General features: G+C 60.9%; 35 protein-coding genes and 2 tRNA genes. 16 read left to right on the top strand and 21 right to left on the bottom strand.

What is annotated here, in order from left to right; genetic code table 11:
* Window positions 1–295 precede the first annotated feature (295 nt).
* Window positions 296–3,769 (bottom strand): hybrid sensor histidine kinase/response regulator, encoded by a 3,474-nt coding sequence (locus ACQKEN_RS04320; protein ID WP_427683936.1) that lies wholly within the window; start codon window positions 3,767–3,769, stop codon window positions 296–298.
* A gap of 245 nt (window positions 3,770–4,014) precedes the next feature.
* Between ACQKEN_RS04320 and ACQKEN_RS04315 the strand changes: the two genes are divergently transcribed.
* Both ACQKEN_RS04315 and ACQKEN_RS04310 read left to right on the top strand, forming a co-directional pair.
* Complete coding sequence (locus tag ACQKEN_RS04315) at window positions 4,015–5,157, top strand: TDT family transporter (protein WP_427683934.1); 1,143 nt, start codon at window positions 4,015–4,017, stop codon at window positions 5,155–5,157.
* A gap of 142 nt (window positions 5,158–5,299) precedes the next feature.
* Complete coding sequence (locus ACQKEN_RS04310; RefSeq protein ID WP_427683932.1) at window positions 5,300–7,171, top strand: MFS transporter; 1,872 nt, start codon at window positions 5,300–5,302, stop codon at window positions 7,169–7,171.
* Window positions 7,172–7,422: 251 nt separating this feature from the next.
* On the opposite strand, the gene ACQKEN_RS04305 is transcribed toward ACQKEN_RS04310, so the two are convergent.
* Both ACQKEN_RS04305 and rdgC read right to left on the bottom strand, forming a co-directional pair.
* Window positions 7,423–8,385 carry a bile acid:sodium symporter family protein gene (locus ACQKEN_RS04305; protein ID WP_427683930.1) on the bottom strand — a complete coding sequence of 321 codons (963 nt, stop codon included), beginning with the start codon at window positions 8,383–8,385 and terminating at the stop codon, window positions 7,423–7,425.
* Between the two features lie 143 nt (window positions 8,386–8,528).
* The gene (gene rdgC, locus ACQKEN_RS04300) at window positions 8,529–9,449 is read right to left on the bottom strand and encodes a recombination-associated protein RdgC (RefSeq protein ID WP_108122056.1); all 921 of its coding nucleotides are present in this window, start codon (window positions 9,447–9,449) and stop codon (window positions 8,529–8,531) included.
* A 159-nt stretch (window positions 9,450–9,608) separates the two neighbouring features.
* Here rdgC and ACQKEN_RS04295 point away from each other — a divergent pair.
* Together ACQKEN_RS04295 and ACQKEN_RS04290 are read left to right on the top strand one after the other, a co-directional pair.
* A tRNA-Val gene (locus ACQKEN_RS04295) sits at window positions 9,609–9,684 on the top strand.
* Window positions 9,685–9,703: 19 nt separating this feature from the next.
* Window positions 9,704–9,780, top strand: a tRNA-Asp gene (locus tag ACQKEN_RS04290).
* A gap of 890 nt (window positions 9,781–10,670) precedes the next feature.
* Here the strand turns inward: ACQKEN_RS04290 and nirD are convergent.
* The gene (gene nirD, locus ACQKEN_RS04285; RefSeq protein WP_427683928.1) at window positions 10,671–11,048 is read right to left on the bottom strand and encodes a nitrite reductase small subunit NirD; all 378 of its coding nucleotides are present in this window, start codon (window positions 11,046–11,048) and stop codon (window positions 10,671–10,673) included.
* A complete protein-coding gene (nirB, locus tag ACQKEN_RS04280; protein ID WP_427683926.1) occupies window positions 11,045–13,606 on the bottom strand; it encodes a nitrite reductase large subunit NirB in 2,562 nt (853 codons plus the stop codon). Before nirB ends, nirD begins: the two co-directional genes overlap by 4 nt.
* Before the next feature lie 718 nt (window positions 13,607–14,324).
* On the opposite strand from nirB, the gene ACQKEN_RS04275 reads away from it, so the two are divergent.
* The 5 genes from ACQKEN_RS04275 (at window position 14,325) to ACQKEN_RS04255 (ending at window position 20,869) form a co-directional block, all read left to right on the top strand.
* Window positions 14,325–18,131, top strand: coding sequence for a molybdopterin-dependent oxidoreductase (locus tag ACQKEN_RS04275; protein WP_427683924.1), 3,807 nt, complete (start codon window positions 14,325–14,327; stop codon window positions 18,129–18,131).
* A 191-nt stretch (window positions 18,132–18,322) separates the two neighbouring features.
* Complete coding sequence (locus tag ACQKEN_RS04270) at window positions 18,323–19,111, top strand: FKBP-type peptidyl-prolyl cis-trans isomerase (protein ID WP_065986831.1); 789 nt, start codon at window positions 18,323–18,325, stop codon at window positions 19,109–19,111.
* 429 nt (window positions 19,112–19,540) lie between these two features.
* Entirely contained in the window at window positions 19,541–19,990 is a 450-nt protein-coding gene (locus ACQKEN_RS04265) for a YkvA family protein (protein ID WP_427683922.1), read from the top strand.
* A gap of 145 nt (window positions 19,991–20,135) precedes the next feature.
* The gene (locus ACQKEN_RS04260; protein WP_427683920.1) at window positions 20,136–20,498 is read left to right on the top strand and encodes a helix-turn-helix domain-containing protein; all 363 of its coding nucleotides are present in this window, start codon (window positions 20,136–20,138) and stop codon (window positions 20,496–20,498) included.
* Complete coding sequence (locus ACQKEN_RS04255; RefSeq protein WP_065986840.1) at window positions 20,495–20,869, top strand: hypothetical protein; 375 nt, start codon at window positions 20,495–20,497, stop codon at window positions 20,867–20,869. Before ACQKEN_RS04260 ends, ACQKEN_RS04255 begins: the two co-directional genes overlap by 4 nt.
* Before the next feature lie 672 nt (window positions 20,870–21,541).
* On the opposite strand, the gene ACQKEN_RS04250 is transcribed toward ACQKEN_RS04255, so the two are convergent.
* Both ACQKEN_RS04250 and ACQKEN_RS04245 read right to left on the bottom strand, forming a co-directional pair.
* A complete protein-coding gene (locus tag ACQKEN_RS04250) occupies window positions 21,542–23,332 on the bottom strand; it encodes a bifunctional diguanylate cyclase/phosphodiesterase (protein ID WP_427683918.1) in 1,791 nt (596 codons plus the stop codon).
* A 120-nt stretch (window positions 23,333–23,452) separates the two neighbouring features.
* Window positions 23,453–25,534, bottom strand: a complete 2,082-nt coding sequence (locus ACQKEN_RS04245) for a carboxy terminal-processing peptidase (protein WP_427683916.1) — start codon at window positions 25,532–25,534, stop codon at window positions 23,453–23,455.
* 145 nt (window positions 25,535–25,679) lie between these two features.
* On the opposite strand from ACQKEN_RS04245, the gene ACQKEN_RS04240 reads away from it, so the two are divergent.
* From ACQKEN_RS04240 to ACQKEN_RS04225, 4 genes are all read left to right on the top strand, one after another.
* A complete protein-coding gene (locus ACQKEN_RS04240) occupies window positions 25,680–26,642 on the top strand; it encodes an NAD(P)H-quinone oxidoreductase (RefSeq protein ID WP_427683914.1) in 963 nt (320 codons plus the stop codon).
* A gap of 250 nt (window positions 26,643–26,892) precedes the next feature.
* Window positions 26,893–28,164: a hypothetical protein gene (locus tag ACQKEN_RS04235; RefSeq protein WP_427683912.1), complete on the top strand. Its 1,272-nt coding sequence runs from the start codon at window positions 26,893–26,895 to the stop codon at window positions 28,162–28,164.
* A gap of 60 nt (window positions 28,165–28,224) precedes the next feature.
* The gene (locus ACQKEN_RS04230; protein ID WP_427683911.1) at window positions 28,225–30,243 is read left to right on the top strand and encodes a hypothetical protein; all 2,019 of its coding nucleotides are present in this window, start codon (window positions 28,225–28,227) and stop codon (window positions 30,241–30,243) included.
* Window positions 30,244–30,508: 265 nt separating this feature from the next.
* Window positions 30,509–33,733 carry an autotransporter outer membrane beta-barrel domain-containing protein gene (locus tag ACQKEN_RS04225; protein WP_427683909.1) on the top strand — a complete coding sequence of 1,075 codons (3,225 nt, stop codon included), beginning with the start codon at window positions 30,509–30,511 and terminating at the stop codon, window positions 33,731–33,733.
* Window positions 33,734–33,776: 43 nt separating this feature from the next.
* Here the strand turns inward: ACQKEN_RS04225 and ACQKEN_RS04220 are convergent, their stop codons facing one another.
* The 8 genes from ACQKEN_RS04220 to ACQKEN_RS04185 form a co-directional block, all read right to left on the bottom strand.
* The gene (locus ACQKEN_RS04220; RefSeq protein WP_427683907.1) at window positions 33,777–38,267 is read right to left on the bottom strand and encodes a hypothetical protein; all 4,491 of its coding nucleotides are present in this window, start codon (window positions 38,265–38,267) and stop codon (window positions 33,777–33,779) included.
* 264 nt (window positions 38,268–38,531) lie between these two features.
* Window positions 38,532–40,955, bottom strand: a complete 2,424-nt coding sequence (locus tag ACQKEN_RS04215) for a hypothetical protein (RefSeq protein ID WP_427683905.1) — start codon at window positions 40,953–40,955, stop codon at window positions 38,532–38,534.
* Window positions 40,956–41,115: 160 nt separating this feature from the next.
* Window positions 41,116–41,769: an HAD family hydrolase gene (locus tag ACQKEN_RS04210; RefSeq protein WP_427683903.1), complete on the bottom strand. Its 654-nt coding sequence runs from the start codon at window positions 41,767–41,769 to the stop codon at window positions 41,116–41,118.
* Between the two features lie 188 nt (window positions 41,770–41,957).
* Entirely contained in the window at window positions 41,958–42,947 is a 990-nt protein-coding gene (locus ACQKEN_RS04205) for an ABC transporter ATP-binding protein (RefSeq protein WP_427683901.1), read from the bottom strand.
* A gap of 1 nt (window position 42,948) precedes the next feature.
* Window positions 42,949–43,746 carry an ABC transporter permease gene (locus ACQKEN_RS04200; protein ID WP_065986852.1) on the bottom strand — a complete coding sequence of 266 codons (798 nt, stop codon included), beginning with the start codon at window positions 43,744–43,746 and terminating at the stop codon, window positions 42,949–42,951.
* Window positions 43,733–44,593, bottom strand: coding sequence for an ABC transporter permease (locus ACQKEN_RS04195; protein ID WP_427683899.1), 861 nt, complete (start codon window positions 44,591–44,593; stop codon window positions 43,733–43,735). Before ACQKEN_RS04195 ends, ACQKEN_RS04200 begins: the two co-directional genes overlap by 14 nt.
* Window positions 44,572–45,378, bottom strand: coding sequence for an alkaline phosphatase family protein (locus tag ACQKEN_RS04190; protein ID WP_427683897.1), 807 nt, complete (start codon window positions 45,376–45,378; stop codon window positions 44,572–44,574). Before ACQKEN_RS04190 ends, ACQKEN_RS04195 begins: the two co-directional genes overlap by 22 nt.
* 176 nt (window positions 45,379–45,554) lie before the next feature.
* Window positions 45,555–46,622 carry an ABC transporter substrate-binding protein gene (locus ACQKEN_RS04185; protein ID WP_427683895.1) on the bottom strand — a complete coding sequence of 356 codons (1,068 nt, stop codon included), beginning with the start codon at window positions 46,620–46,622 and terminating at the stop codon, window positions 45,555–45,557.
* Window positions 46,623–46,982: 360 nt separating this feature from the next.
* Here ACQKEN_RS04185 and ACQKEN_RS04180 point away from each other — a divergent pair, with 360 nt between their 5' ends.
* Window positions 46,983–47,702, top strand: coding sequence for a UTRA domain-containing protein (locus tag ACQKEN_RS04180; protein ID WP_427683893.1), 720 nt, complete (start codon window positions 46,983–46,985; stop codon window positions 47,700–47,702).
* Window positions 47,703–47,708: 6 nt separating this feature from the next.
* Here ACQKEN_RS04180 and ACQKEN_RS04175 read toward each other — a convergent pair whose 3' ends face one another.
* From ACQKEN_RS04175 to minC, 6 genes are all read right to left on the bottom strand, one after another.
* Entirely contained in the window at window positions 47,709–49,898 is a 2,190-nt protein-coding gene (locus ACQKEN_RS04175; RefSeq protein ID WP_427683892.1) for a mechanosensitive ion channel domain-containing protein, read from the bottom strand.
* Window positions 49,899–50,099: 201 nt separating this feature from the next.
* Complete coding sequence (locus tag ACQKEN_RS04170) at window positions 50,100–51,389, bottom strand: M18 family aminopeptidase (RefSeq protein WP_074890571.1); 1,290 nt, start codon at window positions 51,387–51,389, stop codon at window positions 50,100–50,102.
* Between the two features lie 852 nt (window positions 51,390–52,241).
* A complete protein-coding gene (locus ACQKEN_RS04165; RefSeq protein ID WP_133773139.1) occupies window positions 52,242–52,877 on the bottom strand; it encodes an RluA family pseudouridine synthase in 636 nt (211 codons plus the stop codon).
* A gap of 151 nt (window positions 52,878–53,028) precedes the next feature.
* Window positions 53,029–53,283, bottom strand: a complete 255-nt coding sequence (gene minE, locus ACQKEN_RS04160; protein WP_037013831.1) for a cell division topological specificity factor MinE — start codon at window positions 53,281–53,283, stop codon at window positions 53,029–53,031.
* Window positions 53,283–54,095 (bottom strand): septum site-determining protein MinD, encoded by an 813-nt coding sequence (gene minD / locus ACQKEN_RS04155; protein ID WP_037013830.1) that lies wholly within the window; start codon window positions 54,093–54,095, stop codon window positions 53,283–53,285. Before minD ends, minE begins: the two co-directional genes overlap by 1 nt.
* A 201-nt stretch (window positions 54,096–54,296) precedes the next feature.
* Window positions 54,297–55,043 carry a septum site-determining protein MinC gene (gene minC / locus ACQKEN_RS04150; RefSeq protein ID WP_074890214.1) on the bottom strand — a complete coding sequence of 249 codons (747 nt, stop codon included), beginning with the start codon at window positions 55,041–55,043 and terminating at the stop codon, window positions 54,297–54,299.
* Between the two features lie 142 nt (window positions 55,044–55,185).
* Between minC and ACQKEN_RS04145 the strand changes: the two genes are divergently transcribed.
* Window positions 55,186–56,118, top strand: coding sequence for a lipid A biosynthesis lauroyl acyltransferase (locus tag ACQKEN_RS04145; protein ID WP_427683888.1), 933 nt, complete (start codon window positions 55,186–55,188; stop codon window positions 56,116–56,118).
* An 18-nt stretch (window positions 56,119–56,136) separates the two neighbouring features.
* Window positions 56,137–57,369 (top strand): patatin-like phospholipase family protein, encoded by a 1,233-nt coding sequence (locus ACQKEN_RS04140; protein ID WP_427683886.1) that lies wholly within the window; start codon window positions 56,137–56,139, stop codon window positions 57,367–57,369.
* Window positions 57,370–57,671 lie beyond the last annotated feature (302 nt).

Genomic DNA, 57,671 nt, shown 5'->3' with positions numbered 1-57,671 from the left:
CCTACACCGTTCTTGGCCAGGCTCGGAATCTGCGCACGGTTATGCACGGTTCGTGGTCTACGGCGTATTCTCCGGACACTGCGGACACTGCGGACACTGCGGACACTGCGGACACTGCGGACCCTGCGGACCCTGTAGGAGTGAGCTTGCTCGCGATCTGGCGCGAAGCGGCAGCAAACCGCTGCATGCGGTGTGTCAGGCATTGCCGGGTGCGTCGGGTTTACGACTGCTGCGCAGCCGATCGCGGGACAAGCCACGCTCCTACACGGTTCCGCGCATCACTGTGGACTCAGCCTCAACCCAATCGCACATGCCGACTCAACAACGCCCGCAGCGCTGCGGGCTTCACCGGTTTGGCCAAGTATTCGAGGCCGGCGGCATGCACTTGGGCGATCAGTTCCGGGCGGCCGTCGGCGCTGATGACCACACCGGGCACCGGCTCACCCAGTTGCGTGCGCAGCCAGGCCATCAGTTCGGTGCCGATTTCACCGTGGTCCAGGTGGTAATCCACCAACGCCAGGTGCGGGCGAATGCCATCGTTGAGCAGGGCCTGGCATTCCTCCCGATTGCGCGCCGTCCAGACCTGACACCCCCAGCGGCTCAGCAGGCTGTCCATCCCCATCAGAATGCTGTCTTCGTTATCGACGCACAGAATCTGCGTGCCGTTCAGCGCGGCGCGCACAGGTTCGGTCGGCGCAGCGGCCGGCGTCGGCAACGCAGGCGCCAGCGGCACTGTGACGCTGAACACGCTGCCCTGGCCCGGCCATGACCGCACTTCCAGTGAATGACCGAGTACGCGGCACAAGCCGTCGGCGATCGCCAGCCCCAGCCCCAGGCCTTTCTCGGCGCGGGTCTGATGGCTGTCCAGCCGCTTGAACTCCTCGAAAATCACTTGGCGCTTGTCTTCGGGGATGCCCGGCCCCCGGTCCCAGACCTCCAGGCTCAACTGCCCGTTACGGCGCCGTACCCCCAGCAGAATCGGCCCCTTGGCGTAACGAAACGCATTGGTCAGGAAATTCTGCAGCACCCGCCGCAGCAGCTTGGCATCGCTGGCCACGCGCAACGTGCTGCCGCGCACGCGGAAGTCCAGACCCTGCTCCTGAGCGAGGGCCTTGAATTCGGCGCCGAGGGTTTCGAACAGATTGTTCAGGGGGAGCGGCGTGATGGTCGGCGTGAACTTGCCGTTCTCCAGACGCGAAATATCCAGCAGGTCGCTGATCAGGTCTTCGGCCGAACGCAGCGAGCTGTCCAGATGATGGATCAGCTGTTTCGCTTCCGCCGGCACATTGTCGTCGTTGTGCAGCAGGGCCGCGGAGAACAAACGCGCGGCGTTCATGGGTTGCATCAGGTCATGGCTGACGGCGGCGAGAAACCGCGTTTTCGATTGATTGGCGGCTTCCGCATGGGCCTTGGCTTCGCTCAGCGCCGTGTTCAACTGCGACAGCTCCCGCGTCCTTTCAGCCACGCGCTGTTCGAGGCTTTCGTTGGCGCCCTTGAGCGCATGCTCCGCCTCGCGAAACGCCGTGATGTCGGTGAAACTCATGACGAAGCCGCCACCGGGCATCGGGTTGCCGATCAGTTCGATCACCTGGCCATTGGGAAACAATCGCTCGGACGTATGCGCGCGGCCCTGACGCATCCAGTGCAGCCGCCGGGCGACGTGTACTTCCGCTTCGCCCGGCCCGAGCAAACCGCGCTCGGCGTTGTAGCGGATGATGTCGGCGATGGGCCGGCCCACGCTGATCAGGCCTTCGGGGTAATTGAACAGCTCCAGATAGCGCGCGTTCCAGGCCACCAGCCGCAGGGATTGATCCACCACGCTGATGCCCTGGGTGATGTTTTCGATGGCGCCCTGCAGCAAGGCGCGGTTGAACTGCAGCACTTCGGAGGCTTCGTCGGCGATGCGCACCACATCTTCGAGCTGCATGTCGCGGCCTTCGATCGCCGCCTTGACCACCGCCCGCGTCGACGACGTGCCCAGCACCCCCGCCAGCAAGCGTTCGGTGTGGGCGATCCATTCGCCGTTGGCGTTCTGGTTGGGGTTGAAGCCTTTGCCCTGGCGGTAAGCGAAACGGATGAAGCTCTGTTGCGCCCGCTCTTCGCCCACGAAACGCGCCGAAAGCTTGAGCAAGTCCTCGATCTGCACCGCCAGGAGCGAGCGGTTGTTGGGCCGCGCCTGCAACTCTTGACCGATGAAACGACCCGCCTGCCAGTGTTCGGACACGCGCGTTCGCGACAGCAGCGAGACCCACACAAACAACGCCAGGTTGCCCAGCATCGACAGGACCACGCCCTGGGTCAGCGGGCTGATCGGCAGATTGAAGGGGTTGCTGTGCAGCCACGCCAGCAGGGGGAAACTGCTCAGCGACCAGCCCATGCTGTGGGCAATGATCGGCAGCACCAGGGTGTAAAACCAGATGAACACCCCGGCAGCGAGCCCGGCAAATACACCGCGTCGATTGGCCGGCTTCCAGTACAGCGCGCCGATCATCGCCGGCATTAACTGAGTGATGGCGGCGAAGGCGATCTGGCCGATGGTCGCCAGGCTGGCGGTCGACCCCAGCAGCCGATAGCTGACGTAGGCGAGCAACAGGATGACCACGATGCTGACCCGGCGCACCGAGAGCATCCAGTGGCGAAAGACTTCAAACGGGCGCTCGGCGGTTTTGCGCCGCAGCAGCCACGGCAGCAGCATGTCGTTGGAGACCATGGTCGACAGCGCGACGCTGGCAACGATCACCATGCCGGTGGCGGCCGACGCGCCGCCGATGAATGCAAGCATCGCCAGCGCCGGGTGGGCGTGGGCCAACGGCACGCTGATCACGAACGAGTCCGGCAGCACCGAGGCGGGCAACAGCATCTGTCCGGCCAGCGCAATCGGCACCACGAATACGGCTGCCAGCAGCAGGTACGCCGGGAACACCCACTTGGCCAGGCGCAAATCCTCGGGCTCGATGTTCTCCACCACGGTGACGTGAAACTGCCGGGGCAGGCAGATGATCGCCATCATGGCGACGCCGGTCTGCACCACCATCGATGGCCAGTTGACCGTTTCTTTCCAGTACTCCTCCAGGCGCGGCGCGAGCATGGCCTGGTTGAACAGGTCATCCACGCCGTCGTACAGCCCGAAGGTCACGAACGCGCCGACGGCCATGAAAGCGAACAGCTTGACCAGCGACTCGAAGGCAATCGCCAGGACCATGCCGCGGTGGTGTTCGGTGGCGTCAAGGTTGCGTGTGCCGAAGACGATGGTGAACAGCGCCAGCACCAGCGAAACGATCAGCGCGGTGTCCTGGGCGCGCGTCCCGGTGGCGTCGGCGCCGGCACCGATCAGAATGTTCACGCCCAGCACAATGCCTTTGAGTTGCAGCGCGATGTAGGGCAGCACGCCGATCAGGCAGATCAGCGCAACGACGACGGCGAGGGTTTGCGACTTGCCGTAGCGGGCGGCAATGAAGTCGGCAATGGAGGTGATGTTTTCCTGCTTGCTGATCAGCACCATTTTCTGCAGCACCCAGGGCGACAGCAGCATCAGCAATATGGGCCCGAGGTAGATCGGCAGGAACGACCACAGCTGTTCGGCGGCCTGGCCGACCGAGCCGAAAAACGTCCAGCTGGTGCAATAGACCGCCAGCGACAGGCTGTACACCCAGGCGCGCAGGCGCGGCGGCAGCGGGGTGCTGCGGCGGTCACCGTAGAAGGCGATGGCAAACATGATGGCCATATAGGCCAGGGCGACGGCAGCGATCAGCCCGCTGGACAGCGACATGGGAACTCCAGAGACAAACGGCTAGCGGTTTCGGTGGCGATCCCTCGCCGGCCGGACAGTCTCGCACGCCGCGTGGGGTTCGTCTGTTACGACCAAGGTCTGAGCGGCGCGGTGTCGCAGGAGCGCAGATCGGATGTGTCCTCCATATCGGGAAAATCTATGACCCATAGCTAAATTACCCGCTTAGTCGATATCAGCTGCCGCCCTACTATGGGGACCACCTCACACGAGGACAGGAGCTCGCCATGACCCACGCCATCTTCATCCCGCAAAGACCCTTCAGCCAACTGAGCCATCCCCGGGAAGTCATCCGCCAATTCACCCCCAACTGGTTCGCCGCGACCATGGGCACCGGCATTCTTTCGGCTGTGCTGGTGCAGCTTCCGGTGACCATCCCCGGTGTGTTCCAACTGGCCGAAGCCTTGTGGATGCTGAACATCGTGCTGTTCCTGACCTTTAGCGCCCTCTACATCGCCCGCTGGGTGATGTTTTTCGACGAAGCGCGGCGGGTGTTCGGGCATTCCACGGTGTCGATGTTTTTCGGCACGATTCCCATGGGCCTGGCGACACTGATTAACGGACTGCTGACTTTCGGCCTGCCACGCTGGGGCGATGCCGTGCTGCCGGTTGCCGAACTGTTGTGGTGGCTGGACGTAGCGATGTCCCTGGCCTGCGGCGTGGTCATCCCGTTTTTGATGTTCACCCGCCAGGAACACCGTATCGACCAGATGACCGCCGTCTGGCTTCTGCCCCTTGTGGCCTGTGAAGTGGCGGCAGTCAGCGGCGGGCTGCTGGCGCCGCATCTGGCTGACAGTCACAGCCAGTTCAGCGTGCTCATCACCAGTTATGTGCTGTGGGCGATGTCGGTGCCGGTGGCGTTCAGCATCCTGACCATCCTGTTGCTGCGCATGGCCCTGCACAAATTGCCCCATGAAAGCATGGCCGCGTCGAGCTGGCTGGCCCTCGGGCCGATCAGCACCGGTGCATTCGGTTTGATCGTGCTGGGCGCCGATTCGCCGCTGATCTTCAACGCCAACGGCTTGCCCGGCGTCGGCGAAATCGCGTCGGGCCTTGGCCTGATCGGCGGCGTGATCTTGTGGGGTGTCGGCGTGTGGTGGTGCCTGATGGCGCTGCTGATCACCGCGCGTTACCTGCGCAACGGCATCCCGTTCAACCTGGGCTGGTGGGGTTTTACCTTTCCGCTGGGCGTGTTCGCGCTGACCACCTTGAAGCTGGGTGCGGTGCTTTATCTCGGGTTCTTCGCGGCCCTGGGCAGCGTGCTGGTCGCTGCGCTGACAGCGCTGTGGCTCGTGATCATGAAGCGCACCGTGAGCGGGGCCTATAAAGGCGAGCTGTTCGTTTCGCCGTGCATCGCTGGCTTACGCTAGATACCGCTCCCACGCTCTAACGGACTATCCGATGGAGCGCATGCTCGACTTTGCCGCCGGTGTCGTCTTCAATGTGGCCCGGAACCGCCGTTCGGCGTTCCCATAAGAAAGCCGACACCGGCGCCACTCAGGACCAGGGAAGATGAGTCAGTCGCAGTTCAGTTTGTTGGGTAAGCGGCGCTTTCTGCCGTTTTTCGTGACCCAGTCCCTCGGGGCATTCAACGACAATATCTTCAAGCAGTCGCTGATCCTCGCCATTCTCTACAAGCTGAGCATCGACGGCGACCGGTCCATCTACGTCAATCTCTGCGCCTTGCTGTTCATCCTGCCGTTCTTTCTGTTCTCGGCGCTGGCCGGGCAGTTCGGCGAGAAATACCCCAAGGACAAGCTGATCCGCATGATCAAGGTCCTGGAGATCGTGATCATGGTCGTGGGGGCGACGGGCTTTCTGTTCAATCACCTGTCGCTGATGCTGGCCGCACTGTTCGCGATGGGTACCCACTCGGCGCTGTTCGGGCCGGTGAAGTACTCGATTTTGCCGCAGCACCTTCATGAGAACGAATTGGTGGGCGGCAACGGCCTGGTGGAAATGGGCACGTTTCTGGCGATCCTCGCCGGCACCATCGGCGCGGGGGTGATGATGTCGGCGACCCATTACGCCCCCATCGTGGCGGCAGCGATGGTCTCGGTGGCCTGTCTGGGGTATCTCGCCAGCCGAGGCATTCCGCCAGCAGCCGCCGCTTCGCCGGACATGCGCCTGAACTGGAACATCTTCAGCGAATCCTGGGCCACCCTGAAACTCGGCCTGGGGCAGACCAAGGCGGTGTCCCGCTCCATCGTCGGCAATTCGTGGTTCTGGTTCGTCGGGGCGATTTATCTGACGCAGATCCCGGCCTACGCCAAGGAATTTCTGTACGGCGATGAAACCGTCGTCACGCTGATTCTGACCGTATTCTCCATCGGCATCGCCGCCGGTTCCATGCTCTGTGAACGACTGTCGGGGCGCAAAGTGGAGATCGGCCTGGTGCCGTTCGGCTCCATGGGCCTGACCGTGTTCGGCTTGCTGCTGTGGTGGCATTCCGGCGATTTTCCGCAGAACGTGCAGGCCAACAACTGGCTGGCGATTCTGGGGTACGGGCAGGCGTGGTGGGTGTTGCTGGACATCCTCGGCATCGGTGTCTTCGGCGGGTTTTACATCGTGCCCCTGTACGCGCTGATCCAGTCGCGAACGCCGGAGAAAGAGCGCTCGCGGGTGATTGCGTCCAACAACATCCTCAACGCGCTGTTCATGGTGGTCTCGGCGATCGTTTCGATCATCCTGCTAAGCGTGGCGAAACTGTCGATTCCGCAGCTGTTCCTCGTCGTCTCGCTGATGAACATCGCGGTCAACGCGTACATCTTCAAAATCGTGCCCGAGTTCACCATGCGTTTCATGATCTGGCTGCTCAGCCATTCCATGTACCGCGTGCAGCATCGCGACCTCGACCTGATCCCTGATGAGGGCGCGGCGTTGCTGGTCTGCAACCATGTCTCGTTCGTCGATGCGCTGTTGATTGCCGGTTCCGTGCGCCGGCCGATCCGCTTCGTCATGTACTACAAGATCTTCAACATGCCAGTGCTGAATTTTGTGTTCCGCACCGCGGGCGCGATCCCGATTGCCGGCATCAAGGAGGACAAGGCGGTGTTCGACAAAGCGTTCGAACGCATCGCCCATTACCTCAAGGAAGGTGAGCTGGTGTGCATCTTTCCGGAAGGCAAGCTGACCACCGACGGCGAGATCGACACCTTTAAAAGCGGCATGACCCGGATCTTGCAGGAGACTGATGTGCCGGTGATTCCGCTGGCGCTGCAGGGGTTGTGGGGCAGCTTCTTCAGCCGCGACCCGAACAAGGGTGTGTTCCGCAGGCTGTGGTCGCGAGTGACGTTGGTGGCCGGGCCAGCGTTGACGGGAGAGGAATCGCAACCGGCGCTGGTGCGTGAGCGGGTGGCGGAGTTGCGGGGGGCGGTGCGTTAGCAGGCGCACCAACCTTGGCGGGATGCGCTGGCTGACGCTTTAATTTGCTCACAAATCGCTGGCTGGCCTTGAACGGTAGGAGCCGGCTTGCTGGCGAAAGCGGTGTGTCAGACAGCGTTAATGTCTTTGACAGATCAGGTTCGCCAGCAAGGTGGAGCGCCACCCCGGCGGCTCCTACGGGTCCTGTGTTTGCCATCGGACCGGTGTACAACCGGCACCGGTGTTCGACGCAGAACCGGGAACGGGTCTGGTCACCCTACAATCGGCTTCTCTTCCTCCACCACCACATCCGGCGTCATTTTGCGGAAGTACGTCGAAAGCAACGCCCCCGAAATGTTGTGCCAGACGCTGAACAGTGCGCTTGGCACCGCCGCCAGAGGCGAGAAGTGCGCGGCAGCCAGTGCGGCGCCGAGGCCTGAGTTCTGCATGCCGACTTCCAGGGACAGCGATTTGCGCTGAGCCAGCGGCAGCTTGAACAGCTTGCCGGTGAAGTAACCGAGCAGAAAGCCAAAGCTGTTGTGCAGGATCACCACGGCCATGATCAGCAGCCCCGACTCGGCAATCTTCGCCTGACTCGCTGCCACCACCGCACAGACGATCATCACGATGCTCACCACCGACACCAGCGGCAGCACGTCGACGGCGAAACTCACCTTGGCGCCCAGCAGGCGTTGAGCGATGACGCCGAGCACGATCGGCAGCATCACCAGTTGCAGGATCGACCAGAACATTTCCATGAAGGACACCGGCAGCCACGCCGAGGCCAGCAGCCAGATCAGCGCCGGGGTCAGCAGCGGGGCGAGGAGGGTGGTAACGGCGGCGATGGCCACCGACAGCGCCAGGTCACCTTTCGCCAGCCAGGTCATGACGTTGGACGATGTGCCGCTCGGGCAGCAGCCGACCAGAATCACGCCGACGGCGATTTCCGGCGGCAGGTGGAACAGCTGGCAAAGCAGCCACGCCATGCCGGGCATGATCACGAAATGCGCGACCACACCCAGAGCCACGCGCCACGGATGGCGCACGACTTCAGAAAAATCATCGAGCTTGAGGGTCAGTCCCATGCCGAACATCACCAGCCCCAGCAACGGCACGATGAAAGGCTTGAGCCCAATGAACCAGGACGGGAACAGGAACGCCAGCACGGCGAACAGCAGCACCCAGTACGCGAAGGTATTACCGACAAAACGACTCAACGCAGCCAGGGCACGCATGGCCTGCTCCTTTCTTATAGGTATGAAGTGGACGCGGAAACTGTAGGAGCCGGCTTGCTGGCGAGCGCGGTGTATCAGCAACATTTAAGTGATCTGACGTGATGCGTTCGCCAGCAAGGCGGCTCCTACAGAGATAGGTGAAATCAGATCCCCTGAGGAATCTCTTCGCCGCCCAGCGCTTCCATCAATTGCGGCAGGAACTCGCCGAACGTCAGCATCATCAGGGTGAAGCTGGCGTCCTGCTGACCCAGCGCATCGTCGCCGCCGTTCTGTTCGGCTTCATCCTGCAGCAGGTCTTCGAACTTCAGGCGTTTGATGCCGAGCTTGTCGTCCAGCACGAACGACAGCTTGTCCTGCCACGCCAGTGACAGCTGAGTGACGACTTTGCCGGTGCTCAGGTGCAGCTGGATTTCGTCGCTGGTCAGGTCCTGACGTTTGCATTTCACAATGCCACCGTCTTCGTGGGTGTCGCGCAGTTCGCACTCGTCCAGCACGAAGAAGTGCTCGGCGGTCTGGCTGGTCTTGACCCATTCGGTCATGACGGCGGTTGGCGCGGTCTTGACGGTGACCGGACGCACCGGCAACGAGCCGACCACTTCACGCAGGGTCGACAGCAGGTCTTCGGCGCGCTTCGGGCTGGAAGCGTTGACCAGAATCACGCCTTGCTTGGGGGCGATGGCGGCGAAGGTGGCCGAGCGGCGGATAAACGCACGGGGCAGGAAGGCCTGGATGATTTCATCCTTGAGCTGATCGCGTTCCTTCTTGTAGACCTTGCGCATTTGCTCGGTCTCGATCTCTTCGACTTTCTCTTTCAATGCATCGTTGACCACGCTGCCGGGCAGGATGCGTTCTTCCTTGCGCGCCGAAATCAGCATGAAGTCACCGCTGACGTGCACCAGTGGCGCGTCTTCGCCCTTGCCGAAGGGGGCGATGAAACCGTAAGTGGTCAACTCCTGGCTGGCACAGGCACGTGCAGGCTTGGTCGCCAATGCGGTTTCCAGCGCCTCGGCGTCAAATGGCAGGTCCTGGGTCAGGCGATACACAAGCAGGTTTTTGAACCACATGGGGTACATCTCTCCTTTATACAAAGGGGGGCATTATTCGCTGCTGCGACCCTGCGGCCAACCCTGATGTAAGCCTTTGGAAGGATTATAAAATTTATTTCAAAAAGTGCTTGCCAGCTTTTTGATCGCTCCGTAGAATGCGCGCCACACCGAAGCGAAGGGTGATTAGCTCAGCTGGGAGAGCGTCTGCCTTACAAGCAGAATGTCGGCGGTTCGATCCCGTCATCACCCACCATTCGTTTCAAGTGTTACGCGCAGCGGTAGTTCAGTCGGTTAGAATACCGGCCTGTCACGCCGGGGGTCGCGGGTTCGAGTCCCGTCCGCTGCGCCATATTGAGTTACGAGGCCCTTGAACTCCTCGTAACGACAAAGAGAGCGACCTTAGGGTCGCTTTTTTTGTGCCTGGGATTTGGGAATGGGCAGCGCAATCTGCTGTTGATCCTGGCCATAGGCCGTAGGAGCGTGGCTTGTCCCGCGATCGGCTGCGCAGCAGCCGTGGAATCTGACGGCTGTGTTTCACTTGGCACACCGCGTTTACCCGTCTTGCTGCCGCTTCGCGCCAGATCGCGGGACAAGCCACGCTCCTACTGTTCTCCACCCTGTAGTGGGCAGATGCTGGGTGCTCATGATTGTTCCACGCTCTGCGTGGTAACACCGTCCACGATGCTCCGCGTCCCATCGCCCAGACATGAGTCCGCGTCGCCTGCAGGACGCAGAGCGTCCGGGGCTGCGTTACCACGCGGAGCGTGGGAACGATCAGGTTCACCCCGAGGATTTGGCATCGCTCACACCGACCTCTTCCCGGCTGAAGCCGGTCCCACAGAAAGCACCGCGTGCCGTCAGTAGGACCGGCGGCGCCCCGTAGGACCGGCTTTAGCCGGGAAGCCTTTGATCTGCTTTGGCTCTGTCTTTGATCTTCATACGCAAAAAGCTCAGTTACCGCCAATCGCGACTTGGGTGCAGGCTGAACGCAGGTCTCGCGGAGTGGGCCGAGCGGCATGGATGCCGCGAGAGCGCCGTTGCGGACATGGATGTCCGTTCGGCGCGGGCCCACGGAGCGGGACCGGAGTGAAGGAACCCCGAGGCACGAGGGGCCAAACCAGGAGCAAGCACCCTTGGTTACTTGGGGATGGTGCGACTTTCGACTTTTCCAAGTAACTCGCCGAAGGCGAAACCCGAGGCCGTTAGGCCGACGCTCTTGATTCTGAACGCCTGAACGCCTCACCCCACATCAATCTCCACCACATCCCCCACCAACCGAACCGGCCAAGTCCGCAGCCGCAGCGCCGCGTCCTCAAGACAGGCGCCATCCACCAGCCGGTAATGCTGCTTATACAAAGGCGACGCGATCACAAGATCCCCGCCCAAACTGCCAACCAACCCCCGCCCAATCACGTTGACTCCCGTGACCGGATCGCGATTGTCCACGGCGAACAACTGCGGCGCGCCGCCAATGGACGCCACATAAAACAGCGCCACCTGCGCATTGCCCACCAGCGCCACCACGCCGGAATTCAGCACCAGATCCTCACTGGCACAGACCGCGCGCCACACCCGAGTCTTCGGCATTTCCATCACCACCGCATTGGCCTGGCTCATCGTGCAACCTCCACAGCAGCAATCAGATTCAACTCTTCCGCGCGAGCCGGACGACGCTGGCTGCGTTCCTTGACGAAATGAATGTCCGGGTCGGCGCCCTTGTCGTTGACGAACGTGCGAAAGCGCTTGAGCTTCTCCGGGCTCTTCAACGCGTTCGCCCACTCGCATTCGTAACGGTCGACCACCAACTGCATCTGCGCCTCTAGTTCGGCAGCGAGCCCCAGGCTGTCATCGATCACCACGGCTTTCAGAAAATCCAGCCCGCCCTCAAGGGACTCGCGCCAGACCGACGTTCGCTGCAACTTGTCAGCGGTGCGGATGTAAAACATCAGCACGCGGTCGATGTAACGAATCAGCGTCTCGTCGTCCAGATCGGTGGCGAACAGCTCGGCGTGGCGCGGGCGCATCCCGCCGTTGCCGCACACATACAGATTCCAGCCGTTCTCCGTGGCGATCACGCCGATGTCCTTGCTCTGGGCTTCAGCGCATTCACGGGTGCAACCGGACACCGCGAACTTCAGCTTGTGCGGCGAGCGCAGGCCTTTGTAGCGATCCTCGATGTTCAGCGCCATTTGCACGCTGTCCTGAACGCCGTAACGGCACCAGGTGCTGCCGACGCAGGACTTCACCGTCCGCGTCGATTTACCGTAGGCATGACCGGTCTCGAAACCGGCGGCAATCAGCTCGGCCCAGATGTCCGGCAGCTCATGCAACTGCGCGCCAAACAGGTCAATGCGCTGGCCGCCGGTGATCTTGGTGTACAGGTCGTATTTCTTCGCGACCGCGCCAATGGCGATCAAACCGTCCGCAGTGATTTCCCCCGCAGGAATGCGCGGTACAACGGAATACGTGCCGTTCTTCTGCATGTTGGCCATGAAGGTGTCGTTGGTGTCCTGCAACGGCACCAGCGAGGGGTCCATGATCGGCCGGTTCCAGCACGAGGCGAGGATCGAGCCGACAGTGGGCTTGCAGATGTCGCAACCCAGATGGCCTTTGCCGTGGCGGGCCAGCATCTCGTCGAAGCTTTCGATGTTTTCAACGCGGGCGAAGGCGTATAGCTCCTGACGCGTGAACGCGAAGTGCTCGCACAGGCTTTTATCGACGGTGACGCCGCGGGCGATCAGCTCGTGCTCGAACACGCTTTTCAGCAGCGCCGCACAACCGCCGCACCCGGTGGCGGCCTTGGTGCAGGTCTTGAGCCCGGCGAGGTCCGTGCAACCGCCGTCGATGGCCGAGCAGATCGAGGCCTTGCTGACGTTGTGGCACGAGCAAATGGTTGCCGTGGCGGGCAGGGCATCAGCGCCAAGCGTTGGCGCGCCGTCGCTGTGGGGCAGGATCAGGCTCGACGGATCGGCAGGCAGCTTGATGCCGTTCTGTGCGTATTGCAGCAAGGTGTCGTAATAACTGTTGTCGCCCACCAGCACGGCACCGAGTACCTTTTTGCCGTCGGCGGACACCACCAAACGGCGATAACTGCCGCTGGCCTCATCGATGAACCGGTAGCTGCGCGAACCTGTCAGCGCACCATGGGCATCGCCGATGGAGCCGACGTCGACGCCGAGCAGTTTCAGTTTGGTCGACATATCCGCGCCGAAGAACGGCTCAGCGGCAAGTTCGCACAACTGCGCCGCGACATTGCGCGCCATTTGATAACCCGGCGCGACGAGGCCGAAGACGCTGCCGTTCCAGGCGGCGCACTCGCCAATGGCAAAAATGTCAGCGTCGCTGGTGCGGCAGTGTTCGTCGATGGCGATGCCGCCGCGCGGACCCAACGCCAGTTCGCACTGACGGGCGAGGGCGTCCTGGGGGCGAATGCCGGCGGAGAAAACGATCAGGTCGGTTTCGAGAAACTCGTCGCCGGCGAAATTCATCCGGTAGCGGTATTCCTCACCCGCGCTGATGGATTGCGTCGCGCGAGACAGGTGCACGCCCACGCCCAGCGCTTCGATGCGCGCCTTCAGGGCGGCGCCGCCGTGGTCATCCAGCTGTACCGGCATCAGGCGGGGCGCGAACTCGACCACGTGGGCTTCCAGGCCCAGGGACTTCAGCGCGTTGGCCGCTTCCAGCCCCAACAGTCCGCCGCCAACCACCACGCCGCGTTTCGCCTGGCTCGCGGCGGCGCGGATGGTGTCAAGGTCGTCCAAGGTGCGGTAGACCAGTCGCGAGTGGCCTTCAGCGCCTTCGATGGGCGGCACGAAAGGGTACGAACCGGTCGCCAGCACCAGCTTGTCGTAACCAAAGCTGCCCTTGGCGGTGATCACTTCGCGCCGCGCCCGGTCGATTTCCAGCACCGGCACGCCCAGGTGCAGTGCGAGCCCGGTCTGCTCATATAAAGAAGCAGCGCTCATCGCCAGTGACTCGGCATCGCGGCCGCCAAAGTATTCGGACAGATGCACGCGGTCGTAGGCGCGCTGGCCTTCCTCGCCGAACACATGAATGCGATAGCGCTCAAGGGCGCCGGCGGCGATCAGTTGCTCGACGCAGTGGTGACCCACCATGCCGTTGCCGATCACGATCAGGGTTTGGACGTCGTTGAGTGGGGCGACTGTGGTGGTCATAGCGAGTCCTGGCCAAGGCCAATCAGGTTTTTTGAAAGCAAAAAAAAGGCGCCCGGAACCTCTCGGTTCCAGGCGCCTTTGCCTGTTCTTTATGGGTTGCCGCGCGACCACAGTGTCGACGCCAACCTGGTGAGCCCGACGCCGTGAACGGCTGGCGGTCTGCGTTGACCGGCCAGGGCTGCCAACCGCGTATTCAGGCTGGACTTGATAAGGGACGTAGCAATGGCTGTGCCAGGCGGTAATGGGTGAGTCAGCCATGCCCGCGTACGGCGCGTTCTGCTCTTGATTCTGCCCGCAGGGCGTAGGAGCGCGCTTGCCCGCGATCTGCCGGGAACCGGCAGCCAAACCGGACACCCTGGTTGTGTCAGACAGACCGCCTTCGACGTGTTTGCTGCCGCTGCGCGCCAGATCGCGGGCAAGCGCGCTCCTACGCCCTGTCGGGCAGAAGCGTGATTTGAGTCAGCCTGAACCGGCACACAAACAGTGCGATTTTGCTCATACCGCCCCATCGTGAAGCCAACGCTGCGTGCGTGAATTCATCGTGTATCGCGTCAGATGCGGTCTGCACGTCACCCCGCGCGCGCTGGCCTGCCGTTTGCAACATCGTGCCCACAGGCAATCAACGCCGATTGCCATATTCACGACAAAGGCGCCGTGTGCTCTCCGTTTTTCAACGGATGAGAACAGGGCGTCTTTTTTTGCTTTCAGGAAACGGAATATGGCGAGCAGCAGCGTAAAGAGCGTGTGTCCTTATTGCGGTGTCGGTTGCGGCATCGTCATGCAGGTCGAGGACAACCGAGTCATCAAGGTCGTCGGCGACAAGACGCACCCGAGCAATTTCGGTCGCCTGTGCACCAAAGGCACCACCTGCGGTCAGGCGATTGCCGAGTCGGGGCGGATGGAGTCCGCGTACATCCGCCATCAGCGCAGCCACGAGCCGGTGCGCGCGGAAATGGACGCCGCGATCAGCGAAACCGCCCGGCGCTTGCGCGGGATTCTGGATCGCGACGGCCCCGGCGCGCTGGCGTTTTACGTCTCCGGGCAGATGTCCCTGGAGGCGCAATACCTGGCCAACAAACTCGCCAAGGGCTTCGTGGGCACGGCCAATATCGAGTCCAACTCGCGGCTGTGCATGGCCAGCGCGGGCAGCGGCTACAAGCTCTCGCTAGGCGCCGACGGCCCGCCCGGGTCCTACGATGACTTCGACAAGGCCGATCTGTTTTTCGTGATTGGCGCCAATATGGCCGACTGTCACCCCATCCTGTTCCTGCGCATGATGGACCGGGTCAAGGCCGGGGCGAAGCTGATCGTCGTCGATCCTCGGCGCAGCGCCACCGCCGACAAGGCCGGGCTGTTCCTGCACATCAAACCGGGCACCGACCTCGCGCTGCTCAATGGCCTGCTGCATCTGCTGGTGGAGAACGGCAACACCGATGCCGACTTCATCGCCTCGTTCACCCAGGGCTGGGACGTCATGCCCGACTTCCTCGCCGAGTACACGCCCGCTTACGTCGCGCAGATCACCGGTCTGGCCGAAGCCGACATCCGTCAGGCCGCGCGGATGATCGGCGCGGCGCAGGAGTGGATGAGTTGCTGGACCATGGGCCTGAACCAGAGCACCCACGGCACCTGGAACACCAATGCGTTGTGCAACTTGCACTTGGCAACCGGAGCGATTTGCCGGCCCGGCAGCGGTCCGTTTTCCCTGACAGGTCAGCCGAATGCCATGGGCGGAAGGGAAATGGGCTACATGGGCCCAGGACTTCCCGGACAGCGCTCGGTGTTGGTGGACGCCGACCGCCGCTTCATCGAAGACCTCTGGCGCATCCCCCAGGGCAGTATCCCGCACGATTCCGGCGGCGGCACCATCGACCTGTTCGAACAGATGCGCGACGGCGTGATCAAGGCTTGCTGGATCATCTGCACCAACCCGGTCGCCAGCGTCGCCAATCGCACCACCGTCATCGACGCCCTGAAGACCGCCGAACTGGTCATCACCCAGGACGCCTTCCTCGACACAGAGACCAATCGCTACGCCGACATCCTGTTGCCGGGCGCGCTCTGGGCCGAAGCGGAAGGGGTGATGATCAACTCCGAACGTACCCTCAATCTGACGCAGAAAGCCGTCGATGCGCCGGGCCAGGCGTTGCCGGACTGGCAGATCATCGCCAGGGTCGCCTGTGAAATGGGCTTCGCCGACGGTTTCAGTTACACCTCGGCAGAGGAGGTGTTCGAAGAAATCAAACAGGCGTGCAACCCGGCCACCGGCTATGACATTCGCGGCGCCAGCTATGGGCGGCTGCGGGATCAGTCGTTGCAATGGCCGTGCGCGCCCCATGACGAGCGCACACGCAACCCGATTCGTTACCTCAGCGACAGTGGCGCGAGCCCGGTTGAAGAAAGACTGACGACACGCCCGGCGATTGTCTTTCCCGCCGCAAACGGCAAAGCGGTATTTTTCCCACGCCCGCACATGGCGCTGGCTGAACTGCCCAACGACGCATTTCCCATGGTGCTCAACACCGGCCGCCTGCAACACCAGTGGCACACGCTGACCAAGACCGGAAAAGTCCCGACACTGAACGCGCTCAACGCGCGGCCGTTCGTCGAGCTGCACCCCGACGATGCCCTTGCGCTGGGCATCTGCGAAGGCAATGGCGTGGAGGTCCGTTCCGTCCGAGGTCTGGCGGTGTTGCCTGCGGTGATCAGCGACCGCGTGCTGCCGGGCAACTGCTTCGCGCCCTTTCACTGGAACGACGTATACGGCGAAAAGCTGGCGATCAACGCCGTGACCAACGATGCCGTCGACCCGATTTCCCGCCAGCCCGAATTCAAGTGCTGTGCAGTGGCCCTGCGCAAGGTCGAGCTGATCGGGCATCGCTTCCTTGATCCGTCCCAGACCAAGACCGAGACGCAGACAGCACCCGAACAGGCGCCACTGTTGACGCTGCTGTGGGCATCACAAACCGGCAACGCTGAAGCGTTGGCCCGGCAGTTTGGCGACCATTTGAAAACTGCCGGCGTGCCGGTTCAGGTGGCGGCGATGGACAGTTTTCCCTCCGAGCGTCTGGACCAGCTGCAGAGCGTCGCACTGATCAGCAGCACCTTCGGCGATGGCGAATCCCCCGACAATGGGCAACGATTCTGGCAGTCACTGGCTGCCCGGCAAGAGCGTCTGGAGTCGCTGCGCTACGCCGTTCTGGCGCTGGGTGATTCGAGTTACGACCGCTTTTGCCAGCACGGCAAAAACCTCGACCAGCGCCTGCACCACCTGGGCGCTTCATCGCTGATCGCCAGAGTCGATTGCGACGGCGAATACCGTGCCCAAGCAGACAGTTGGTTCACAGGGTTGCAGCAGGCGCTGTCGCTGAATCTTTCTGCTCCTTCAATCGTCGACAACAGCCCGGTTTCTGGGAAACAGCCTTCACGGACACAGCCCCATTACGCGCGTTTGTCGCTTAATCGGCGACTGAATGCGGACGGTGCCGCCAAGGACACGCGGCAACTGGCGCTGACCCTTGAGGGCTCGGGGATCACCTATGAAGCCGGCGACGCCTTGGGGGTGTGGCCGCGCAATTGCCCCGAGCTGGTGAACGAGTGGCTCGAACTCACGGGCCTGAACGCCGAGCAACCGGTGCGCGGCGTGAAGGCGGTCAACGTGCCGCTACGTCAGGCGCTGACCGAGCAATTTGAAATCGCGCGACCGGGTGCAGACACCTTGGCGTTCATCGCCGATCGTAACGGCAGCAACGATCTGAAAACCCTGCTCACCGAACCCTTCAAGAGCGAGCTGAAGGACTGGCTGTGGGGTCGGCAGTTGGCCGATGTGTTGCGCGAGTTCCCCATCACCTGTTCTGCGGAGGAATGGCTGGACCATCTCAAGCCGCTTCAGCCGCGGCTTTATTCAATCGCCTCGAGCGCCAAGGCGCATCCCGATGAAGTCCACCTGACGGTTTCTGCCGTGCGCTACGGCCCCCGCAAAGGCGTGTCGTCGACCTTCCTGGCGGATCGTGCCGGTGAATGCGAGGTGCCGGTTTTCCTGCAACCGACGAAGCATTTTCGTCCACCAGTCGATGGTGATGTGCCGATGATCATGATCGGTCCGGGCACCGGCGTGGCGCCGTTTCGGGCGTTTCTCCAAGAGCGGTGCGCCCGGGGCGATCGGGGGCGTAACTGGCTGTTCTTTGGCGAGCAGCATCAGGCTACCGATTTTTATTACCGCGACGAGCTTCAAGGCATGCAGCAGGACGGTCTGCTGACCCGGCTGAGCCTGGCGTTCTCCCGGGATCAGACGGAGAAGATCTACGTTCAACAGCGCATACAGGAGCAGGGCGCCGAACTCTGGCGCTGGCTAGAGGCGGGTGCGCACCTGTATGTCTGCGGCGATGCCTCGCGGATGGCGCGGGATGTCGATCAGGCACTGCGCCGCGTGATCAGCGAACAGGGCGGCGTTAGCCTGGAAAAGGCGGCCGAGCAGTTGCGCTGGCTGACCGAGCAGAAGCGCTATATGCGGGACGTGTATTAATGCTGCTCGCTGCTCCGCGGCAGGCCGCTGAACCTCAACTGAACGAATTTCTCGATCAAACAAGAAAACCTTTGGATACCTGAACTTATCTGCCTTTTCTCCCTCTCATGCCGGTAGCCATTGATCGCGGCAGCCTGATAAGCTCGCGGCTTTACTCGTTTGCCCTATTGGCGCATGAACAAGGAAACAGAATGAAACAGCATCGGTTGGCAGCGGCGATTGCCCTGGTCGGTCTGGTACTCGCGGGCTGTGACAAGCAAGCCAGCACCGTTGAGCTGAAAACCCCCGCCCAGAAAGCCTCTTACGGCATCGGCCTGAACATGGGCAAAAGCCTGGCTCAGGAAGGCATGGACGATCTGGATTCCAAAGCGGTAGCGCTGGGTATCGAAGACGCCGTTGGCAAGAAAGAGCAGAAGCTCAAAGACGAAGAGTTGGTTGCAGCGTTTGGCGACCTGCAAAAGCGTGCTGAAGAGCGCATGGCCAAGATGAGCGAAGAGTCGGCAGCCGCCGGCAAGAAGTTCCTCGAAGAAAACGGCAAGCGTAAAGAAGTCACCACGACTGCTTCCGGCCTGCAGTACGAAATCATCAAGAAAGCCGACGGTCCAGTACCGAAGCCGACTGATGTCGTGACCGTTCACTACGAAGGCAAGCTGACTGACGGCAAAGTGTTCGACAGCTCCGTTGAACGCGGCAGCCCGATTGATCTGCCGGTGAGCGGCGTGATTCCGGGTTGGGTCGAAGGTCTGCAGCTGATGCACGTCGGCGAGAAGGTCAAGCTCTACATCCCTAGCGAACTGGCCTATGGCGCACAAAGCCCTAGCCCAATGATCCCGGCGAACTCGGTTCTGGTCTTCGACCTCGAACTGCTGGGCATCAAGGACCCTGCTGCTGCAGGCGCCAATGATGCTGCCGCCGGCGCTGATGAAGAAGAAGAGGCCGCTCCGGCAGCCGAACCGGCCAAGCCAGCCGCCAAGAAGTAATCGTTCGTCAGTCCGGTTACCGCTTGAAAGAAATGCCCCGTCTCGACGGGGCATTTTCATTTCCGCTTCTTTTTTAATCGAACCGGCCTGGAAGGGCAGAGTCCCATGTCGGACAGTCAACCGGCTTTAAGCCGGGATTTGTCGGAGGCTGCGTGGCGTTCGCGGGTGAGTTGATCAGTCCTTGGCTAGCGCCACAGGCTCGGTGAGTCAACGGTTTTCGCCGGTTTTTATGTGTGTAAAAAACGCGCGATCTAAGTCCGGACCCGGTAGAACGGGCGTTGCGGCCCCGAAAAACGGGTCTGTTCACAAGGTTATCCACAATTTGTGTGGATAACATTTGGGTGCGGAATCGTCGTACGAGTTGGTGGGCTGCCGCGACACACGCGGTAGGCCCGCAGGTCGATTTTTATCGGTAATCGTGGAGTGGATATGAAAGCACCCTGGAACCTCATTCGTTACCTGCCCATGGCCAGGCGCTTGATGGCGGCCGGTCGCTTGCCCGCGTTGCTGTTCGCCGTTGCAGGCAAAACGGCCAGTGAGGGCGGTCGGCTGGGCAAGATCAAAGACGATTTGAAACTGCTTCAAGCGTTGTGTCTGGCCTACTGGCGCGGCGAATATCGCGCCATCAGCGGTAAGGCGATTCTCTCGATCGTGGCCGGCCTGATGTATTTTCTCAGCCCCCTGGATGCAATTCCTGACTGGATTCCCGGCCTGGGGATGCTTGACGACATCGCTGTTCTCGCATGGGTGATGAAACACCTTGAAGCCGAGCTCAGCGCATTCCGTGCCTGGCGCGAATTGCAGAACCCGGAAAAGCTCGCGGTGGTTGAGCGTTTGCCGGCGACGCCTGTCTTGCTGGAGCACGAGAAAAAGATTTGAAGGCTCGTTTGTGCGACTTGTCGCTGACGTCACCACTGCTCTGGTGATTCCTCATACGCCAGTCGTCGACAACCGCTGTTAAGATGCCACCCATACTTAGAAAAAGACTACGTAAAGCGTGTTTTTGTCCTACAGGGGTGTTGGTATGGATCTTCAGGTTATTTCGCGCGATGGAGAGCCGGAATATGCGGTGCTGCCATGGGCGCAGTATCAGGCCCTGTTGCGCGCGGCGGGTGTTGCGCGTGGCCCGGAGTCCGGAGCGGCGATCCACCCCGAGGCCAAGTCTGAACAGTCCTCGTCTGCGGCCGCTGCAGACCTCCCTTCTTTATCTCAGCTGGGTGCATTGCGCGAGGCCAAAGGCCTGGAAGTGGCGCAACTGGCCCGCGCGGTCGGCATCAGCCCGTCTTATCTCGACCTGATTGAAAGCGGCGCCCGTGAGCCGGATGCGGCCATTCGCCGGAGTCTGGCGTGGGAACTGGGCGTTGCGGGCTGGCGGGGTGAAGCATGAGCGTGCGCATCAGTCGCCAGCACTGGGACGGGTTGCTCGCCGAACTGGACCTGGCCCGTCGCCAACGTCATCTGGTCACCTATCGCGCATTGCTTGAGCGGTTGCAGTTACCCACTCCCGCCATGCAAACCCTGACCGCCGCCCTTGAACACCTCGCCGCCCTCGACGCCCGCGCCGAGCAGCCATTGCGCAGTTCCTTGGTGATCAGTCAGGGCGCCAGCCGCCTGCCTCGCACCGGGTTTTTTGAATGCGTCGAACGCCTCGGCCGTTTCTCCGGCCCCTCGGACGGCATTGCTGCCGCCTCCTGGCACGCCTCGGAAGTGGCCCGGGTGTTTGAGTTCGAGTATGCGCAGCCGGTGAAGCCGGAGTAAGTTGCAGATCGGGTGGCTTACAGGCCAGATCCGAATTCGGGCGCACACCCAAACGTTACCTACGCTCATGCGGACCGTGTTAAACGATGCCGCCAATTCCTCGCCCACCGCGGATCAGACTGTAGGAGCGCGCTTGCTCGCGATCTGGCGCGAAGCGGCAGCAGACCCGTGCACGCGATGTGTCAGCGGTAACCGGGGCGTCAGGTTTCACGACTGCTGCGCAGCCGATCGCGGGCAAGCGCGCTCCTACACCGGTCGGGGTATGACGCCAAATCCGTGCACGTCTTTGCGTGATATGTGATCTGCCGCCCATTCCTCGCCGGCCGGGGATCAAACTGTAGGAGTGAGCTTGCTCGCGATCTGGCGCGAAGCGGCAGCAGACCCGTGCACGCGGTGTGTCAGCGGTAACCGGGGCGTCAGGTTTCACGACTGCTGCGCAGCCGATCGCGAGCAAGCTCACTCCTACACCGGATCTTCCCTGGCCGGGATTTCAGCGTCAGACGCAAAACCAAGGAGCCGGCTTGCTGGCGAAGGCGGTGGGTCAGTCGAAATGGATGGCACAGGCAGACCGCATTCGCGGGCAAGCGCGCTCCTACACTGGATTTCCGTGGACCGGGATTTCCGCGTCAGGCACAAAACCTGTGGAGCCGGCTTGCTGGCGAACCCCGTCGGTCACCCCAAAACCGCCTGATTCAACGTCGCCATGACCTCCGCCTCCAGCGTATTGATCACATGCACACTCGCACCCATCACCTCTTTGGCGTGGTGCTTGGCCTGGGACGCCAGCTCGGCAAGCTGGCTGGCGTCGAGGGTCGTGCAGACTTCCGGATGCAGATGCACAACGCCGATGGACAGCGACAGCAACGGAAATTCCTGGCGCTGGCCCTGGCGATTGAGGGCGACGAAGCAGCCGGCTTCCAGATGCTCGGCGCGGTAGAAGCGTCGGCACTGGTTCTGGAAGTCTTCCAGCAGCATGTTCAAGCGTTTGCGCCAGTCTTCCGAGCCCAGCACCAACAGAAAGTCATCGCCACCGATGTGGCCGACAAAGTCGCGGCTCGGGTCGATGCGGTCGTTCAGGCACTGCGCCAGACACAGCAGGACCTCGTCACCCCGGCCGTAGCCATAGATGTCGTTGAAGGGTTTGAAGCTGTCGATGTCCACATAGCAGATCATCGATTCACGTCCCTGTTGCAACAACCGGGTCAGGCATTGCTGGATCGGCACGTTACCCGGCAGCAGGGTCAGCGGATTGGCGTATCGCGCCTGCTGGATCTTCACCTCGGTAATCAGCTTCAGGACATCAATGACCCGGCCCAGCCCCAGGTAAGCGCCGTTCTGCATGATGATGAAATCTTCTTCGATGCGTTGCCGCGCGCGGCTGGTGATCAGCCGGCTGACCTGCTGCAGCGACTGACTCAGCTCGACGGCGAGGAAGTCGTCGCTCATCAGACGACTAATAGGCTTGCGCGCATACAGTTCGGTGGCGAAGGGCTTGAGCAGCACGTCCGACAGCGAGTGGCGGTGGACGATGCCGATCGGCTGATGCTGCTCATCCAGCACCGCCAGCGAGTTGAGATTGGCCTGCTTGCGAAACGCCTCCAGCACCGTGGCGGTGGGCGTAGTCTGCACCACCGCCGGCAGCTCGTTGAGCAGGGCACTGAGGTCGCTGGTTTCTTCGGTCAAGGTCGCGGCGGCAGGGTCGATTTTTGGCAGCAGCGCACGGGCGTCCCGGGGTGGAAACTCCTGCGGACGGCACAGCAAATAGCCCTGAACCAGCTCGACGCCCATGTCGATCAAGACGGCCAGCTCTTCCTGCAACTCGATGCCTTCAGCGATGACCAGCGCCCGCGACGCCTTGGCCATCTGCAGCATCGAGCCGACGAACTCGCGCTTGACCGCGTCCTGATGAATGCCGTCGATGAAATGCCGGTCGATCTTTACGTAATCCGGGCGCAACTCGGACCATAGCCGCAGGCTCGAATACCCTGCGCCCAGGTCATCGAGGGCGATGGAAAAGCCCATGTCCCGGTAGTGATAGAGCGCGTTGTAGAGCAGGCCGAAGTCATCGGTCGGGGTCTGCTCGGTCAGCTCGATGACCACGCGGCTCGGCGGTATCCCGTAGCGCTGCAACAGCTGCAAGGTGCGCCCCGGCGGGTGCGAGGCTTCCAGCAGGGACTCGGGCGAGATATTGAGGAAAAGCTTGCCCTCCAGCTTCTGCTGGCTGAAGCGACGGCAGGCCGACTCGCGGCAGGCGAGTTCCAGTTCGCTCAGGCGCCCGGCCTGGCGGGCCACGGCGAACAAGCTGAGAGGGGAATGCAGCGCGCTGTTGGAAGGACCGCGAGTCAGGGCTTCATAGCCGAGAATGCGCCGATCCGATAGCGACACAATCGGTTGGAACAGGCTGTGCAAGTCGCCGTGAGTCAGGATCGAACTCAGAGCGCCCAGCTGTTCAGTCACGGTCATGGCAATCTCGGGGCAAGAAAAAGGGGCTGGACGCTTGTGGCGTCGAGCCCCGCTATTTCACGACAGCTTTATGACTGTTTGATGACGATTTGCCATCATTTCGTCACGTTTCATGCTGTTTTACTTTTTCGCCACCGAACCGCTCAAGCCCAGGTAGTCCAGCAAGATACGCCCGGTTTCAGCCAGGTAGGCGTCGTCCTCGGGTTTGGTCTTGTCGTCTTCCGAAGGCAGCGCGTCTTCGTCTTCTTTCTTCAGCTCTTTCAGCGGCTCTTCGCCTTTGGCCTTGCGACGCACGTTCTCCATCGCCAGCTGTTTGCTCTCGATGTCGGCGTGTTCCTTGCGGCGCTCGGCTTCGTTGAGGCTGACGGTCTTTTCGCTCATCAGCTTCTTCGCCAGCGCGAGTTTTTCTTCGATAAAGACAAACTCGGCGTCCTTGGCAGAACGCACGTCATGACGCGATTGCAGCTGGGCGAGGAATGGTTTGAACGGATCCACCGCAGGCTTGATCGCCGGCTTGATGGTGTCGTAAGTCATCGCTTCAGGCAGGGCGCTTTCGCCGATTTCCTTGGTGTCGATGATCGACGGGTAGGCGATGTCCGGCAGTACGCCCTGGTGCTGGGTGCTCTGGCCGGACACCCGGTAGAACTTCGCCAGCGTCAGTTTCAGCTCACCATGGTTCAGCGGCTGGATGGTCTGCACGGTGCCTTTACCGAAGGTCTGGCCGCCGATGATCAGCGCGCGGTGATAATCCTGCATGGCACCGGCAAAAATCTCCGAAGCCGAAGCCGAGAGGCGGTTGACCAGCAACGCCATCGGGCCTTTGTAGAACGCACCGCTGTTTTCGTCTTCCAGCACATCGACCTTGCCGTCGGCATTACGCACCAGAACCGTCGGGCCTTTGTCGATGAACAGACTGGTCAGCTCGGTGGCTTCCTGCAGCGAACCACCGCCGTTGTTACGCAGGTCGATGACCACGCCGTCGACTTTCTCCGACTGCAATTCGGTCAGCAGCTTCTTGACGTCGCGGGTCGTGCTCTTGTACTCGGGATCGCCGGCGCGGTAGGCCTTGAAGTCCAGGTAGAAAGCAGGGATCTCGATGACGCCCAGCTTGTAATCCTTGCCGTCCTGATTCAGGTGAAGGATCGACTTCTTCGCCGCTTGCTCTTCGAGCTTCACGGCTTCGCGGGTGATCGAAACGATCTTGGTGGTCTGGTCGCTTGGCGCATTGCTGGCCGGGACGATTTCCAGACGCACGACCGAACCCTTCGGACCGCGAATCAGTTTGACCACTTCATCCAGACGCCAGCCGATCACGTCGACCATCTCTTTGTCGCCCTGGGCGACGCCGATGATCTTGTCGGCGGTCGCCACTTGCTTGGTCTTGGCGGCAGGGCCGGCCGGCACCAGGCGGACGATCTTGACGTTGTCGTTGTCGCTCTGCAGGACAGCGCCGATGCCTTCCAGGGAAAGGCTCATGTTGATGTCGAAGTTTTCCGCGCTGTCAGGTGACAGGTAGTTGGTGTGCGGATCGTAGGACATCGCGAAGGTGTTCAGGTACGCCTGGAACACGTCCTCGCTGCGGGTCTGGCCCAGACGCGCGAGTTGATTCTTGTAGCGCTTGGTCAGGGTTTCCTGAATCTTCGCCGGGTCTTTGCCCGCGATCTTCAAACGCAGAACCTCGTCCTTGACGCGCTTGCGCCAGAGGTCGTCGAGTTCGGCTTCGTTTTTGGCCCAAGGTGCATCCTTGCGATCAACCAGCAAGGTTTCCTGAGTGTTCAGGTCGATCTTGTCGACGCCCTTGCTCAGCTGCGCCAGGGCGAAATCCAGACGCGACTTAATGCGGTCCAGATAACGTTTGTAGATGGTGAAGCCTGGAGCCAGGTCGCCGCTCTTGAGGAAGTCGTCGAACTGGAAACGCCACTTGTCGAACTCGGCGATGTCGCTGGCGAGGAAGTAGCTGCGCGCAGGATCGAGGAGTTTGAGGTAGCTCTGATAGATGATTTCCGAACGCTTGTCGTCCAGCGGCGGCTTGCTGTAATGGTGGCGCTTGAGCAGCTCCACGACATTCAGACTGGCGATGACTTCATCGCGATCAGGTTGAAGATTATCCCAGCTATTGGCGGCGAACGAACTGGCCGACATTGGCAGGACAGTCAGGCCAACGAGTAATGCAAGGGTGGTGCTGGGTAAAAAATGCTTCATGCTGATTCGACGCGGGGACAATTGATAACGCATATTAGGCCGTCTTTGGAGGTCGCCGGTTCGGTCAGAACACGGTCGCATAATGCAAAAAGCCCAGTGGCCGTGAGGCACATCGGGCTCAGTCAAGACTCACTATGGAGGCACCGTGAAAGCATTGCAAGGCGTTGAAGGTCGTGTGGAATGGCTTGAAGAGCCATCGCCGACTCTGGATGTAGGACAAGTCCGCATCAAGGTCGCAGCGGCCGGACTCAATCGTGCCGATTTGCTGCAACGCTCGGGGCATTACCCGCCACCGCCGGGTGTCACGGAAATCCTCGGGATGGAATGTTCAGGGGTGATTGCCGAGGTCGGCCCGGGCTGCGCGTGGGAGATCGGCGACCGCGTGTGCGCGCTGGTTGCGGGCGGGGCGATGGCGGAAGAAGTCGTGGTCGACGCGCGGCATGTGCTGCCGGTGCCCGAGGGGATTTCGCTGCACGAAGCGGCGGCGATTCCCGAGGTCTACGCCACGGCCTGGCTGAATCTGTTCCAGCTGGCCGGTCTTCAGCCCGGCGAAAAAGTGTTGCTGCATGCCGGGGCAAGTGGAGTTGGTTCAGCTGCCATTCAGCTGTGCAAGGCCTTCGGCAACCCGGTATGGGTCACCGTGGGCTCGGCGGAGCGGCTGGCGTATTGCGAAGCGCTTGGCGCCCAGGGCGGCGTGCTGCGCAACGAGAACCTCGATGCGCTTAACGACTTCGCGCCGTTCAACGTCATCCTTGACCCGGTGGGCGCCAACTACGCGGCGCTGAATCTGAAAGTGCTCGGCGTGGATGGTCGTCTGGTGCTGATCGGTTTGATGGGCGGGCGCAAATCCGAGCTGGACTTCGCTCAGGTGCTGGGCAAGCGCATCCATATCCTCGGCTCGACCCTGCGCAGCCGCGACGATCAGTTCAAGGCCGACCTGCTCAGCGATCTGGGGCAGCACGTCATGCCGCTGTTCACCGAAGGCCGCCTCAAGCCACAACTGGCCCGCAGCTTTCCGATCAGTGAAGCGGAAGCGGCCTACGCGGAGCTGGCGACCAATCAGGTGTCGGGCAAGGTCGTGCTGGTGATCGACGACAGTCTGGTCTGATCCTGCTTTTGACCTGTTTCTGTTCTGTATAGCCGTGTTTCGTCAACCGACCGGCGGAGGCCCGGACTGTCATTTCTGACAGTAGCCGGCCTGAGTAAATCGGTTCTCAATAAAGTCTTGTTGCGTTGCTCAGCCAGCGGGTGCCGGCTGACAGCGCTTCATCGGACGAGGTGAGGACAGGATGGCCAGGGATCGGAAAGCGCAGTCGATCACACGACTGACAGGGGATGGATCGAAGGCACTGCTGCCAATGCCTGAAGTGCCGGCAATCATTGATCCAAACGATCCCGAAGGCCTGGTTTCCACTGGAACCCAAGGCAATGATCTAGAGGTGCGGGTGCCGCTTTGGCCGTGTCCGGCCGAGGCGGGAGATACCGACCGGCTGGACCTGTTCTGGAGTGGTGAGATCACTGATAAACCTGTGGCCACTGCGGATTTTATTGGACCGGTCGATACCACAACATTTCCTTTTTCTCTGAGGATGGATAAGAAGTTTCTGCAGGCGGACGGCCAGTACCAGCTCTGGTACACGGTCACTAGCGACGCGAATGACACTGCGCCTTCCGAGCGCCGTACCGTCACCCTCGACACCCGCGCGCCGAGCTATAACCAGCAATTGATGCCCTTGTTGTTACCAGATGATCTGGTGGGCGGGGTGATCAACGAAGCGTACCTGGCAAGTCATGGCGATAAGGTACAGCTGTGCCTGCCCCGCCTCTTGTATCTGGACGCCCAAGTCGGCGATGTCGTCGACCTTTACTGGTCGCAGAACAACCCGCCAACGGCTGCGGCCGTTAACAGTGTGACGGTGACAAAGGGGCAGGTCGGCCCCGACCCTCAAGATGTCTGCATCGATCTGCCTGGCACCGCCGTGCGCGGACCTGATCGGGATGGCATTTTCTACGCGACATACAAAGTACGGGACCGGGCCGGTAACGAGACCGACTCGTTCTCCCGCGAAACCCCTGCCACCGTCGCACTCAAGCCATTGCCCGGGGGCGATTTGCCCGAGCCGGAGTTCCCGGAGGCAGACATCTACGGCTACATCAATTGCGACGACGCGCCCTGGAACGGGATCGTGGTTCGCATCGCTTTCGTCCGTAATCTGTTCGAGTACCAGGACCAGATCACCCTGTACTGGCAGGGCTATCGCACGTTCAACGGCGTGGATCCGATTGCCGGTACCGAAGGCGTGTTTGCCCGGACGGTCAGCGCGCAGAACGTGACTGACGGTTATCTGGACGTCCTGGTCGAGCCCTTCATTCCCCATATCGAGCCCATCATTGAAGGATCGGCGTTGGCCTCTTACCGATTGACGAAAGTCAGCGGGCAGTCGGGCTCGTCCTACGAGGGGCTGGTGAAGATCAATCGCAAGTTGCCCAGTGGCGAGATTTGCGGGCCTGGGATGGAGGCCCTGCGGTCTGGGTCGTCCATCGCGGGCGGATGCAAGGCCTGTCGCAAATTCAGTCGATTCATCGCCCGCGTATTGCAGAGGCTCGGGCGTGGTGGCAAAGGGCAGTAACGCTGGAAACCCAGGACGCGCCAAGCGGGATAGGCGCGAGTCAATTCAAGGAGAAAAGACATGAGCAACTTATCAAGCAAACAGATCCGAGTGCTTGCCAGTGCATTGGCGCGAAATGTCAGCCAGCAGAAGCAAGCCATCAAAAAAGGCCGGTCTGGAAGGGCGAACTTGCTTGCGCCGATTGCGCCGGTCTGGTGGAACGGCGATCCTGCCTTCGCAGGCTTGGTGCCTCGTGATGAGCAGGAAGTGGACATGACTATCATGATCCCCCAGTGGTCCGGAAGCGCAGGATCGGGCGAGACCGACACGCTTCAATTCCAGTGGAAAGCGCTCTTCGCGGGTGACTGGCAGGATGCCCAAGCCGAGATAAAGATTCCAGGTCCGTTGGAGTCCGGCGACTTCCCGATGGCACTGATGCTGGATAAATCCAACTTTGCTGACGAAGGCACCTTCGAGTTGCGCTACATCGTGACAAACGATGCTTCCAACCCGTCAACATCGGAAACCACCAGCTTCATTATCGACAAGACGCCACCCAACAATAATCAGTCTCCAGCGGCGCCTACGTTCCTGGACGCTGCCATCGTCAATGACGGCATCACACAGGAATACTTGAGTCAACACACCGATGTGGTTCTGGTCATCCCCATTTATCAAGACGAGAAGCCGGGCGATACCCTGGAGATTTACATTCATGAAGTCGGGACGAGCCCGACCGCGCCGGCATTTTCCGGGCCGATTGATTCGAATCGGGAGATCAAGATCCCGGCTGCTGTCTTCTCGGGTCTGAGGGATGGCTTGATCTACGTATCCTTCCGACTGGTCGACAAGGTTGGAAACAAGGGCGGTCACTCGGATAACACGACAGTCGGCCTCTTTCTCAATCCACTTCCGGTTGTTCCACTGGACGCACCCCGCGTGCCCAGGATCGCGGATGACGGCGTTCTGCAACTTGTCGACATTGATCGAGCGAATACAGGGCTGGTTGAAATTGACCCGTACGCGAACGCGCTTGAAGGCGACCGTATAGTGCTCACTTGGGGTACTGCGCAGCTGCCGGTCACTCACAACATCACGGATCCATTTGCGACAAGCTTTCTGAGTGTTCCCTACGAAACCATATTGAAGCCTGCCTATGGCGCGGCGACCACGGTGCTGCCGACCCAGGTGAGCTACGTCGTCGAGCGTGGCGACAAGTCGTTCGCCTCGGACCCCGCCACCATCAATGTGGATTTCTTCGTCCCTGGGCCCGTGAACCCGGACCGGCCGGATCCGGTGAACAGCAACCTGCCAAGAGTAACGGTTCGTGGCTCGACCTCTGCAGTTGATAACGTGCTGACGCAAGACGACGTCGGCGACCCTGTTACGGTAAAGCTCAAGCTGTACGATCCTGTAGGCACGGGCGAGGAGATGGTCCTGTATTGGGGTAGCGTCGCGGCAGAGGTCGGCAGGCTCAGCCCTGTAACGGGGTCGGCGGGTGATGACTATGAGTTCACTCTGGACTGGGACACGATCAAAGACCTGCCAAGCGGCACAGCGCTGCCGGTGTTCTATACCGTTGGGCGCATCAATCCCCCTGGCAATGTCGAGTCCTGCGTGCCGACTCTGGTAGATGTCAGCGCAGCCCTACCGATCAAACTCGCCAATCCCGAATTTCCCGAAGCGGCCACGGCGTCGGACGGAAGTGACATTCTCAACTGCAGTACGCACGTGGGCCCTCAACAGTTGGTTAGCGTACGTATTCCTGGCAACGCCGGTATGTTGCAGGGCGGGGAGACTCTTGAGTTTACGTGGCAGTGCTACACCGACAAAGCGGGGACAGCCCCGGTAAACGCGCCGATCACATGGGAGAGAAAAATCATTGCAGCCGAGGCTTCCAACGGTTTCGAATTCCTGCAAGGGCCGTTTGAAGAGTGCATCCTGCCAACAGGCCTGAACGGGTCGATCAAGCTGACGTATGTGTCTGATACCACACCGCCGATGCAGGGTGAGACGCTGATCAGAGCAACGGGTGAAAACCCGGCGGGCGTGTGTCCGCCCAATAGTCGTCGACTCAGAACGGGTGGGTGCGGCTGTTAATCGAGCAGGCTCGACGACAGAATGAATAAGTAAAATTTCTGGTTGAGACGAAAAAAACAAGGCCGTACTAACCGGCCTTGTTTTTTTTTACCTATTGCCGCAGTTGGCGATAAGCGGCAGGACCGGGCGGCTGTAGGAAACTACGCTCAATACGTTAGGAAACGTCCTACATTGATAATGATTTGAAGAATGTAGTCTTCGCGCCTTTGTCCTGCGGAGCTTTTCTGTACTCCGTGGGAATGGCGATATTCCCAAGGAGCTGGACATGGCTAAGTCGCGTTACACACCCTCCCGTTATTTCAACCCCTCAACCTTTATTTCCCTCGCGCTGTGCATCAGCACCGCCGCCCAGGGGCGTGCGTTGGCCCCTGGAGAATCTGTTGTGGTTGACCAGGGCGCCACCCCGGAAGCCTGGTCGTTGGCGACCGGTTCCTCGCTGACGGTGAACAGCGGCGCCCAAGCCCTGAGGATCTCTGGAGGCGGCGCAGGCACCGTGGTCAATCTGAACGAGGGAAGCTCAGCGACAGCCATCAACTTCAGCGCGCCGGGCGCCGTGGCGAACGTCAATGGTGCCAGCGTCAATGCCAGCGGCACTTTAACCGCTTTGGTGCTCAGCGACGGCCAGGCGGTCCTGACGAACGCCACCATCAGCAGCGAGACCGGCCTGGGTCTCAACGGCGTACAGGAACAGGGCGGCTCTGGCAGCGCGTTCCAGATCAATGGCGGTGCCATCAGCGGTGGCGCGGGTGGCGCAACGCTTGCCTCTCGCAGCAGGCTGGACGCGACGGGCGCCGTCATCACCGGCACCGGCGCAAGCAGCTACGGGGTTCGCGGTTTCGGCTCGGACATTTCCCTGCGCGGCAGCACTGTCACCGGCGGCTTGAACGGCCTCGTCTATCGAGTGGATACGGCCAATGTGCGCCAGGGTACGGTCAATATCGAAGGCTCACATATAGAAGGCACCACGGGTGCGGCGATTCTGGTCAATGGCCAGGGCGGCGGTCTGGTCGCCAACCTGAATCTGCTCAATGGCACAACCCTCACGGGTGGCAACGGCAACGCGCTGGAAATTACCAACGCGGCGACGGCGAACGTGCTGCTGCAGAACAGCGAAGTGACCGGTAACTTCGCTATCTCCAACGGCAGCATCGCCAACCTGACCTTTGAGCAGGGCCGTTTGATCGGTGACGTTACGGCGGATGCCACCAGCAGCGGCACTCTGGCGCTGAACAATGGCTCGGCGCTGACCGGCAATGTCACCGGCATTGACACGGTCAGTCTGAATGCGAGTTCCATTACCGGGAACGTGACCTCGGCCAGCAACGCCGGTGTGGTTTCGCTGGCTAACGGCTCAGTGTTGGAAGGAAATGTGACCAGTGACACGGTCAGTCTGAATGCCAGTCAGATGAAGGGTGACATCACTTCGATGGGCAGCGCCGGCGTCGTCACCTTGGCCGGCGGCTCGTTGCTGGAGGGTGACATCAGCAGCGACAACGTGAGCCTGAGCAACAGTCAGATGAACGGCGACGTCACGTCAATGAGCAGCGCCGGCGTTGTATCGCTGGTGGAGGGTTCGGCGCTGGAGGGCAATATCAGCAGCGACAACGTCAGCCTCAACGGCAGTTCAATGAAGGGTGATATCACCTCAGCCAGCAACGCGGGCGTCGTATCCCTTGTCGCAGGTTCGACGGTAGAAGGTCAGGTCATCGGCGACAACGTCAGTCTCGACGCCAGCTCGATTACCGGCGATGTCACTTCGGCCAGCGGAGCAGGTGCCGTCAAACTGGTTCGCCGCTCTGCTGTGAGAGGCAATGTGAACAGCAACAACATCAGTCTCGACGCCAGCTCGATAACGGGCAATGTCACCTCGACCGGCAATGCAGGCGTGGTGTCCCTGGCGGCGGGCTCCGTGCTGGAAGGTAACGTCACCAGTGACAACGTCAGCCTCGATGTCAGCTCTATAGTCGGCAATGTCACGTCGACCGGCGGCGCAGGTGTGCTGAGATTGCTGGGCGGCTCAACGCTGAAAGGCGATGTGAGCAGCGGTAATGTCAGCCTGGATGCCAGCTCGATGTCCGGCGATATCACCTCCAGTGCCGGCGTGGTTTCGCTGACCAACAACTCGGTGTTCACCGGCAACCTGGTCAATGTCGATAGCGCCACCCTCGCAGGGTCTTCCACCTGGGACATGGTGGGCACCAATACCCTCAACTCCCTTTCGGTGAATGACAGCACGGTGAGGTTTGGTGCTCCCAGCGCGTTCTACCAGCTCAACGTCGGCACGCTGTCCGGCAACGGCACGTTCGTTATGGATGCCGACTACCTCACCAATGAGCACGACCTACTCAACGTCACCGGTTCTGCAACGGGCAGCCATACCTTGCTGATCGCAGGTTCCGGCGTCGACCCGACGTCACCGCAGCCCTTGACTGTCGTGCAAACCGGGGGCGGTAACGCGACCTTTGCCCTGGCAGGCGATCGGGCCGTTGACGTAGGGACCTATTCCTATCAACTGGCGTCGACGAGCAACGACGCAGGTGGAACCGACTGGTTTCTGGATCCGAGTACAGCAACGATCAGTCCTGGCACGCGCTCGGTGCTGGCGCTGTTCAACACCGCGCCGACGGTCTGGTACGGCGAGCTGACCTCCCTGCGCAGCCGGATGGGCGAATTACGATTCAATGGTGGGAAAGCCGGTGGATGGGTCCGCACCTACGGCAATAAATACAACGTCGATGAAGCGTCGGGTGTCGGTTATCAGCAGACGCAGCAAGGTTTCTCGCTGGGCGCCGATGCACCGCTGCCGATCGGCGACGGGCAATGGCTGGTGGGTGTGCTGGCCGGGCACAGTAAATCCGACCTTGATCTCAGCCGCGGTACTTCGGGCACGGTCAACAGCTATTACGCAGGGATTTACACGACCTGGATGGACCAGGCCAGCGGCTACTATTTTGACGGCGTGTTGAAGTTCAACCGCTTCCGCAACGACTCCAAAGTCAGCATCAGCGATGGCACCCGTGCCAAGGGCGATTACGACAACTCAGGCGCAGGGGGCTCGGTTGAGTTTGGTCGACACATCAAGCTGAACGACGGCTATTTCATCGAACCGTACAGCCAGTTGTCCGCCGTGGTGATTCAGGGCAAGGATTACGAGCTGAACAACGACATGCGTGCCGAAGGTGATCGCACCCGTTCGTTGCTGGGCAAGGTCGGTGTCACGGCCGGGCGTAATTTCAGGATGGACAGCGGCAGCGTGGTTCAGCCGTATGTGCGGGTGGCGGGGGTGCACGAGTTCGCGAAAAACAACGAAGTCCAGGTCAACAACAACGTGTTCAACAACGATTTGTCCGGCTCGCGAGGCGAGTTGGGGGCGGGTATTGCCGTGGCGTTTTCCGACAGCCTGCAGCTGCACGCTGATTTCGATTATTCCAACGGTGACAACATCGAGCAGCCATTCGGGGCGAATGTGGGTTTGCGGTATAGCTGGTGATCCTGAGTATCGGGAGAGCCCCTTCAGGCCCTCCCGATTCCCCTCATATGGCCAGAACGCCGCAGTAACTGCCAGGTAACGTGACGATTCCCGTATCTTCCACACCCGTGACCATGTTTTTGGTGTAGTTCTGCAGGAATCCCGCTCCATTGGTTGACCAGTACGGCATGTCCCCCATGGGAAACCTGTTTCCGTACTGGCTGTAGATATTACGAAGCTGGTCCATATTCATCAGATGTAACCCACGCTCCGCAGCCCGCTTGTTCGCATCTTTGTAATCACGTTTACCAATTCCGGTCACCATGGTCACATTCGAAACCGTCACGGTGTAACTGCCTCGACGGCCTTGCTGGTCTTGCACATTGATCGTTGCCGTACCGTTTGATACCGATTTGATGAACCCGGTGCTATCAACCATCACTTTTGAAGAGTCGCTCGACGTGTAACTGTAAGGCGCCGCCCCGCTGGAAGGGTTCCTACGATAAGTAGTTCCAGCTGGCCAGCTCAAGGGAGCATGGCCTGGATAACTTGACAGCCCCCAAAGTGCTCCATTCAGCGACACAGGCGACGTATCCAGCACAAAATCCGGTATCGGCGATACCACCCTGAAGTCGCGAGTCTCCGATGAAGGATTGTCGGCATATTTCCCGACAGCCTTGATGCTGTGGGAACCGAGGGCCACTCCCACAGACAGGCTCCAGGCGCCGCCACCCCCCGCCGTTGTGGTGCCTTTGGACGCGTTGTTGTCGAAGACTTCTACCTGCGCGTTGGCCACTGCCGTGCCTGACGCCGTCACCGTGGTTTCCGTCGTGGTGCTCCCCTGACGGATCTCCCCCCGTGAGTCGCGCACACTGAGCGTGGGCGCCGTGGCAGCCTGGACGTTTAACGTCCACGGTGAGGACACCGGATTATTCGCGTACAACGCTCTGGTGGTCAGGCTATGGGCGCCGACCGACAGGCCACTCACTGACCGCAACCAGTCGCCGCTGGCGTTCACGCTGGCAGTGCCTTTGGACGAGGCGCCGTCGAACACCTCTACTGATTGACCGATTGAGGCCTTGCCCGAGGCGGTGACCGTATTGGCGTAGGTCGAGCCACCGTTGCTCACGGCGTTGCCCTGTGGATCCTCAACCCTGGTGATGGTGGGAGTGACCACTGCGGTCACGGTGAATTTTCGCACGGCGGATTCCGGATTGCTCCCGTAGTTGGCCCGGACTTTCATGTCATGCTGCGCCACGCTCAGGCCTGTAAGCGTCAGTGTCCATTGCCCGCCTGCGTCGGCCGTTACCTTTTGCCGAGACGCAGCGCCATCAAAGATCTCCACCTCAAGACCTGCACTGGCGGTGCCGGTCAGAGCCACACCGGTATCCACAGTGAAACCATCAGGCGGAATCTCAGCGCCTTGCATGTCTCGAATGTGAGTGATGGTCGGCGTCACGGCTGCAGCGATGATCACCGTCCAGATATCAGACTGAGGCTGCGTGCCATACAGGGCTTTGGCCTTGAACGCGTGCGACGCCACGCTCAGTGCTGAAACGGTCAGAGACCATTCGCCCGATCCATTCGTGTTGGCAGCGCCTTTTGATACGCCGTTGTCAAACAGTTCGACCTGCCGATCAGGGCTTGCCTTGCCCGATATCGTGAGGCTGGTGTCTACGGTCGTACCGCCATCGCTGACCGGTCCTCGAGAGTCCAGGACCTGGTTGATAACAGGCTTCACGTTGGCCAGCACTTCAAGGCGCCTTGGCGAAGAAACCAGGCCGCTGCCATCAAGCGCGTTGGCTGTAAGGCTGTAACTTTTCACTGTCAGCCCTTGCAGGCTCCCGCTCCAGGCGCCGCTGCCGTTGGATTTAACCGTCGTGAGCCGCGTGGTGCTGTCGAGAATTTCCAGCTCGGTTTCGAGGGTGGAGGTGCCGCTGATGCTTAAGTCGGTATCGAATGTGGTCCCTCCATCAGCCACTTCACCTTTGCCGTCCTTGATACTGACGATTTGCGGCTTGACCCAGTCATGGTGCAGCTTGAAGGCGTAGGCCACCCGTGGAAAAGGCACTGCGCCGCTTTCACTGGCGGTGCCGTCAAAGGCAACGTTGCAGATCACTGTCAGGCGAGTGTCCTGACCAAGCTTTTCCAGTTCAGTGCGCGGCAGGGTGACGGACAGGCCGTCAGAGGCTTGAGCGCTGGTGAGTACGGCGCCGTCCAGTAGCGTGATTGCGTACGGACCGCCGCTGCCGGTTTCTCCCTCAATCCGCAGCCAGACTCGCTGGCCCGAAGCGCTGAAGGGCCATTTGGCGACCGCGGTGGTGGCGTTGCCAGTGAACGTCGCCAGGTTTAGCGTCAACGTCTGGCTGTCGGCCTGGGTAATGGCCGGGTGCGGCAGGTCCTTGTCAGGGTTGCCGAAGGGCAGTATGGGCAATCGCAATACATCGGACTGCTTCTCGGCGGTGTAGCGTTTGACGCGATAGGACACGCTGACTTCACGGCCAATATTCGCTCCGACCACCGCTGCGGGTACCGAGAACTCGACCAGCCCGCTGGCGGCACCGGGCTTTGTCTCATCAGCAGGCGTGCCAGCGCCCGGGCTTCCCAGCCAGAGATGTGTGATGACGTCTTTATCCTCCTCCATGCTGGCGTAACGTACTTGTACGGTGGCGCCGTTCAGCGCGGCCATCGGGTCAAGTACGCCGTCTCTGGCCTCCACGACGGTGGGTGCCAGCAATTCGCCGATGAGCTTGCCGATCACCAGATTCAGCGTTGCCGAGTACTCAAACAGGCCGGTTGTGCCGCGCTTGAGTGTGTACAGCGCCCTCACTTCGTTATTGATATTGGGCTCGATCAGTGCCCTGGCAATGGGGAAGTCCAGCGGTTTGCCCGCAGTGCCTGTCGTGATGGGAAACGAATCCGTGCCGCTGCCTTCATCGGAGATGCCTTTCCAATACCAGGTGATAGTGTCCCCAGCCCGGGTTCCTTCATACGCGATGCGAAGGGTGGCGCTTTCGGGGTACTGTTCCGGGTCCAGCACTCCGTCAGGAGCTTCCACGACAGTGGGGGCCGGGAGCTGCGCAGAGTGCTGGCCGACCTTGACCAGCAGATGCTCGGAACGGCGTGTATCGGCGCTCAGCCAGCTGTCGTTGCTCACGGTATAGCTGACATCAAGGCTGCCATTATTGAGGATGCTGATGTGTTCGCCCATCACCGGGAAATATACCCGCTCGAGACCGCCGGCCTCATTGCCGGTAACGTTATGGGTGTCCTCATGCAGGTGGATCGAGCCGTTCGATTGGGTCCCCAGCCATTTCAACACGATGAAGTCGCCGATCTCCATCCCGTAATTCGGGATCTCGACATGGGCTCGCTCTTCATCAGGCGCCAGGGTGTCGCCAATCAGCTCGATAATGTTCGGCGCCGGCAGCGGTACATGGCCGACGATGCTGACGGTCGCTCGTTTCGAAGACAACCACGGCGCACCGTTGATTTTTTTCAACACGTAGGTAGCCCGCCCTTTACCGCCAAGGAGGGCGCGGATGTGCGCATTGGGCACGTCAACTTGATAGATCTGAGAGAGGTTGTCGATGGTGAACGAGTAGGTGAACGCCGGTTGCTCGTTTGCGGCATTGTCGTCGCGCCATGTCATTTCCACGACATCCTCCAGCGCGAAGTTCTCCTCGGTTACTTTGATGTAAACAGGCACGCTGTCGCTTCCCAGATCCTCCAGATCGATAGTGGGCGTGCCATTGCCGATGATCGGCGCTTCCAGCCGCCAGGCGCCGGCTTCTACCGAAACGATGGTCTGCATTGAACGAGGCGTAGCGAAGTTATAGACCTCGTCATACACCTCATAGTCAACGAGCAGGTTTTCGCTGTCACCGGCCGCCAGAATCGTCGCCTGGTCGACAGGAATTTCGATGGGGTCGTCACCGGCCGCTTCGCCTTCGCTGACCAGATGCGCGATGACGACGTCACCCCATGCCAGGCTAATAGTGTCCCGGGCCATGCGATCGGGGTAAGTCTCGATAACCAGCGGGAAGCCGCGTTGCGCCCACGCCGCATCCACGCCGTTTTCGACAATGTCAGCGGGTAGCACGGGCGCTTTGAGTTCAGAGTGTCCTGGCAATGCAGGATGACGGTCAAAACCGCCGGGCGCTTCGAGCTTGACCTTGACCCGCAGGGCGCCCGAATCGTCTGATCGGCCAGTGTCGGCGTGGGTCAGGCGATAAAACACTTTTTCGACCCAGCCATCCTTGATGTATTCGCCCGAGACCGTCAGAACGATGCGCTCATTTATGTCCTCTGGCAGTACGTCATAGATCGCGACAAGATCGGTGTCCCAGTAGACATCCAGGTGGTCGTTCTCACGCATTCCCTGCCAAGGGTCGATCGCGATCAGGACAAAGTCCTCACAGCCAATATCGGCGTTGATGCCACCGTCTCCGCCTTCTACCGGCGTGATCATCCCGCCGATCAATAGCGGCCGCAGCGCAGCTGCCTTGTAGCTCCGGTCAAGGGGTGGAAAGAGTGTGCGTAGTCTGCGTCTCATGACGAGCTCCTTGCTGAAATGATCCCTGTGTAACGTGTGGTTTTTTCAAGAACCGGTTGGAAGCTTTCAAACAGGCTGATCATCGCGACAGGCGGAGGACGGCACCTGCGCTGCCCGCCGCACTGTTCGTCCCCGGGGCCAGCCCGATTGCCGGCCGGCACGTTAATCGGACATCAATACCCATGCTGGCGCTGGTCAGCCTCACAGGCGTTCGATTGCTTCGCTGTCCCATCGACACCGCGAATCATCTGATCGATCAACTCTTCATTCTTCTGCGGCGGTACCGTTCAAGGTCACGCTGTCAGCGGCCGTGGATCCGCCGTTGGCGATGATGTTGCCTGCGGAGTCTTTGACGCTGATGATGGCCGGACTGGGTGAGATGGGACTGGCACCAAAGGTACCGTACAAGGTCACGCTGGTATCGGAAGTGGAGCCCCCATTGGGTATCAACTCGCCCTTGGAGTCCGTAACCCGGGTGATGACGGGGCGTGCTGTGTCGGCCACGGTGAAGTTATAAACCTCTGACGGCGGACTGGAGGTGTAGTTGGCGACCGCTTCGATTCTGTGCGCCGCCACTGCCAAGTCGTTGAGCGTCGTTTCCCATTCCCCGTCCGCGTTTATACCGACCTCAGCTACGATCTCCCCATCCAGGATCCGCAGCGTTTGATCTGCAGCGGCTGTACCCGTGAGGGTCACTGTCTTATCCGCGGTTGACCCGCCTTCCGGGATCTCGTTGCCTGCGGAATCCTTGACGCTGGTGAAGACGGGTGGGTCGAGAGCCACTGGCTCTCCCACGCTGAATTCAAGAACATCCGAGTAGCTTGTATCGCCATTCGCACGAACGACTTTGTACGAGGCGGCTACTTTGACCCCTTCGTTGTCTTTAACCAGATCGTCCTTGATGGGAAAGACAACCTCTTTGTCTTGGTTGAGACTGGTCACAGGGAGGTTATTGAGATATTTGCCCGTGATGCTGCCATCCCATGTGATGTGGATCTCATCGCGGATAGCCATCCCTCTGTACGGCACCACTTTTAGCGTTGTGTCTGAGTGATCAGGGGGGAGGGCGTTATCTACAATGCCCTCCACAATAGGCGCCCTCAATTCGGCGCGTGCCTCACCGACGTTCAGTGGCCCGGTATGGGCGGATTCACGTTCCAGCGTGACACCGTCCACGTCTTTGGCCAGAACGTAAAAAAGATCAACAGTCCCCCCTTCAATTTCCTTCAGATGCTTGCCTGGTACGGCGAAGATGATGGGCTCTTGGTCGGTCGTGTCGCCAGCAGAAACAAAGTGGGCGTCCAGTACCGGATCGTAGGGACCGTAGTCGGGGTAAGTGCCAATCCAGCGAAGGACAACCATGTCCCCTTTCTGGAAGGCATCGTCCCATGGCACTTTGACGTGTGCGGTCGCAAGCTCAGGGTCAAGAGCACCCCCTTGCTCTTCCTCGGCGATCGGCGCGGCAAGCCTTACCGGTTCGCCGATGATGCTGATGAATTCGCCTTTGGATCTCAGCCTTTCTTCGGCGCTCTGGTGCTCGACTTCATAGCTGAACACCGCCTGTGTCTTGGCAAGTAATCGAATGCGGTCATTGGGTACGGAGATTTCAAGGACTTGGGGCAGATTATCCACCACATCGGGCTCTGCGGCGGTCCAACTCAATTCAATTCCTTCTGTTGTAGTGCCGACCATCTTGGCCCAAATCCTGTCTCCGACCTCGAATTTTCCCCCAACGGGTACCCACAGCTGCAAAGTGGCGTCTTTGCCGTTTAGGGTCTCAAGATTCAGTTGTCTGTTGCGGGCCTCTTTGACGATGGGCGCGTCGAACCGGGCGTTTCCGGTGTCCACCGTGACGAGCGCTTCAGCGCTCCAGTCCGAGGAGGGGTTCTGGACGACGTCGTAGACCATAAACGCGACCGCAAGGCTGTTCGCCCCCGAATCGCCAGCTTTCAGGATGGTGTCCTTGTCAACGGTGATTTCCAGCGAGCTTCCAACTTCCTCCTCCGTAACGTAATGATCAACAAAGATGCCGCCCCATGACAATTTGATGTGGTCCAACAAGGCCATTTCGGGGTAGGGGTCGATTTTGACGATAACCCCTTCTTCCGCTTCTTCGGCGCCGACACCGTTCTGCAATATTTCTTCTGGCAGCGTAAGGACCAGCTCGGAGTGGCCTTGGTCGGTGCCGTCTTTATCGGGGCCACCCGGTGGCGTGAGTTTGACGTAAATGTTCATTTTGGCCGACGCCTCGGGCTGCTGACCGAAGCGCGTCACCTTGTAGGACACGGCCTGAGAGCCGGCAGCCAGACGCTCATCCGCGATGAACAGGCTGAGTCGTTCACCGACCTGGGCGTCTGATCTGATCGTGTCGGTAGCCACTGTCAGATCTTCCAGAAGAAGGTTTACGCTGTCGCCTTTATTCATATCTGACCAAGCCGGTACGTGCACCTTCAACCCCTGTTCGTGCGTGGTCACCGCAGCGCCTTCGTTGACGCCCCAGACTTCAAGGTCAGGTAATGCCGGAGGGCTTGGAATCGGCCCATTGACTGCGTCGATCTCCGGCGGGATCAGTAATGCGCTGGCAGCCCGGGCGTTGTCGAGGAAGATGGGGTCTGCCGCCAGTTTGGCGACGGTCTGTGAAATATGGGCAGGGATGGGGAAGTATTGCGAGCGGGCTTTAATGGCCATGGTGTTGACTCCTGTCGGTCTATGCGCAGGAGTCATTTGGCGCTGCGGTGACCTCTCTGGCTACTGTCACAATTGACAGGTTTGGCGCCCGCTGGTCGGATGCGGGAAGACTGGCATGGGTGACCTGCCGTAGGAGAGGCCTCAAGTCAGGGGCTCTGCGTCATCTCCACGCGTGAATCGGCCATCCAGCCTTTTCCGCCGCTTCCCGCAATACCGGATCCGGATTCACCACATGGGGGAAGTCTACCTTCTGCAGCAGCGGCAGATCGTTGCGCGAATCCGAATAGAAACTCGCCCCCTCAAGGTTCTCGCCTTCCTGATCCAGCCACGCCATCAGGCGGGTGATCTTGCCTTCGCGGTAGGTGAGCACGCCGCTGGTTTTACCTGTGTACACGCCATGGGCGAGTTCAAGATCAATGGCCAGCACTTCATCAACGCCGATGCGCTCGGCAATGGGCTTGACCAGGTGCACGCCCGATGCCGAGATGATCAGAATGCGATCCCCGGCGGCGCGGTGCTCGGCGATGGCCTTGGTGGCGTCGCTGAAAATGATCGGCTCGATGTAATCCTCGACCCACGGCCCCACCAGAAAATCCACTTCCTCCGGCGTGCGCCCGACCATCGGGTCCAGGCTGAACGCCATGTAATCTTCCATGGCCAGTTCACCCTTGCCGTAGGCTTCCATCAGTTCGTGGTCTTTCTTCATGAACCACTCGGGATCGACCCAGCCCAGCCGCCCCATCTGCTCGCTCCACAGGCTTGAACAGTCACCGTGGATCAGGGTTTCGTCCAGATCGAAAATTGCTAAAGCCATTAAAGCTGTCCTCTAAAATCATTTACACGCAGATCAACTGTAGGAGCGTGGCTTGTCCCGCGATCTGCCGGGAACCGGCAGCAACACAGGCCAATGCGGTGTGTCATTCTGAGCTCCATCGCAGGTTTCACGGCGGGTTCCCCGCCGATCGCGGGACAAGCCACGCTCCTACAGGGTTGGCGTCGAATTCATGCGACTTCACACAGCGCCGACGCTTCGATGTGCAGGGTGACGCGCTGGCCGTTCGGGTGCAAGTCGCTGGCCGAGCGGTTGAGCACGTCGACCACCAGTTCCACGCCCCGGGCCTCGACGCGGTAGCGGATCACGTTGCCCAGCAGGCTGTGGCTGCGCACTTCGCCTTCCAGCGAGCCGGTCAGGCTCAACTGGATCGCTTCCGGGCGAATCGCCACGCGACTGTTGATCGGGCGCTGCATCAGGCAGCTGGCTGCATCGGCTTCCAGCAGGTTGTAGTTGCCGATGAAGCCGGCGGCGAAGGCGTCGACCGGCGCGGTGTACAGGGTTTCGGCGTCGCCGCTCTGCACGATCCGGCCCTGATTCATCAGGAAAATCCGGTCGGACATGGTCAGCGCTTCTTCCTGATCGTGGGTCACGAAAATCGTCGTCAGGCCCAGTTCCTGTTGAATGGCGCGAATCTGCTCGCGCAGGTGTTTGCGGATTCGCGCATCGAGGGCTGAAAGCGGCTCATCGAGCAGCAGCAGGCGAGGGCGGGTCACCAAGGATCGCGCCAATGCCACACGCTGACATTGCCCGCCCGAGAGCTGATGCGGGTAGCGCGTGGCGAACTCGTTCAGCTCCACCAGCTTGAGCACCTCGGCCACCCGTTGCTTCATTTCGTCGGTACTGACCTTCTGCATGCGCAGGCCGAAGGCGACGTTCTGTTCCACGTTCATGTTGGGAAACAGCGCGTAGCTCTGGAACACCATGCCGATGCCGCGCTTCTGTGGCGACATCGGCACCAGGTCCTTGCCGTCGAGGAAGATCCGGCCGCTAGTCACCGACGTCAGCCCGGCGATGCAACGCAGCAGGGTGGATTTGCCGCATCCGGACGGGCCGAGCAGGGTGACGAATTCGCCCTTGTGGATTTCGCAATTGATGTCGCTGAAGACCGCTGTGCTGCCGTAGTTCTTCTGCAGGTTTTCGACACTGACGAAGCTCATATCAGTCTTTGTCCTTGTTCAGTCGGTTGGCCGCCCACGTCAGCAGCAGTACGAAAAAGAAGTAGGAAATCACCAGCGCGCTGTTGAAGTGACCGCTGCTGTTGCGCATGTTGTTGAGGTACACCTGCAGGGTTTCGTAGCGGGTGCCGACCAGCAGATTGGCGAAAACGAATTCGCCGAACAGGAACGAGAACGACAGCAGCAGGGCGATCATCAGGCCCTTGCGCAGGTTCGGCAGCACCACCAGAAACGCGGCCTGAAAAGTGTTGGCGCCGAGCAACTGCGCTGCGTCCATCAGGTCGACCAGATTGATCGCCTGCAGGTTGTTGGTGATCGCCCGGTACATGAACGGCAGTGCCACGGTGAAGTAGCAGCCGATCAGAATCCACGGCGTGCCGACCATCGCCAGCGGCCCCGAACCGTATAGCTGCAACAGGCCCACCGAGGACACCACCGGCGGCACCGCGAAGGGCAGCAGGATGAGGATGTTCATCAGCGCGTCGAGCTTGGGGAAGTGGTAATGCACGACGAACAGCAGCGGCAGAATCAGCACCACCGACAGCGCCAGGGCGCCGACGCACACCAGTAACGACTGACCGAACGCGCGCAGAAAACGCGGATCGCTCCACAGGGCGACGTACCATTTGTAGGTCAGGCCGTCGGGCAGAATCGTCGCCGACCAACTGGTGGCGATCGAATACACAAAGGTGCCCAGCAGCGGCGCCAGCAGAATCAAAAACAGCAGGTACACCACGACGCGGTGGTAAAGCCCCGGCGGGCGGCGTTCAGCGCGAGACATGGTAGCTCCTCTTCAACAACCACTGATGCACGACCGTGACCAGCGTCATCATCCCCACCAGAATCATCGCCAGGGCGCTGGCCATGTTGGGGTCCAGGGTGATGTCACCCGCGACCATTGCCGCGATGCGGATTGGCAGCACGTTGAAATTGCCGGTGGTCAGCGCATACACCGTGGCGTAGGCCCCCAGCGCGTTGGCCAGCAGGATCACGAAGGTGCCGAGCAGCGCAGGCGTCAGCACCGGAATCCCGATGTGCCGCCAGAAATCCCAGCCGCTGGCGCCCAACAGTGACGCCGACTCCCGCCAGTCCTCACGCAGTGCGTCGAAAGCGGGGTAGAGCAATAGCACGCCCAGGGGGATCTGAAAGTAGGTGTAGAGGATGATCAGGCCGGTTTTCGAGTACAGGTTGAAGTCATCGATGATCCCGGCCTGTTTCAGAATCAGCGTCAGCGCGCCGTTGAAACCGAGCAGGATGATGAAGGCAAACGCCAGCGGCACCCCGGAAAAGTTACTGGTCATGTTGGCGAAGGCGCTGACGAAATCCCGCAGGCGTGACGGCACTTTGCGCAGGGAATAACTGCCGAGGATCGCGATGACGATGCCGATCAGGCTCGACCAGAAACTGATCTCCAGGCTGTACTGCATGGCCTGGCGGTAGAACCGCGAGTTGAACGCTTTGATGAAGTTGTCGATGCCCCAGCCGGCGTCCGATTGCAGGCTGTTGATCGCCACCCAGGCCAGCGGCGCGATCTGAAAGGCGATGAAGAACACCGCAAACGGCACAAGGCACAACAGCGCCAGCCATTTGCCGCGGCTTTGTGAATTTACTTGAGCACCTCTCTGCACACGGGTTTGTCGTGGGGCACGCCGAGCAGCTCGCAGACGGTGCCGCAGATCTCGGTCTGTTTCGGTCGCGCTTCCGGGTCGAGGCTGAAGGCGTCACCGAGCACGAACAGCGGGACTTCACGTTCTTCCGGCAGCACGCCGTTGTGGGAGCGGTCGTTGTTCATCCCGTGATCGGCGGTCACCAGCACTTGATAGCCCGCATCCAGCCAGCGCTGCAGGTACTCGGCGAGGATGATGTCGGCGGAGCGTGCGCTGTTGCGGTACTGCGGGGTGTCGAGGCCGTGCTTGTGGCCGGCGTCATCGATGTTCATCGGGTGGACGAAGAGGAAGTTTGGTGTGTGGACCGTTCGAAGATGCTCGGCGTCGTCGAACAGGTGGGAATCGGGGTAGTGATCGACGTAGTAGAAGTGGCCGTGCTGGATCGGCAAGTCGGCGTCGTCGGTGTGGCGGTCGCGTGCGGCAATGAACGGGCTGCGGTTGTACAGCTCGCTGACCCAGTGATACGCCGCGGCGGCGGTGGTCAGTCCGGCGTCGGTGGCGTAATGGAACACGCTGCGCTGGTTGGAAAGCCGGGAAACCTGGTTGTGCACGATGCCGCTGTCGATGGGCGCAACGCCGGTCAGAATGCATTCATACAGCGGGCGGGACAGCGACGGCAGTTCGCATTCGAGTTTGTACAACGCCGCGCGGCCTGCATTTCGGTAGGCCAGCAAATGCCCCATCGCATGGTGCGCCACGCTGTAACTCAGGCCGTCCAGCAGGATGAGGATGACGTTGTGTTTCATGGCCTCTCCGGAGGGTGGATCGCCAAACATTACTGTGGGAGTGAGCTTGCTCGCGATTGCGGTATGCCTGCGACAGACAGGTTGACTGACACACCGAAATCGCGAGCAAGCTCACTCCTGCAAGGCTGGGGGTGACTGTGAAAACGGCGCCCCTTTTCTGAAGCGCCGTTCGCCTATTACTGCATCTCGACGATGACTTGCTCGTTCCATTGTTGTGGCAGGGCCTTCGAGGTTTTTTCCCACGCTGCAGCGTCTTTGATCGGTGTCACGTTCTTGTACTGCTCGTTAGGCAGTAGCTTGGCTTGCACCTCTGGCGGTAGCGTCAGGTGCTCGGCGCGGATCGGGCGCGCGTTGCCCTTGGCCAGGTTGATCTGGCCGGCGTCGCTGAAGATGTATTCACGGGCCAGCTTGGCGGCGTTCGGGTGCTTGGCGTATTTGTTGATGATCGTGGTGTAGCCCGAAATCACCGAACCGTCGGACGGGATCAGCACAACGTAGTCGTCAGGATTGGTCATCTTGGCCTTGTAGCTCAGGCCGTTGAAGTCCCAGACCACGCCCACTTCCACTTCGCCCTTTTCCATCGACTGGATCGTCGGGTTGTTGATGCCCAGGCGCTTCTGCTTGGCCAGTTCGGTGAACAGTTGCAGGCCCGGTGCGAGGTTGGTTTCATCGCCCTTCATGGAAATCGCAGCGGCGAGCACGCCGTTGGCAGCCTGAGCCGCGGTGCTGACATCACCGATGGTGACCTTGTACTTGCCGTTCTTCAGGTCAGCCCATTTGGTCGGTACGTCCGAGCCATGCAGCAGCTTTTTGTTGACGATGAAAGCGATGGTGCCGGTGTAGGCCAGCGCCCAGTGACCGTCTTTATCCTTGGCCCAGTCAGGCACTTGCGCCCAGGTGCTCGGCTTGTAGGGCTGAGTGACGCCCTTCGCGACAGCGATCGGGCCGAACGCTGCACCTACGTCGCCGATGTCGGCGCTGGCGTTGTCTTTTTCCGCATCGAACTTGGCCACTTCCTGGGCCGAGCTCATGTCGGTGTCCATGTGCACCAGACCGTACTTGGCGGTCAGGTCGGTCCAGGTGCCTTTCCAGTTCGCCCAGTCATCGGGCATGCCCACGCTGTTGATCGCGCCTTCGGCCTTGGCGGCGGCTTCGAGGGTTTTGAGATCGGTGTCGGCGGCCATGGCCGAAGTGCTCAGCGCGATGGCCGAACCCAGGAGTGATGCCAGCAAAAGGTGTTTCATTCGAAGCTCCTTTGTGCACTTCTCGACGGACTCATAGAAGTGTTCGTTGCGGATGGTTGGTCTAGGTCAGCAATACCTGAGCCAAGTTAGGCCAGTAACATGACGCTTTCGTGTCTGGACCGACTCTTGCTGAAGCAAGTCAGAGCCCCGGTGATCGCCGTGAAATGAGCGTAGACCATGCTCAAGCGCCTGATCTGAAAGGCCCGGATGATTTGCTAAGCGCTGGTGTTGCGCCCGTTCCTGGCTGGAATGTCACGCAACGGTCATCTACGCTGCCTAGGCTCTGGAGCACCGAAACGGGCCAGTCAGCGAGCGACACTGCCCTTAAATAGCGCTGGTCTAGTCCAGATAGGTAACGTAATGCGCGAAGAAATGCCCCGAGCGGTGACGACCATCTGCAACGCGCTGCAAGAACAGATCGAACACGGTCTGTTGCCGCCGGGCAGTAAGTTGCCGGCTGAACGCAAGTTGAGCGAGGTCTTCGATACCACACGCATTACGTTGCGCGAGGCGCTGGTGCAACTCGAGGCTCAGGGCCTGATCTACCGCGAGGAGCGCCGTGGCTGGTTCATCTCTCCGCCGCGGCTGGCCTATGACCTGATGCGCCGCAGCCACTTTCACGCGATGGTCCAGGCTCAGGGCCGAGTGCCCGCGACCCAGGTGATATCCGCGCGGCTGCAACCGGCTCCGGCGGTGATTTGCGGGTTGCTGCAATTGCCGGCGTTGTCCAGCGTGATCCAGATCTGCCGCGCCCGCCGGATTGATGAACGGCTGGTGCTCTACGTCGAACACTACCTCAATCCCGATTACTTTCCGCACATCCTCGAACTGGACCTGAACCAGTCGCTGACCGAGCTCTACGCCAGCCATTACGACATTCGCTACGGCCAGGTGCGTTTCGAGATGGTGCCCACGGCGTTGCCCGTGGAAGCGGCGGGTGCGCTGAAAGTCTCCATCGGCAGTCCGGGCCTGCGCATCGCCCGGGTCAACCACGACCAGCGCGGACGGCTGATCGATTGCGACCTGGAATACTGGCGCCATGACGCGATACATGTGAGCGCGGTGGTGGCAGATATCTAGTTCTGCTTACGCCGACGCGTCGTCCTTCTTCTCGCGCACTTTGCTCACACGCCCGCCACTGGTGCTGACCTGCACGTTCAGGCGCGGCGTCGCCAGGTCCATGCCGGCTTCGTCCAGATAACGCTTGAGCGACAGGTTGAACGCCCGCGACACTTCCCATTGCTTGATCGGCGCGGTCTTGAAGCGCGCCCGCAGAATGGCGTTGCCCGAGTCGAAACTCTCCACCCCCTGAATCTCCAGCGGCGACCAGATATTGCGCCGCTGCAACGGGTCGGTGCGCATTTTCTGACCGACGTCGCGGACCATCTTCAGTGCGTCGTCGATGTTCATGCTCGCCGGAATCGCGATGCGGAAAATCGCGTAACCGAACTCCCGGGAGTAGTTCTGGATGCTCTTGATCTCGCTGAACGGGATGGTGTGGACGATGCCGTCGATGTCGCGCAGGCGCACGGTGCGGATGGTCAGGCCTTCGACAGTGCCCAGGTGCCCGCCGACGTCCACGTAATCGTCGATGGCCAGCGAGTCTTCAATGATGATGAACAGCCCGGTGATCAGATCCGCCACCAGTGACTGCGCGCCGAAACCGATGGCGATACCGATCACACCGGCACCGGCCAGCAGCGGTGTCACATTCATGCCCATGTTCGCCAGGGCGACGATGAGCGCGATGACGAAAATGGTCACGAACAGCACGTTGCGGATCAGCGGCATCATGGTCTGCGCGCGGGTATTGGCCAGGCCTTTGCGCGAGCGGGTCAGGGCGTGGTGAATTGCCGTGTCGGCGAGAATCCAGATCAGCCAGGCAAACATCAGCGTCGCCGCCAGCCCGATCAGCCGCAGACTGATATCGCGGCCGTCGCCTTCGGCAAAGCGGATCAGCGAAAGCCCCCAGACCCGCAGGCCCAGTTCGATGAACACCAGCCAGATCAGCATGTGCGCAACGGTATAAAAGAAATTTTTCAGGCGGTCCGAGTACAGCGCGTGACGCTTGTGCGCATGGCTTGGCTTGAGTGAATGACGCCGCACCAGGCCGTTGATGACCATGCACAACACCAGCAGCACGGTGCAGATCAGCGCCTGACGCAATGCAGTGCTGGTGTCGCCCGCAGAGAAAAACGTGGCGAACAGGGACACGCCCACCAGCACCAGGGCCGGCAGATACCAGAACGAGCCGATGACCTCGATACTGTCGCTCAGGGCGCGACGGTTTAGGCGGCGCTCCAGCGCCTGGTTGCGGATCAAATGCGCGATCGGCCGACGGAAGCGGATGATGAACAGGCCGGTGGACAGCGCGGCCATGACGTTGGCCAGGGTCGCGGCGGTGTGCGCCAGGTGCACGCCAAGGCTGGCGACCAGACGCGGGTCGCTCAGCGCTTCGCCGAACGCGGCAAAGCTGCCGATCCACCACAGCGGCCGAAACGCCTGATGCCGCAGGATGTACAGCGCCTGATGGCGATGCGGCCCATCCAGCAGTGAGAACGCGATCACACAGACCGCGGAGAACAGCGTGCCGACCACCAGCGCGTAAGCGAGCACCATCGCCAGATCCCGGCCCAGCGACGGCGGCAGCGAGTAACTCAGGTAGATCGTGATGACCAGCGCCACCAGCCACGGGCCCAGCTTGCGGAGCGCGAAGCGCAGCATGTCCGACAGGCGCGGGTGCTGCGGAAGCTCGGCGGAGAGGCCGAAGCGCAAGCGCACCTTGTGGCCCAGCCAGATCAACGCCGCCGCCAGCAACCCCCATATCGCCAGCACCACGGCAAAGCCCCAAATGATCGGCCACCACTGGTTGGCCGGCAGCATCAGCGCCATCAACTCGTCCTGCGCCAGCGCCGCCTCGTCCGCCCAGCGACTGAGGGGGCTGTCTGCGCCGGTGAACTGTTTTTCCAGTTCGGCGAGCGAGCTGCCGATCAGGCCCAGCACGCCTTGCTCCACGGTCGGCTGCGCTTTCCTGGTGGCGTCCCGCAATTTCTTCAGGTCATCCAACAACTTGCTGCGCTGCTGATCGTTTTCCAGCGACGTAATGACCTCGTCCAGGGACTGCCCCAACGGCTCCTGGGCCTGGGGCTGCGTCTTGTCGCCGCCACTGAGCAGACTCGGCAGGCCGGCGGCGTGCGTCAACGCAAACGGGAACAGCGCCAGCAGGCATAGCAGGAACAGACGGGGGAGAACGGAAAGGCGGGTGGGAGCGATCACCTGGAAACAAACCTCGAATAGACAGGCGCTTGGGGTGGCGCGGTGTGGGAGCCGTGCCGGGGCAAGCAGAGGCGGATGAGTTTACGAGGGGATAGGGGGTGTGGCGAGGGGGAATTGTGAAGTCCGGACAGCGCGAGGTGCAGGCCGTTTCCATGACCCGTGAAGGACATGGATCGGCCTGCGCTCAAAGGGGGTTCGAGATCAAGGCAACTCGGCACTCGCATAGAACGCCGACAGCACCTTCACCAGATGCGCCAGATCCTGACTGCCCGCCAGTTCGCGGATCGAGTGCATGGCGAAGGTCGGCAGGCCGATATCGACGGTCCGCACGCCGAGGTGGCCCGCAGTGATCGGGCCGATCGTCGAGCCGCAGGCCATGTCGCTGCGCACGACGAAGCTCTGCACCGGCACTTCTTCGGCCATGCACAGGTGGCGGAAGAACCCGGCGGTTTCGCTGTTGGTGGCGTAGCGCTGGTTGCTGTTGACCTTGATCACCGGGCCGGCATTGAGTTTCGGGCCGTGGTTGGCGTCGTGCTTTTCAGCGTAGTTGGGGTGTATGCCGTGGGAATTGTCAGCGGAGATCAGCAGGGATTTCTGAATAGTGCGGACGTAATCGTCACCTTCCGGCAGTAGACGTTGCAGCACTTGCTCCAGCATCGGCCCGTCTGCACCGCAGGCGGACGTGGAGCCGACTTCTTCGTGGTCGGTGCAGATCAGCAGGCAGGTTTCGTCGCCGTCGGCATTGAGCAACGCTTGCAACCCGGCGAAGCAGGACAGCAGGTTGTCGAGCCGGGCGCCAGCGATGAAGTCACCGTTGAGGCCGATGACGGCGGCGCTTTGGGTGTCGTAGAAGCTGAGTTCGTAATCGAGGACGACGTCGGCGTTCAGACCGTGTTCGCGGGCCAGTTGATCGGTCAGCAGGGCGCGGAAGTCGGGGCGTTCGTCACCGGCGACCTGGGCCAGGATCGGCGGCAGTTCGGTCTGCGGGTTGATCGCCCAGCCTTCGTTGGCGGTGCGATTGAGGTGGATCGCGAGGTTGGGGATGATCGCGATGGGCAGCTTGAAGTCGATCAGTTGGCTTTCGACTTTGCCGTCCCGGCGGAAGGTGACGCGGCCGGCGAGGGAGAGGTCGCGGTCAAACCACGGGGCAAGGAGCGCGCCGCCGTAGACTTCGACGCCCAGTTGCCAGAAGCCCTGGCGTTGCAGTTCGGGTTGCGGTTTGACGCGCAGGCACGGGCTGTCGGTGTGGGCGCCGACGAGGCGAATGCCGCCGGTGAGGGGCGACAGGCGACCGAGTTTGAAGGCAACGATGGAGGAGTCGTTGCGGGTGACGTAGTAGCGGCCGCCTGCCTCGGTGTACCAGGGCTCGCGTTCGTCGAGGCGCTGGTAGCCGGCGCCTTCGAGGCGTTGGACGAGGCTGGCGGTGGCATGAAAGGGGGTGGGGGAGGCCTTCAGGAAATCGATAAGGCCCTGATTCAACTCTTCGCGCATAGGTTACTCCAGGCAGCAATGGGCGGGAGTTTACAGGCCAAAAGGGGTTTTGATCGAGATCAAGATCAAGATCCTTAAGATCAAGAGCGCCTGCCTGGGGGCAGGCTGTTTCGCCTTCGGCGAGTTACTTGGAAAAGTCGAAAGTCGCACCATCCCCAAGTAACCAAGGGTGCTTGCTCCTGGTTGGGCCCGACTTCGTCGGGTTCCTTCACTCCGGTCTCGCTCCGTGGGCCCGCGCCGAACGGACATCCATGTCCTGACGGCGCTCTCGCCGCATCCATGCGGCTCGGCCCACTGCGCGAGACCTGCGTTCAGCCTGCACCCAAGTCGCGATTGGCGGTGACTGGGCTTTTTGTGTACGGAGATCAAGATCAAAAGCTTCCCGGCTGAAGCCGGTCCCACTGACCGTACGCGGTGCTTTTTAGTGGGACCGGCTTCAGCCGGGAAGGGGCCAGTCTGGGCGCTGGCAGTTCTGCAGCCTGACTCCCTCCCTGTGGGAGCGAGCTTGCTCGCGAATGCTGTTGCTGTTGCTGTTGCTGTTGCTGTGCTTTTGATCTTCATACGCAAAAAGTCCAGACACCGCAAAACGCGACTTTGGTGCAGGCCGAGCGCAGACGATGTGGAGTGGGTCGAGCCGCATGGATGCGGCGAGAGCGCCGTCAGGACATGGATGTCCGTTCGGCGCGGGCCCACGGAGCATCGTCGGAGTGAGGGAACCCGACGAAGTCGGGCCCAACCAGGAGCAGGCACTTTTGCTTACTTTTGGTGCTTTTCAAAAGTAAGTCGCCGAAGGCGAAATGATCTGCCGTCAGGCAGATGTTCTTGATCTTCACCCTGTTCTGACTAACAAAATCAAAACGGCGCCGGACACTCGAACCGCAACCGCTCACCTGTCCCCGGATGGGTAAACGCCAGCATGCTCGCGTGCAGACACAACCGCGGGTACGCTGCCAGCGCCTCCGGATGCGCATACAAACCGTCGCCCAACAATGGATGCCCGATCGACAACATATGCACCCGCAACTGATGCGACCGCCCTGTGATCGGCGTCAGCTCAACCCGGCAATGGGTGTCATACCGCTCCAGCACCTTCCAGAACGTCAACGCATGCTTGCCGAACTCATGATCCACCACATGACGCGGCTTGGTCGGCGGATCGTAGCGCAACGGCAGATCGATACTGCCGCTGTCCAGGTCTGGCTGGCCCCAGGCCAGCGCCGTGTAGGCCTTCTCCGTCTCGCGGTCATGAAACTGCCGGGACAACTCACGGTGGGTGTCCGCGTCTCGGGCCAGCAAAATGATCCCCGACGTCTCCCAGTCCAGCCGATGGACGATGCGCGCCTCGGGGTAGCCGTTTTCCTGCAGCCGGGTAATCAGGCAGTCCTTGTTATCGTCAGCGCGACCAGGGACCGAAAGCAGCAGGGTGGGTTTGTTTACCACCAGGACAGCGTCGTCCTGATGGAGGATATGAACGTTGGACAGCGGCATGGAACGCCTCATCACTCAAACAGGCGCAGCACGATCAAGACAGCCATCGCGGCGCAGAAAACAGGTCTTCAGGAACGCCAACGGCGGCGCGCTTACCTGATTCCGCAAAGGGAGTCAGGCAACCGGGCCGCCGTGGCGACTGCCTTCTCGATCAACGATCAGGCAGGGTGATATTCAGTTCCAGAATCGAGCAGCTGCCGTCGTTTTCAAGGGCGACATGCACGTCATCGTTACCGATATTGACGTACTTGCGGATCACCTCGACCAACTCCTTTTGCAAGGCAGGCAGGTAATCCGGGGTGCTGCGTTGGCCGCGTTCATGCGCCACGATGATCTGTAGACGCTCTTTCGCTACCGACGCGGTGCTGGGCTTTTTGTTGGCACGAAAGAAGTCAAAAATGCTCATCAGTTACCCCCGAACAGGCGTTCGAAAAATCCTTTTTTCTGTACGTCCAGGAAGCGGTGCTCACGGTCTTTACCCAACAGACGGTCAACGGCATCGCTGTACGCCTGGCCAGCGTCGCTCTGATCATCAAGGATGACCGGCACGCCCTGGTTGGACGCCTTGAGTACGGCCTGGGACTCCGGAATCACGCCCAGCAGGGTCACGGCGAGGATTTCCTTGACGTCTTCAACGCCCAGCATCTCGCCCTTGCTCACGCGCTCAGGGTTGTAACGGGTCAGGAGCAAGTGCTCCTTGATCGGGTCTTCGCCACGCTCGGCGCGACGGGATTTGCTGGCCAGCAGGCCCAGCATGCGGTCCGAGTCACGAACCGAGGACACTTCCGGGTTGGTCACGACGATGGCTTCGTCGGCGAAATACATCGCCAGGTGAGCGCCCGTTTCGATACCGGCAGGGGAGTCGCAGACGACGTACTCGAAGGTTTCCTTGAGTTCCATCAGGACTTTTTCCACGCCTTCCTTGGTCAGCGCGTCTTTGTCACGGGTCTGGCTGGCGGCGAGGACGTAAAGACCTTCGATCTTCTTGTCCTTGATCAGCGCTTGCTGCAGGTTGGCTTCGCCGTTGACTACGTTGACGAAGTCATAAACGACGCGACGCTCGCAACCCATGATCAGGTCGAGGTTACGCAGGCCGACGTCGAAGTCGACGATGACCGTTTTGTGGCCGCGCAATGCGAGACCGGTACCGATGGCGGCGCTGGTGGTGGTCTTGCCCACACCACCCTTGCCGGATGTAACCACGAGAATCTTGGCCAAGGTGTATCACCCCTAGAGGAAAAGGACGTTGAGTCCCTGAAGAGCCCCTCGTGACGGCGCAACTAAAGCGGGCGAGGGCGGTGATCGGAACCCGTGAAAGGAATTCCTGTTCGGGAAAACAAAAAAATATCCCGAACGTCCCGGTGCCTTCGCGTCGTTTTCGCGACGAATCAGAGTGGCTTAAAAATGGCGCAGTATCCGTTAAAGACGGGTGATGTTCAACACGTCCCCGGACAGACTGATCTGCACACCGGCCCCCCACAGCGGATCCCGGCGCAGGTCTTCGGACACCTTGTACTGACCGGCGATGGAGATCAGTTCGGCGACCATTTGCTGGCAGAAAATTCGTGCCTTGGTATCGCCTTTGATCCCCGCCAGCGCTCGGCCGCGCATCGGGCCGTACACATGAATGTTACCGTCGGCGAGCAGTTCGGCGCCGGGGCTGACTGAGGAAATCACCACCAGATCCGAGCCCTGGGCGTAGATCTGCTGACCGCCGCGCACGGGGGCAGTGATGATCTTGGTCGGCTTTATCAGCGGCTCGGGCGGCTTTTCGATGATTTCAGGCTTCTTTTTGACTTCGCCTTCCGTCGGATCAAGCGGTCGCTCGCGCGCGCCTGAAGGCGGCAGCACCGGCAGGTCGATGGAAATGGCGGCGGCGATGTCTTCAATTCGGTTGGCACGGATGGCCAGGGTGCGCAGACCATGTTGACGGCAGATGCGCATCATCGCCGGCAGGTCGATGGCGCCTTCATCCGGCGGCAGTTTGTCGAGGGCCAGCACCAGCGGTGTATTGCTGAAGAAGTTCGGCGCCTGGGCGACTTTTGCCGCCAGTTGACGATCCAGCGCTTCGAGGTTGTTGCGGGCCAGTTCCAGCACAGTGATGGCCAGCATGCTGCCCTTCAACTGAAACACGGGGTCCTTGTCTTGCAATTCGATTTGGCTCATGTCGGCATACAGCGGCTTGTCGCTAAAAGTGCCGAGACTTATAACGATAACGCCCGCCAGCCGCAAGGGAGGCGCAACCGACGGCGGCACGATCCGCGCGAACCGATGTAGAATGCCCGCCTTTGTCCTGACGGAAGCTGTAATGGATCACCCGCGTTTTCGAGCTCACTTTCTTCATCCCCGCTTCTGGCTGCTGTGGCTGGGGCTGGGCTTGCTCTGGCTGATCGTGCAGTTGCCGTTTCGCGTGTTGCTGGTGGTTGGCCGTGCTTTGGGCTGGGTCATGTACTACCAGGCGACCGATCGACGGGTGATTGCCGCGCGCAACCTCGAGCTGTGTTTCCCCCAGTATTCAAAGGCCGAGCGCAAACGCCTGCTCAAGGAAAACTTCGCCTCCACCGGCATCGCCTTTTTCGAGATGGCCATGAGCTGGTGGTGGAGCAAACCCCGTCTTGCGAGGCTGGCCCACATCGAAGGTCTTCATCATTTAAAGCAGGCGCAGCTGGACGGCAAGGGCGTGATCCTCATGGCCCTGCACTTCACAACCCTTGAAATCGGCGCAGCCCTGCTCGGTCAGCAGCACACCATCGACGGCATGTACCGCGAGCACAAGAACGCGCTGTTCGATTACGTGCAGCGGCGTGGCCGAGAGCGGCACAACATGGATTCCATTGCCGTAGAGCGCGAAGACGTGCGCGGCATGATCAAGCAGCTGCGCAAAGGCCGGGCGATCTGGTATGCGCCGGATCAGGACTACGGCGCCAAGCAGAGCATCTTCGTGCCGCTGTTCGGCATTCAGGCGGCCACTGTGCCGGCCACCAGTAAATTTGCCAAGCTCGGCCACGCGCTGGTCGTGCCGTTCACTCAGGAGCGTCTGGCCGATGGCAGTGGCTACAGGCTGGTGATCCATCCGCCGCTGAGCGATTTTCCGGGGGAGAGCGACGAGGCGGACTGCATTCGCATCAATCAATGGGTCGAGCGCGCCGTCACCGCCTGCCCCGAGCAGTACCTATGGGCGCACCGGCGTTTCAAGAGCCGGCCGCCGGGTGAGCCGAAGCTGTACAAGAAGCGTGGCTGAACCAAGAGCTGAAAACCCATGACGACCAGCGCCATAGAACAACAATCGGTGCGCGACGCCTCAGCCCTACCTTCCGGCGTCGAGCCCGTCACCGGGCTGATCCTGTCCGGCGGCGGTGCCCGCGCGGCGTATCAGGTGGGCGTGCTCGCCGGCATCGCCGACCTGCTGCCCGTCGGCGCCAAAAACCCTTTTCCGGTCATCGTCGGCACCTCCGCCGGGGCGATCAACGCGGTGAAGCTGGCCAGCGGCGCCGCGCAATTTCGCACGGCGATCCACGAACTGACCGACTTCTGGCAGGGCTTTCGCAGCCATCAGGTATTGCGCAGCGACTGGGCCGGTGTCGTCCGGCAGGCCGCGCGGTTCTTCGGTCGCAGCCTGTTGGGCATCGGTCGGCAACAGGTGCCGGTGGCGCTGCTCAACAGTTCGCCGCTCAAGGATCTGCTGACCGCGCGGCTCAACCTGGACGGCATCCAGGAAGCCATCGAAGCAAAGCATCTGCGCGCGGTCGCGATCACAGCGTTTGGTTATGAGTCGGGGCAGGCGGTCACGTTTTATCAGGGCAAAGGCACAATCGAGTCCTGGCTGCGGCACCGCCGGATCGGCCTGCCGACGCGCTTGACGATCGACCATCTGCTGGCCAGTTCGGCGATTCCCTTGCTGTTCGCGCCAGTGAAGCTGGGGCAGGAATATTTCGGTGACGGCGCGGTGCGGCAGTCAGCGCCGATCAGTCCGGCGTTGCACTTGGGCGCTAACCGCGTGCTGGTGGTGGGCGTCAGCGGCAACCCCCGTGGCCCCGGCGCGAATCCGCCTGTGCCGCGCGCGGTCCGTGGCACGCAGCCGAGCCTTGCGCAGATCGGCGGGCACATGCTCAACAGCACGTTCATTGACAGCCTTGAGAGTGACATTGAGTTGCTGGAGCGGCTGAATCTGGTCAGCCGTATGTTGCCTGGGCCCGAAGTGCCCAGGCCGCAGTCGTCAGAATCGACGCCCATTCAGTCCCTGGCGCCGGTTGAAGTGCTGGTGATTTCGCCCAGCCAGCCCATCGACGAAATCGCCGCCCGCCATCGCCGCGAACTGCCCCCGGCGCTGCGCACGTTTCTGCGCGGCCCCGGTGCGACCAAGACCAGCGGGGCAGGGGTGCTGAGCTATCTGCTGTTCGAGTCGGGTTATTGCAGCGAGCTCATCGAACTGGGCCGCCGCGACGCGATGGCCCAGAAGGAAGAGTTGATGCGGTTCTTGCGGCTGGAGTGAATTGCCGCCCCGGGTGATGCAATGCGGCCGCAGCTCATCGTAGGCGCGCGCTTGCCCGCGATTTCAGCACCAGGCGCAAAACCTGTGGGAGCCGGCTTGCTGGCGAATGCGGTGTGTCAGGCGCCATTGTTGGCTCAGGCAGATCGCATTCGCGGGCAAGCGCGCTCCTACAACGGATTTGCTTAGGCTGGATTTCAGCGTCAGGCACAAAACCTGTGGGAGCCGGCTTGCTGGCGAATGCGGTGTGTCAGGCGCCATTGTTGGCTCAGGCAGATCGCATTCGCGGGCAAGCGCGCTCCTAC

The sequence above is a fragment of the Pseudomonas sp. NPDC078416 genome (genome assembly GCF_050268485.1).
Taxonomy (GTDB): domain Bacteria; phylum Pseudomonadota; class Gammaproteobacteria; order Pseudomonadales; family Pseudomonadaceae; genus Aquipseudomonas.
This window is presented reverse-complemented; position numbering and strand designations above follow the sequence as displayed.

Bases quoted from the DNA above. Each gene is read 5' to 3' on its own strand.
- ACQKEN_RS04165 (WP_133773139.1), bottom strand. From the start codon at position 52,877: ATGCCGCTGTCCAACGTTCATATCCTCCATCAGGACGACGCTGTCCTG.
- ACQKEN_RS04140 (WP_427683886.1), top strand. From the start codon at position 56,137: ATGACGACCAGCGCCATAGAACAACAATCGGTGCGCGACGCCTCAGCC.
- ACQKEN_RS04225 (WP_427683909.1), top strand. From the start codon at position 30,509: ATGGCTAAGTCGCGTTACACACCCTCCCGTTATTTCAACCCCTCAACC.
- ACQKEN_RS04275 (WP_427683924.1), top strand. From the start codon at position 14,325: ATGGCGAGCAGCAGCGTAAAGAGCGTGTGTCCTTATTGCGGTGTCGGT.
- ACQKEN_RS04180 (WP_427683893.1), top strand. From the start codon at position 46,983: ATGCGCGAAGAAATGCCCCGAGCGGTGACGACCATCTGCAACGCGCTG.
- ACQKEN_RS04250 (WP_427683918.1), bottom strand. From the start codon at position 23,332: ATGACCGTGACTGAACAGCTGGGCGCTCTGAGTTCGATCCTGACTCAC.
- ACQKEN_RS04270 (WP_065986831.1), top strand. From the start codon at position 18,323: ATGAAACAGCATCGGTTGGCAGCGGCGATTGCCCTGGTCGGTCTGGTA.
- ACQKEN_RS04190 (WP_427683897.1), bottom strand. From the start codon at position 45,378: ATGAAACACAACGTCATCCTCATCCTGCTGGACGGCCTGAGTTACAGC.
- ACQKEN_RS04220 (WP_427683907.1), bottom strand. From the start codon at position 38,267: ATGAGACGCAGACTACGCACACTCTTTCCACCCCTTGACCGGAGCTAC.
- ACQKEN_RS04305 (WP_427683930.1), bottom strand. From the start codon at position 8,385: ATGCGTGCCCTGGCTGCGTTGAGTCGTTTTGTCGGTAATACCTTCGCG.
- ACQKEN_RS04200 (WP_065986852.1), bottom strand. From the start codon at position 43,746: ATGTCTCGCGCTGAACGCCGCCCGCCGGGGCTTTACCACCGCGTCGTG.
- minC (WP_074890214.1), bottom strand. From the start codon at position 55,043: ATGAGCCAAATCGAATTGCAAGACAAGGACCCCGTGTTTCAGTTGAAG.
- ACQKEN_RS04205 (WP_427683901.1), bottom strand. From the start codon at position 42,947: ATGAGCTTCGTCAGTGTCGAAAACCTGCAGAAGAACTACGGCAGCACA.
- ACQKEN_RS04235 (WP_427683912.1), top strand. From the start codon at position 26,893: ATGCCTGAAGTGCCGGCAATCATTGATCCAAACGATCCCGAAGGCCTG.
- nirD (WP_427683928.1), bottom strand. From the start codon at position 11,048: ATGAGCCAGGCCAATGCGGTGGTGATGGAAATGCCGAAGACTCGGGTG.
- minE (WP_037013831.1), bottom strand. From the start codon at position 53,283: ATGAGCATTTTTGACTTCTTTCGTGCCAACAAAAAGCCCAGCACCGCG.
- rdgC (WP_108122056.1), bottom strand. From the start codon at position 9,449: ATGTGGTTCAAAAACCTGCTTGTGTATCGCCTGACCCAGGACCTGCCA.
- ACQKEN_RS04245 (WP_427683916.1), bottom strand. From the start codon at position 25,534: ATGAAGCATTTTTTACCCAGCACCACCCTTGCATTACTCGTTGGCCTG.
- ACQKEN_RS04215 (WP_427683905.1), bottom strand. From the start codon at position 40,955: ATGGCCATTAAAGCCCGCTCGCAATACTTCCCCATCCCTGCCCATATT.
- ACQKEN_RS04185 (WP_427683895.1), bottom strand. From the start codon at position 46,622: ATGAAACACCTTTTGCTGGCATCACTCCTGGGTTCGGCCATCGCGCTG.
- ACQKEN_RS04265 (WP_427683922.1), top strand. From the start codon at position 19,541: ATGAAAGCACCCTGGAACCTCATTCGTTACCTGCCCATGGCCAGGCGC.
- ACQKEN_RS04310 (WP_427683932.1), top strand. From the start codon at position 5,300: ATGAGTCAGTCGCAGTTCAGTTTGTTGGGTAAGCGGCGCTTTCTGCCG.
- ACQKEN_RS04320 (WP_427683936.1), bottom strand. From the start codon at position 3,769: ATGTCGCTGTCCAGCGGGCTGATCGCTGCCGTCGCCCTGGCCTATATG.
- ACQKEN_RS04145 (WP_427683888.1), top strand. From the start codon at position 55,186: ATGGATCACCCGCGTTTTCGAGCTCACTTTCTTCATCCCCGCTTCTGG.
- ACQKEN_RS04260 (WP_427683920.1), top strand. From the start codon at position 20,136: ATGGATCTTCAGGTTATTTCGCGCGATGGAGAGCCGGAATATGCGGTG.
- ACQKEN_RS04230 (WP_427683911.1), top strand. From the start codon at position 28,225: ATGAGCAACTTATCAAGCAAACAGATCCGAGTGCTTGCCAGTGCATTG.
- ACQKEN_RS04315 (WP_427683934.1), top strand. From the start codon at position 4,015: ATGACCCACGCCATCTTCATCCCGCAAAGACCCTTCAGCCAACTGAGC.
- ACQKEN_RS04170 (WP_074890571.1), bottom strand. From the start codon at position 51,389: ATGCGCGAAGAGTTGAATCAGGGCCTTATCGATTTCCTGAAGGCCTCC.
- ACQKEN_RS04255 (WP_065986840.1), top strand. From the start codon at position 20,495: ATGAGCGTGCGCATCAGTCGCCAGCACTGGGACGGGTTGCTCGCCGAA.
- nirB (WP_427683926.1), bottom strand. From the start codon at position 13,606: ATGACCACCACAGTCGCCCCACTCAACGACGTCCAAACCCTGATCGTG.
- ACQKEN_RS04210 (WP_427683903.1), bottom strand. From the start codon at position 41,769: ATGGCTTTAGCAATTTTCGATCTGGACGAAACCCTGATCCACGGTGAC.